The organism is Micromonospora sp. NPDC051141, from assembly GCF_044455765.1.
Taxonomy (GTDB): Bacteria; Actinomycetota; Actinomycetes; order Mycobacteriales; family Micromonosporaceae; genus Micromonospora.
The window spans coordinates 468,734-522,624 of sequence record NZ_JBITFD010000002.1; the positions used below are offsets into that span (position 1 = coordinate 468,734).

Genomic DNA, 53,891 nt, shown 5'->3' on the forward strand with positions numbered 1-53,891 from the left:
CTGAACCAGGTGGGCATCGCCACCACGGTGACCACGCCGGTGCTCATCGCGTTCCTCGCCACGGTGGCGGGAATCCTGGTCGTCGGTGTCGGCGGTGGTCTGATCAAGCCGATGCAGAACCGCTGGGACGGCTGGCTGGACCGGGTCGCGGAGGAGTCCCGGGCGTTCCAGCAGCAGCGGCAGGCGCAGCAGGCCGGCCGTGGCGACTACGAGCGGCGGATGGCCGACCGGGGCGGACAGCCGACCCCGACCGGGCCGCAGTCGTCCATGTCGGGCGCGGGCACGTACCGCTCCGGCGAGCGGGGCGACGAGACGCAGCAGTTCCGTCGGCCGGGCGGCTGACGGCAGCACGGGTGACGGGGTGTCCGCGGGGCGATCGCGGGCGCCCCGCGCCGTGTCTCAGGCCAGGTGGCGCGGGTCCAGCGCGCGGGCCAGCAGGCAGACCGCGAGCAGCCGGGTGAGCAGCCAGCCCGGCGCGGACCAGTCGACCGGTCCGACCGGCGGCGTCCAGCCGTGCTCGGACGCCGCCTCCCGCAGCCCCTCGGCGTACCCGGCGAGCGCCGCCACGGTCAGCGGCCGGCGATCGCCGTGCAGGCTGTCGCGTACCCCGGCGGCGTGCTGGTCGACCTCGGCGAGCAGCCCGGGGTTCAGCCGGGCCGCGGCCAGGCCGGCGGTGCCGACGGCGGCGGTGAGCGTGGTGAGGGTCGACCGTGCGGCCACCGCCGCGGACGGGGTGGCGACCCGGTTGTTCGGCACGCGCATGGGGACCGAGGCTAGCCCCGCGCGGACCGGGGCGGCCTCGGCCGACCGGACGATGCCCGGCTCGTCCGGGTGACCCGACCGCCTCGGCCCCGGGGATTGAGCCGCCCGCGGCGGGGCAGAAGGGAACCACGCAGACGACGCAGCCGAGTCCGCGGAGGCACACGATGGGACAGCAGGTCGACGGACCGGACCGGGCGCACCGCCGGCCGGACGGGGTGAGTGACGCCACGGTCGAGGCGCTGGGCAAGCTCGGTGAGGCGCTGGAGTGCGTCGAGCGGGCCCGCGGCCACCTCTACGAGCTGCACCAGCTCATCGGCCACGCCGATCTGATGCTGGACGAGGCGGTGGAGCGGTTCCGCTCCGCCGGCCACCTGGCCATCGCCGAGCGGATCGACCGGGACCTGCTCGGCCGCAACGTGATCGCGGGTCGCTGGACGTTCCAGATCGTCGAGGAGTTCGACGACGGCTACCACGCGCTGTTCCGGGAGGTGGACCGGCAGGCCCGGGACGAACTGGTGGGCGGCCGGCGGCACCTCTACGAGGCGGAGATGAAGGAGCGACGCCGCAGCCGGGGGCGGCCGGGGCACGAGGCGCGCCCGACCGAGCGGTGATCAGTCGAAGGAGCGTGCCTGCGCCGGGCGCCGGCGCCGGGCGCCGTCGTCGGCGATGATCACGGTCGCGACCATCAACGCGACCACCACGCTGAACAGCCAGGAGCTGTCGTCGCTGAACTTCGCCGCAACGGGAGCCTGGACGGCGGCGAGCAGGAAGCCCAGCCAGGCGAGGCGGCGCTGACGGTTGGAGAGGAAAGCGGAGCCCTGATCCATTCCGAAATTCTTACGCACCGGACCCGGGGGACTGCCAGCCGTTCGGCCGATTCTGGATGCGCTGTCCGTTTTCCCGGCCGTCCGTACGATAATTCTTGTCGTTTCGGTCGATGCGCTTTCCCGGTTCCGGGCACTCGACGGTGCCCGGAACCGGGGTGCTCAGATGCTGTCCGGTCCGGTCCGGCCGGTGGTGGACGGCCGGTACGCCCGGTCCGCGTCGGTCATCTCCCGACGCTCGGCCTCCGCGCCGGCGCCCCGGTCCACCGCCTCCGGACCGTGGCCGAACGCGGCCTCCTCACCGGCGTCGTTCCCGGTGGCGTCGTCGGCCTGGCCGTCCAGCGTCGACCGGGCGATCGCCTGGTCCAGCTCGTGCAGGGGAGTGCGGTCCTCGTCGCGCCACTGGCGGTCGTTGTCGGTCATTCCCCTGCGGTACCCGGGCCGGATGATCGCAAACGGACCACGGGCACGGCGATGGCCGCCGGCGGAGCCGGCGGCCATCGGGGTTCGTGCGGGGGAGGCGCTCAGGGGGTGGGGCGGTCGACCGCACCGCGCCAGGCACCGGTCTCCTGACCGCGCCGCTCGATGAACTGCTTGAACCGCGCCAGGTCGCCCTTGGCCCGGCGGTCCACCACGCCCAGCTTGTCGCCGGCCTGCTCAACCACGCCGTGCGGCTCGAACTCCATCTGCAACGTGACCCGGGTGTGTCCCTCGTCGAGACGGTGGAAGGTCACCACACCGGCCTGCTGGGTGCCGCCGGTGGACCGCCACGCGACCCGCTCGTCCGGGAGCTGCTCGGTGATCTCGGCGTCGAACTCGCGCTTCACGCCGGCGATCTCCACGGTCCAGTGCGTCATCGTGTCGGAGAGCTGCCGGACCTCCTGCACGCCCTCCATGAAGTGCGGGAACTCCTCGAACTGGGTCCACTGGTCGTACGCGGTCCGGATCGGGACGTCCACATCCACGTGTTCCATAACGCCGCTCATGTCGGGGTTCCTCCTGTTCCGCCGGTGTGCTGTCGCGAACCGTGGGCCGGCCCGCTCACCAGCGCGTCGTCTCGTTCCTGTGCCCGAGTGCGGCCCACACCTCGGAAACCGTCTGGTAACGCGTGTCGTCCGGCAGGCCCTCCAGGGCAGCGACGATGTCCGCCGGCGCCTCGTTCTCCCGGGCGTTGGCCACCAGCGCGTCGCGGTCGCCGGGCAGCGCCGCCATGCCGATGAACCGACCGAGCCGGCTGCGCGCCTCCACGTCCGTGGAACTCATCCCCTGCGGGGAGCCGGTGCGCAGGTCGCCGGCCGGCGCCGTGGTGGCCTCGGGCTGGTCCTCGCCGGACGGCTCGGCCTGGCGGAACTCGTCGACCCGGGCACCACCCGCGCCCGGACCCTGGACCAGGCCGCTGACCTCGCTGCTCATCTGGTCGTCGACCCTGGGCGAGTGCTTGCTGCTGCCACGTTCCATGCCCTCAGTGATGCCCCGGGGGACCGCCGGTAAACCGGAGCCGGTCCGGCGAGCCGGTCATCCGGCCCGCAACCGGGCGGTGTCAGGAGTCGGCCGGCGCGCGGGGCGGCAGCACCGGCTCCGCCGGGTCCTCGACGCCGGCCTGTATCGCCCGACCCCGCTGCAACTCCGCGTTGACCTGCACACCGAGCATCAGCGCGCAGTTCGACAGGTAGAGCCAGACCAGGAACGCGATCACCGCGCCGAGACTGCCGTAGGTGACGTCGTACGAGCCGAAGTTCGCCACGTAGAGGCCGAACCCGAAGGACGCCAGCACCCAGGCCAGCAGCGCCAACCCGCCGCCCGGGGTGAGCCAGCGGAAGCGCGGCTGTCGCACGTTCGGCGCGATCCAGAACAGCAGCGACAGCAACGTCATCGCGACCAGCGCGAGCAGCGGCCACTTCGTCACCGACCAGGTGGTCCGGGCCAGGCCGCCGGCGTGCAGCCGGTCGCCCACCGCGTCGGTGACCGGGCCGCTGACGATCAGCCCGGTGGCCACCACCGCCAGCAGCAGCATGGTCACCGCCGCCATGCCGATCTGGAGCGGGCGGAGCCGGTAGAACGGGCGGCCCTCCTGGACTCCGTAGATCGCGTTGGAGGCCCGGGTGAACGCGCCGATGAAGCCGGACGCGGACCAGAGCGCGCCGAGCAGACCGAAGCTCAGCAGCGCCTTCGCCGGGCCCTGCTGCTCGACCACGGTGCGCACCACGCCGACGAACGCGTCGTTGCCGACGACCGAGCCGGCGCCGATCTCCCGGGCCAGGTCGATCACGGTGTCCACCGTGCGCGGACCGTCGGAGACCAGCCCGACCAGGGCCACCACCACGATCGTGGACGGAAAGAGCGCCAGCACCCCGTAGTAGGTGAGCGCGGCGGCCCAGTCGGCGCAGTTGTCCTTGACGAAGCCCTGGCCGCTGCGCACCAGCACGCCCCGCCAGGTGCGCCAGTCGAGCTGGCGCATCCGGCGGGGTAAGCGGGCGCGGGCCGCGCCGTCGACAGTGGGTGGTGTCGTCGCCGTCATGACCGCCTCCTCCACGCGCCGGGTGCGCCACCGGGGCGTGGCCGGGCGGTACCCCCCGGTGGAAATCGACAAACCGTGCGCCGGTTTGTCCCCCGGACCGGGGGGAACGACAGGGGATACCCGATCGAGACGGAGGTGGACGAGATGCCCGGGCGCGAGGTGTTGCCCAGCACGTTGAAACGCTCTCCGGCCAAGGCGCAGCGGACCTGGGAGAAGACGCACGACTCGGCGGTCGAGACGTACGGCGAGGGGGAACGCGCGCACCGCGTCGCCTTCGCCGCGGTCAAACACGAGTACGAGAAGGTGGGCGACCACTGGGAGGCCAAGGGCCGCAAGGGGCCGAGCGACAAGCAGGCCGCCGGCGGCGGACCGGCCCGGCGCGCGCCCACGGCCGGCGGGGTGGACGCCAACGCCACCAAGGACCACCTCATGTCGGTGGCGAAGAAGCTCGACGTGCGGGGCCGTTCCCGGATGACCAAGCCGGAGCTGGTGAAGGCGATCGAGAAGGCGAACAACAACGCCACCCGCAAGGCCCGCGGCGGTCGCTGACCCGCCAGGGGTACGACGAGGGGCCCGGGACCGCGGTCCCGGGCCCCGCCGTTGACGGGTGCTCACCAGTGGCCGCCGCCCGGCGCCTCCAGGTGGACCACCTTCACGGTGCTGAACTCGTCGAGCAGCTCCGGGCCGTACCCGAAGCCCTGGCCGCTGCCCCGGCGCGGCTGGGCGGCCCCGCCCGGCGCGCCACCGAACACGGCGTTGACCTTGACGGTGCCCACCGGCAGCTCCCGCCAGGCCCGCTGCGCGTGACTCATCGAGCCGGTCAGCACGGTGGCGGCCAGCCCGTACGGCGAGTCGGCCGCGCACCGCAGCCCTTCGTCGAACGAGTCGACCACCACCACCGGCGCGACCGGGCCGAACGTCTCCTCGCGCACCAGCGCCATCTCGTGCCGGCAGCCGTCGACCACGGTGGCCGGGTAGAACGCGCCCGGCCCGTCCGGCGCCGCGCCCCCGGTGCGGACCCGGGCGCCCTGCGCCACCGCGGCGGTGACCTGCCCGTGCACGTGGTCCCGGTGCCGCCGGTCGACGAGCGGGCCGAGCTGGGTCCCCGGGTCGCGGCCGGGGCCCACGGCGAGCGCCTCGGCGCGGGCCACCAGCGCGTTGACGAACTCCTCCGCGACCTCGCGGTGCACGTAGACGCGTTCCACCGCGACACAGATCTGCCCGGCGTTGGCGAAGCAGCCCAGCGCCGCCTGTTCGGCGGCCCAGACCGGGTCGACATCGGCGTCCACCAGCAGCGGGTCGCTGCCACCGTTCTCCAGCAGCACCTTGGCGCCGGTCCGCGCGCCCGCGGCGGCGATCGCCCGGCCGGCGGCGGTCGAGCCGACGTGGGCCACCACGTCCAGCTCCTGCCCGGCCAGCGTCGCGCCCACCTCGCCGCCGCCGGTCAGCAACGACAGCACGCCGGCCGGCAGCGCCGAGTCCAGCGCCCGGGCCAGCAGCCACCCGGTGGCCGGAGTGCGTTCGCTCGGCTTGAACACCACCACGTTGCCGGTCACCAGCGCCGCGCCGAGCAGGCCGCAGGAGACCGCCACCGGATCGTTCCACGGCGTGATCGCGGCGACCACGCCGCGCGGCTCCGGGGACATGAAGTCCACCGCGGCGTAGCCGCCGTGCAGCGTCCGGCCGCCCCGCAGCGGGGCCAGCTCGGCGTACTGCCGGAGCGTGCCGACGCCCGCCGCCACGCCGCCGCGGGCGTCGTCGAGCGGCTTGCCCATCTCCGCGGTGGTCGCCTCGGCCAGCTCGTCGGCCGCCGCCTCGACCGCGTCCGCGGCCCGGTGCAGCGCGGCGGCCCGCTCGGCCGGCGCGGTCGCCGCCCACTCCGCCGCCGCGCCCCGGGCCGCCGCCACCGCCTTGGCCACCTCGTCCACGCCGGCCACCGGCGCCCGGGTCACCGGCGTCCCGTCGGCCGGGTCGTGGACGACAAGCTCCCCGCCCTCGCCCCCGGCGCCCCACACCCCACCCATGAGCTGCGCAACCGTGTACATGCCCGTGGTTGCCCCGGTCCGGGCCGGACAAACGCGTTTTGCCCGGTCACCGGCCGGGTAGGCGGATCGGATGACTTCCACCGCCGACGCCGTCGTCATCGGGGCCGGACACAACGGGTTGGTGGCGGCCAACCTCCTGGCCGACGCCGGCTGGGACGTGCTGGTCCTGGAGGCCACCGAGGCGCCCGGCGGCGCGGTGCGTTCCGCGCACGTGACCGCGCCGGGCTACCTCAGCGACCTGTACAGCTCCTTCTATCCGCTCGGCTTCGCCTCCCCGGTGCTGCGCGGGCTGAACCTGGACCGCCACGGCCTGTCCTGGACCAACGCGCCCGACGTGCTGGCGCACCTGCTCCCCGACGGGCGGGCCGCGGTGGTCAACCGCGACCTGGACACCACCGCCGCGTCGCTGGAGGCGTTCGCCCCCGGCGACGGGGAGCGCTGGCGGCACGCGTACACCGACTGGCTCCAGGTGGCGGAGCCGATGCTGGACGCCATCACCAGCCCGTTCCCGCCGGTCCGCGGCGGGGTGGGCCTGCTGCGCCGGCTGCGGGTCGCCGGCGCGCTGCGGCTGGCCCGCCGGCTCGTGCTGCCGGTGCGCAAGCTCGGCGCGGAACTCTTCGAGGGCGAGGGCGGGCCGGCGCTGCTGGCCGGCTGCGCGCTGCACACCGACCTGTCGCCGGAGGAGACCGGCTCCGGCGTGTACGGCTGGCTGCTCGCCATGCTCGGCCAGCAGGTCGGCTGGCCGGTGCCGGTGGGCGGCGCGCAGCGGATCACCGACGCGCTGGTGGCCCGGCTGGTGGAGCGCGGCGGCCGGATCGAGTACGACGCCCGGGTCGAGCGGGTGCTCACCGCCCGGGGTCGCGCCATGGGGGTGCGGACCGCCGACGGGGCGGACTGGCGGGCCCGCCGCGCCGTGCTCGCCGACGTCCCCGCCCCGGCGCTCTACCTGGACCTGGTCGGCGCGGCGGCGCTGCCGCCCCGGTTGGTCGAGGATCTGGCGCACTTCAAGTGGGACGGCTCCACGCTCAAGGTCGACTGGGCGCTGTCGGCGCCGGTGCCGTGGCGGAACCGGGACGTCGCCGGCGCCGGCACCGTGCACCTCGGCGCGGACCTGAACGGCCTCACCACGTACGCCGCGGCACTGGCCCGGGGCGAGGTCCCGACGGACCCGTTCCTGCTGGTCGGGCAGATGACGGTGGCCGACCCGAGTCACTCGCCGCCGGGCACCGAGTCGCTGTGGTCCTACACCCACCTCCCGTTCCGCCGGAACTGGCGGGCCGAGGAGATGGCCGGGCACGTGGAGCGGATGGAGGAGGTGCTGGAGGCCGCCGCGCCGGGCTTCCGCGCGTCCATCGTCGGGCGGCACGTGGCCGGTCCGGCCGATCTGGAGGCGGCCGAGCCGAGCCTGGTGGGCGGCGCGTTGGGCGGCGGCACCGCAGCCGCGTACCAGCAGCTCTTCCTGCGGCCGATCCCGGGACTCGGCCGGGCGGACACCCCGGTGGACCGGCTCTACCTGGCCAGCGCCTCGGCCCATCCGGGCGGCGGGGTGCACGGTGCGCCGGGCGCGAACGCCGCCCGCGCCGCGCTGGCCCGCGACCGCGCGTTCACCGGTCAGGTGTACGCCCGCGCGATCGCCGCCGCCCACCGCACCGTCTATCCCTGACGCCGGCTGCCCCCGCCCCTGCCGCTGCCCCCGCCCGCGGTCCGGGTCCGGTGCCAGGCGCCCGACGCTGCTCGGCGTCTCCCTGGCGTCTCCCTGGCGGGACAGTGACATCACGGATGGTGGTCGTTGTCGGGAGCCGGTGCGGGTCCGTCCGCCGCCTTTGCTCTGCAGCCATTGACGCATCGGTGACGCACGGTGTCGGCGGCGGGTCGCGTTTTTACCGAGGGGAAACGCTCGGGCGCAGGTCAGCGCGATGCTGCGTCGAAGGCTGCAGAGCAAAGGGGGGCGAGCGTCTCCCCTCACCGACGGCAAAGAAATCACGCTGCGTCATGTTGACGCAGCGTGATGGCTTGGTGTGCGGCGGGGCGGTCAGGAGTCGATGTTGCGGTGGCGGGTGCGCAGCTTGAACGGCATCAGCGCGCTCTCGATCTTGGTGGCCGTGGTCATCTTCGAGTCGCCCTCACGGCGCTCCTCGAAGCGGATCGGCACCTCCAGGATGGTGTGACCCAGCTTCGTGGCGAGGTAGTGCATCTCCACCTGGAAGCTGTAACCGTTGGACTGCACCCGGTCCAGCCCGATGGCGCGTAACGCGTCGGCCCGCCAGATCTTGAAGCCGGCGGTCAGGTCGCGGATCCGCACCCGCAGCAGCGTGTGCACGTAGAGGTTGGCCCAGCCGCTGAGCGCGCGGCGGTAGAGCGGCCAGTTCTCGTCCAACTCGCCGCCGGGCACGTAGCGGGAGCCGATGACCACTGACGCCTGGGTGGAGAGCAGCGCGCCGAGCATGCCGGGCAGCGCCTCCGGCGGGTGCGACATGTCCGCGTCCATCTGGGCGACGTACTCCGCGCCGTCGTCGATCGCGCGGCCGATGCCGTCCACGTACGCCCGGCCGAGGCCCTCCTTGCCGGGGCGGTGCACCACCAGCACCCGGTCCGGGTGCTCGATGGCCAGCTTGTCGGCGACCTCGCCGGTGCCGTCGGGGGAGTTGTCGTCCGCGACGAGCACCTTCAACCCGGGCAGCGGCAGCGCGAGGAGGCGCTCGACCAGCACCGGGAGGTTGCCCGCCTCGTTGTAGGTCGGAACGACGACGGTCAGGCGCGCGTCCGCCCACGGGGAGGGCAAGTGCACGGGTTCGATCATCACGGACTTCCTCGGTCGGCCGACAGGTTCACCTCAGAGGGTAGCCAGTCCGCTTTCCGGCGTCCGCACAGACGCCCCGCGATCGACCGCTCACCGCTCCGACTTCTGTCGCGTCGCGATGTCGGAGAGCCGGGCCAGCGTCTCCCGGTTCCGGAGGTGCAGCACGAGGTCGTTCAGCTTGTTCCGGACCCACCGCAGCGGTCCGGCCGCGAAGTCCTCACCGAGGGTGACCCGGGTCCGGCCGTCGTCCAACGGCTCCAGCACGAACGCCACGATCGCCTCGCCGGCCGGCCAGAGCCCGGCGCGCAGCACCAGCCGATGCGGCGCCTGACACTCCAGCACGGTGGACTTGTCCTGGAGCGAGAACGGCCACGGGCCGGCCCGGTGGTGCAACCGGCTGCCCACCCGGGGCCAGGTGTCGTCCACGTCCCGCACGTGGGCGGTGCCCACCACCCAGTCGCTGTACGTCCAGCCGTCGGCCAGCACCTCGAAGACCCGGTCCGGGGACGCATCGATCACTTTTTCCACAACCGCCACGAGTGTCCGGTACCCCGGGGCGGCCGTCGCTAACGGCAGCCGGGTTAGCTTCTCGGAGGCGGCGGGTAACCGGGGCTGACGTTTACTCCTCGGGGGGTCGGGAACCCGCCGCCCGTGCGACGGGACCACGAGCGGGATCAGTGCAGGTCAGCCCGGGTTTACCCGGGTGCTGACCGGCTCCCGTCCGGCCTGTACGAGGCGGTGCTGCTGGACCGCGACGGCACGCTCGTGGAGGACGTGCCGTACAACGGCGACCCGGAGAAGGTCCGGCCGGTGCCGGGCGCCCGGGAGGCGCTGGACCGGCTGCGCGCGGCCGGCTTGCGCCTGGCCGTGGTCACCAACCAGTCCGGCCTGGCCCGGGGCTGCTTCACGGCACACGACCTGCACCGGGTCAACGCCCGGGTCGAGGAGCTGCTCGGCCCGTTCGACAGCTGGCAGATCTGCCCGCACGCGGAGCCGGACCGGTGCGGCTGCCGCAAGCCGGCGCCGGGACTGGTGCACGCCGCCGCGCGTGCGCTCGGCACCACGGCGAGCCGGTGCGTGCTGATCGGGGACATCGGCGCCGACATGGCCGCCGCCGCGGCGGCCGGCGCCGCCGGCGTCCTGGTGCCGACGCCCGCCACCCGGGCCGCCGAGGTGGCCGCCGCGCCGACCGTCGCCGCCGACCTGCCGGACGCGGTGGACACCGTGCTGACCCGGATGCGGCTGGTGGCCGCGCCGACGCCCGAGCGTCGGCGTCGCGCCGGCACCGTGCTGGTGGTCCGCAGCGACGCGGCCGGGGACGTGCTGGTCACCGGTCCTGGCATCCGGGCGGTCGCGGCCGGCGCCCGCCGGGTGGTGCTGCTCTGCGGTCCCCGCGGCCGGGCCGCCGCCGAACTCCTGCCCGGCGTCGACGAGATCGTCGAATGGCCGTTGCCCTGGATCGACGCCCCCGCCCCACCGGTCGACCCCACCGCCATCCGCGCGCTCACCGACCGGCTCGCCGCCGTGCACGCCGACGAGGCGGTCGTCTTCACCAGCTTCCACCAGTCCCCGCTGCCCCTGGCCCTGCTGCTGCGCCTGGCCGGCGTGCCCCGGATCAGCGCCGTCAGCGACGACTACCCCGGCGCCCTGCTCGACGTGCGCCACCGCGTCCCGGTGGGCGTACCCGAACCCGAACGCGCGCTCTCCCTCGCCGCCGCCGCCGGCTACCCGCTGCCCGCGCACGACGAACCCGCGCTGCGCCTGCGCACGGACCGGCTGCCGCCGGTCCCGGTGGCGGCCGGAGCGCCCGGCTACGTGGTGCTGCACCCGGGTTCCTCGGTGGAGACCCGGGCCTGCCCGGTCGAGCTGGCCACCCGGGTGGCCCGGGTGCTCGGCGCCGCCGGCCACCGGGTGGTGGTCACCGGCGGGCCGGACGAGCGGAAGCTGACCGCGCGGGTGGCCGCCGCCGGCGGCGTCGACCTGGGTGGCCGGACCGGGTTGGCCGAGCTGGCCGCCGTGATCGCCCGGGCCGGCGCGCTGGTGGTGGGCAACACCGGTCCGGCGCACCTGGCCGCCGCGCTGGGCGTGCCGGTGGTCAGCCTGTTCGCCCCCACCGTCCCGTTCGGCCAGTGGGGACCGTACCGGGTGCCGACCGTCCGCCTCGGCGACGCGGGCGCGGCCTGCCGGGACACCCGCGCCACCACCTGCCCGGTCCCCGGCCACCCCTGTCTCTCCGCGGTCGAGCCGGGCCGGGTGCTGGAGGCGCTGCGGCTGCTCGGGGTGGCCGGATGAACATCCTGCTGTGGCACGTGCACGGGTCCTGGACCACCTCGTTCGTGCACGGCAAGCACCGCTACCTCATCCCGGTCAACCCGGCCCGCGACGCCTACGGGCTCGGCCGGGCGCGCACCTACCCCTGGCCCGACAACGCGGTCGAGGTCACCCCGGAGCAGCTCCGCACCACCGACGTCGACGTGGTCGTCCTGCAACGCCCCGAGGAACTCGACCTGGCGACCGAGTGGCTCGGCCGCCGCCCCGGCCGCGACCTGCCGGCCGTCTACGTCGAACACAACACCCCCAAGGGCGACGTGCCGAACACCCGCCACCCGATGGCCGACCGCGAGGACCTGCTGCTCACCCACGTCACCGGATTCAACGAGCTGTTCTGGGACAACGGCGCCACCCGTACCGCCGTGGTGGAACACGGCGTCGTCGCACCCGCCGTCGAATGGACCGGCGAACTCGACCGCCTCGCCGTGGTGATCAACGAACCGGTACGCCGCTGGCGGGTCACCGGCACCGACCTGCTCGCCCGGTTCGCCGCGGTCGCCCCGCTGGACGTCTACGGCATGAAGGTGGCCGGGCTCGCCGCCCACCTCGGGCTGCCCGAGGACCGCCTGACCAGCCACGACGACGTGCCGCAGCACGCCATGCACGCGGAGCTGGCCAAGCGTCGCGCCTACCTGCACCTGTGCCGCTGGACCTCGCTCGGCCTCAGCCTGATCGAGGCCATGACCATCGGCATGCCGGTGGTCGCGCTGGCCACCACCGAGGCCGTCGAGGCGGTACCGCCGGCCGCCGGAGCGCTCTCCACCCGGGTCGACGTGCTGCTCGACGCCGCCCGGGGCCTGCTGGACGACCCGGCGGTCGCCCGCCGGGCGGGCGAGGCGGCCCGGGCCGCCGCCCGCGACCGCTACGGCCTGGAGCGTTTCCTCGCCGACTGGGACCGGCTGCTGGAGGAGGAAGTATGCGCATCGCGATGATCTCCGAACACGCCAGCCCGCTCGCCGTCCTCGGCGGGGAGGACGCCGGCGGCCAGAACACGCACGTCGCCGAACTCTCCGCCGCGCTGGCGGCAGCCGGACACGACGTCCGCGTGCACACCCGCCGCGACGCGGTGGACCTGCCGGTGACCGTGGCCGCCCCGGACGGGTACGAGGTGGTGCACGTGCCCGCCGGCCCGGCCGAGCCGGTGGCCAAGGACGACCTGTTGCCGTACATGCCGGCGTTCTCCGACTGGCTGACGGACCGGTGGCGCTCCGGCGACTGGCAACCCGAGGTGGTGCACGCGCACTTCTGGATGAGCGGGCTGGCCGGGCTCGCGGCGGCCCGGCGCACCGGCGTGCCGATCGTGCAGACGTTCCACGCGCTCGGCACCGTCAAACGCCGCCACCAGGGCGCGCAGGACACCAGCCCGCCGGGCCGCGTCGACCACGAACGGGAGTTGGGCCGCGCGGTGGACCGGGTGGTCGCCCAGTGCCAGGACGAGGTCGCCGAACTGGTCCGACTCGGGGTGCCGCGGTCCCGGATGACCGTCGTGCCGTCGGGGGTGAACCTGTCCACCTTCGACCCGCTGGGCCCGGTCGCCGACGCCGACGGTGGCCGGGCCCGCATCCTCACCGTCGGACGGCTGGTCGAGCGCAAGGGCTTCCAGGACGTCATCCGCGCCACCGCGCTGGTGCCGGACGCCGAGTGCGTGGTGGTCGGTGGGCCGCCCGCCGGGCTGCTGGAGACCGACCCGTACGCGATGCGGTTGCGGGCGCTGGCCCGGTCGCTCGGCATCGCCGACCGGGTACGCCTGGTCGGCGCCGTGCCGCGCGAGGAGATGGGCCGCTGGTACCGGTCCGCCGACGTGCTGGTGGCCGCCCCCTGGTACGAGCCGTTCGGGCTCACCCCGCTGGAGGCGATGGCCTGCGGCGTACCGGTGATCGGCACCGCGGTCGGCGGGCTGATCGACACGGTGGTGCCCGGCCGCACCGGCGACCTGGTGCCGGCCCGCGACCCGGCCGCGCTCGGCGCGGCGATCCGGGGCCTGCTGGGGGACCGGATCCGCCGCTTCGCCTACGCCACGGCGGCGTTGGAGCGGGCCCGGACCCGCTACTCGTGGGCCACCGCGGCCGAGCGCCTCGGCGCGCTGTACGGCGAGGTGGCCGGCGTGCGTCGACCCACCCGGGTGGTCGCCTGATGACGGCCGTCCCGACGGCCGGCGGGACGGTGCTGGCGGACCACCTGACCCGGCTGGCCGGCGCGTTGCCGGCGCTGCGCGAGGCGGAACACCTGCTCGCCCGCTGGGGCGGGGAGCTGGCGCACCGCCTCGCCGCCGGCGGCCGGTTGCTGGTGGCCGGCAACGGCGGCAGCGCCGCCGAGGCCCAGCACCTCACCGCCGAACTCGTCGGCAAGCTCCGCCACGACCGCCGACCCCTGTCCGCCATCGCCCTGCACGCCGAGACCAGCGCGCTCACCGCCATCGCCAACGACTACGGCTACGACGAAGCCTTCGCCCGCCAGGTCCGCGCCCACGGCCGACCCGACGACCACCTCCTCCTGCTCTCCACCAGCGGCACCAGCACCAACCTCCTGACCGCCGCGCACGCCGCCCGCGACACCGGCCTGCGCTGCTGGGCCTTCACCGGACCCGCCCCCAACCCCCTCGCCGACCTCTGCCACGAGCGGCTGGCGGTCGACTCACCGGACGCCCAGGTGGTGCAGGAGCTGCACCTGGTGGCCGTGCACGTGCTCTGCGAGTACGTCGACCGGGCGTTGCCGGCGGCGCTGGCCGCCCGGACCCCGGCCGGTCCGGTGCGTACCGGCGTCGAGGTGGTGCTCGGCGACCCGGCTCCGGAGGTGCGGACCCGATGAGGAGGTCGAGCATGGCGGGACCCGTGGTGGTGCTCGGTGACACGCTGCTGGACCGGGACGTCGAGGGGGCGGTGAACCGGCTCTGCCCGGACTCCCCGGTGCCGGTGCTCGACGAGACCGCGTCCGTCGACCGCCCCGGCGGGGCCGGCCTGGCCGCCGTGTTCGCGGCCGCGATGGGCGCCGAGGTCGCGCTGGTCACCGCCGTCGCCGACGACGCCGGCGGGGCCCGGCTCGGCACCCTGCTCGCCGCCGCCGGGGTGCAGCTCTACGCGCTTCCGCTGGCCGGGGCCACGCCGGAGAAGGTCCGGCTGCGGGCCCGCGGGCGGGTGCTGCTGCGCCACGACCGGGGCGGGCCGACCGGGGTGCCGGGGGAGCCGGGCGAGGCCGTGCGGCGGCTGCTCGCCGGCGCGTCCGCGGTGCTGGTCAGCGACTACGGCCGGGGCGTCGCCGGGCAGCCCGCGTTGCGGGCCGCGCTGGCCGCCACCCGGGCGCCGGTGGTGTGGGACCCGCATCCGCGCGGCCCGGCGGCCGTGCCCGGGGTGCACCTGGCCACCCCGAACGAGCCGGAGGCCCGGGACCTGGCCAAGACGCCGCCGGGCGGGTCCCGGCTGGCGAACGCGTCCCGGAGCGCGCAGGCGTTGCGCCGGCGCTGGCAGGCCGGCGCGGTCGCGGTCACGTTGGGCGGGGACGGCGCGTTGCTCTGCCACGCCGGCTCCACCCCGCTGGTGGTCCCGGCGCCTCCCGCCGAGGGGGACACCTGCGGCGCGGGGGACCGGTTCGCCGCCGCGGCCACGCTGGCGCTGGCCCGGGGCGCGCTGGTGTCCGAGGCGGTTCAGGAGGCGGTCGCCGAGGCGTCCGCGTACGTGGCCGGCGGGGGCGTGACCACGGCGTTGCCGGCGCCGGTCCGGGCGGTCGCCCCGACGGTGGTCACCGCCGGCGGGGACCGGATCGGCGCGGTCGCCGCCGGCGAGGTGCTGGCCCGGGTACGCGCCGCCGGCGGCACCGTGGTGGCCACCGGCGGCTGCTTCGACCTGCTGCACGCCGGGCACGTGGCGACGCTCCAGGCGGCCCGGCAGCTCGGCGACTGCCTGGTGGTCTGCCTCAACTCCGACGCGAGCGTGGCCGGGCTCAAGGGGCCGGAGCGTCCGGTGGTGCCGCAGGGCGACCGGAGCCGGCTGCTCGCGGCGCTCGGCTGCGTCGACGCGGTGCTGATCTTCGACGAGCCGACCCCGCACGCGGCGCTGTCCTGGGTGCGTCCGGACATCTGGGTCAAGGGCGGTGACTACGCCAGCGGCGGCGGCGCGGAGACGCTGCCGGAGTCGGCGATCCTGGCCCGCTGGGGCGGCCACACGGTGGTGGTGCCGTACCTGGCCGGGCGGTCCACCACCGACATGATCGCGGCGGCCCGCGCCGGCCGCGGCAGCGCCGGCTGGCCGGCCGGCCCGGTCGCGGAGACCGGTCCGGAGCCGGTCGTCCGGTCCACGGCGAAGGGAGCATGATGAACGCGCCACGCAACGGGCCCGGCGCCGGGCCGACCGTGCTGGTCACCGGTGGGTCCAGCGGCCTCGGCGCGGCGGTGGTCGCGGCCGTGGCCGGCGCCGGCGGCCGGCCGCTCGTGCTGGACCGGCAGCGCCCCGCCGACGGGGTGCCGTGGGCCGAGTGCGACCTGGCCGACACCCGGGCCGCCGAGGTCGCCACCCGGGACCTCGCGGAGCGTGCCGGCGGCCTGGACGCGGTGGTCACCGCCGCCGGCCTGGACGTGCCCGGGAAGCTGGCCGACGTGCCGGCGGAGACCTGGGAGCGGATCGTCACGGTGGACCTGCTCGCCACCGCGGCGGTGATCCGGGCCGCGCTGCCCTTCCTGGCGGAGTCCCGGGGCACCATCGTCACGGTCGCCTCCACGCTCGGCGTCAAGGCGGTCGGCGACGCGACCGCCTACTGCGCGGCGAAGTTCGGGGTGGTCGGGTTCACCCGGGCGCTCGCCGCCGAGTTGGCCGGCGCGGTCGGGGTGACGCTGCTGATCCCCGGCGGCATGCGCACCGCGTTCTTCGACGAGCGCGACGAGCAGTACCGGCCCGGGCCGGACGCGGTGCTCAACGAGCCGGCCGACACCGCCGCCGCGGTGCTGTTCGCGCTCTCCCAGCCCGCCGGCTGCGCGGTCCGCGAGCTGGTGGTCTGCGCCGAGCGGGAGTCGTCGTACCCGTGATCCTGGTGCTGCGCGCGCTCGGGGTCGGTGACCTGGCCACCGCGGTCCCGGCGCTGCGTGGCCTACGCGCCGGGCTGCCCGGCCGGGAGGTGGTGCTGGCGGCCCCGGCCTGGCTGGCGCCGCTGGCGGCGCTGACCGGGGCGGTCGACCGGGTGCTGCCCACCACGGGACCGGACCGGATCCGCTGGACCGGGCCGCCGCCGGAGGTGGCGGTGAACCTGCACGGCCGGGGACCGGAGTCGCACCGGGCGCTGGCCGCCGTCCGGCCGGGCCGGCTGGTCGCCTTCCGGAACCCGTCGGCCGGCCACCTCGACGGTCCGGCCTGGGACGCCGACGAGCACGAGGTGCGTCGCTGGTGCCGGCTGCTGCACGCGTACGGCCTGCCGGCGGACGCCGGGGACCTGGCGCTGCGGCGGCCGGCCGCGGTCGGCGTACCGGCCGGGGTGACGGTGCTGCACCCGGGCAGCAAGGTGCCGGCGAAGCGCTGGCCGGCGGACCGCTTCGCGGGGCTGGCGCGGGCGCTCACCGCGTGCGGCCACAGGGTGGTGTTGACCGGTTCGGCCGACGAGCGGGCGCTGGCCGCCCGGGTGGCCCGGGACGCCGGTCTGCCGCCGACGGCGGTGCTGGCCGGGCGGACCGGCCTGACCGAGCTGGCCGCGCTGGTGGCCGACGCCCGCGTGGTGGTGAGCGGTGACACCGGCGTGGCGCACCTCGCCACCGGCTACCGGACCGCCTCGGTGGTGCTGTTCGGTCCGGTGCCGGCGACCCGCTGGGGGCCGCCGCCGCACCGGCGCCGGCACCGGGTGCTCGGTCGCGTCGAGGCCGCCGCATCCGACCCGGATTCGACCGGTTCCGCCGGGGTAGGAACGCATCCGACATTGGATGCCATCGGGATCGACGAGGTGGTGGCGGCGGTGGCCGAGGTGGAACGGGTCTCCGGTGCGGTTGCGGCGTAGCGACCCGGGCCGGCCGGGGTACGCCCGGCGGCGGCGCGGCAAGGGCTGGCTCTTCCTGGACGCGACCGGCGAACCGGTGCGCGACGCCGACGAGCTGGCCCGCCTGCGCGAGCTGGTGGTCCCGCCCGCCTGGCGGGACGTGTGGCTCTCGCCGCACCCGAACGGGCACATCCAGGCCACCGGCATCGACGCGGCCGGCCGCAAGCAGTACCTCTACCACCCGCAGTGGCGGCGCAAGCGGGACGAGGCGAAGTTCGACCACGTGCTGGAGGTGGCCCACCGGCTGCCGGCGCTGCGGGACCGGGTCGCGCACGACCTGGCGCTGCGTGGGCTGCGGCGGGAGCGGGTGCTGGCCACCGTGGCCCGGCTGCTCGACATGGGCGCGTTCCGGGTGGGCAGCGACCAGTACGCGACCGGCGACGACCCCACGTTCGGCGTGGCGACGCTGCGACCGGAGCACGCCCGCTCCCGCGGCGGGTGCGTGGTGTTCGAGTTCCCGGCCAAGGGCGGCATCGACCAGGTCCGCCGCGTCGAGGATGCGGAGCTGTGCCAGGTGCTGCTCAACCTGCGCCGGCGGCGGCGCGCCCAGGAGCGGCTGTTCGGCTACTGGGACGGTCGCGCGTGGCGCGACGTGCGCAGCGACGAGGTGAACGACTACCTGCGCGACGCCAGCGGTGGGGAGATGACCGCGAAGGACTTCCGCACCTGGCACGCCACCGTGCTGGCCGCCGCCGAGCTGGCCTCGGTGGGCCCGCAGCGGTCCGTCACCGCGCGCCGCCGGGCGGTGGCGGCGGTGATGCGCTCGGTCGCCGAGCTGCTCGGCAACACCCCGACGGTGGCCCGCACGTCGTACGTGGACCCGCGCGTGGTCGACCTGTACCACGACGGGGTGCTGGCGCCGGTGCAGCCGGAGATGCCGCGCGAGGCGGTGGAGAAGTCGGTGCTGGCGCTGCTGGAGGAGGAGGCGGCCGACTGACCCCCCGACCGGCCCCGTCGGTCCTGGGGGGAAAACGACGGGGCCGGAACCCGGGTGCCGTCCGATGCGACGCGAGGGGTCACCGGGCGGCCGCCCGCGGCTGGACCGCCGCGGGCGCCACGCCACGGCCCCCCGTTACCAGCGGGTCGTCACCGTTGCCGGTGCCGGCCCGGGTTCATTGTGTCCGGGTCGAGTTGACTCCGGATGCCGTGCTGTTGACGATCCGTGCCTGTTCGAGGTGACGCGCCCGGAACGCCTGCGGTGTCTCCGCCTGGGTGGCCCGGAAGGCGCGGCTGAAGTGGGCCTTGTCCCGGAACCCCCAGCGGCCGGCGATGACCTGGATCGACCGGTCGGCCAGCGCCGGGTCGGCGAGGTCGCGCCGGCACCGGGCCAGCCGCTCGTCCCGGATGTACGCCGCGACGGTGGTCTCCTCGTCCTCGAAGAGCCGGTGCAGCGACCGCACCGACAGGTGGTGGGCGTCGGCGATCGTGCCGGGGCCCAGCGTCACGTCGCCGAGGTGCTGCCGGACGTACGCGTGCACCTGGGCGAGCAGCGCGCGGCGCCGGACCTCGGTCGGCACCGCCTCCTCGGAGACCAGGTGGCGACCGAGCAGCGTGGCGGTCAGGTCGAGCGCGACGCCGCCCAGCCGGTCCGCGTCGACCGCGTGGTACTGCTCCGGATGGCTGGTGATCCGGATGAGGTAGTCGGCCAGCAGGGCGCCGATCCCCTCGGCGCCGGACATCCGGCTGGCGAACAGCGGGGTGAGCCGGCGGTGCGGCAGCGGCAGCGCGTCGTACGGGATGAGCGCCACGATCGACGCGGCGGACCGGTCGTCGGCGTCGTCGACGTGGTGGGTGAGTTCCTGGGGCCGGGCGCAGTCGTAGAAGGTGAGGTCGCCGGGCGGGCAGATGCCCCGCTGCCCGTCCTGGTCGGCGATGCCGGTGCCGTTGAGCGTCAGCGCCAGCAGGTAGCAGTCGGCGTCGGAGCGGCTGATCAGCTTGCGGGTCCGGATCCCGTGCAGCGGCGGGTAGCGGTGCCGGATGAGCTGGATCGGCCCCAGTTCGAGGAACTCGGCCCGCGCCTCGAAGTTGTCGGCGTGCTCGGTGCGGATCCGCATCAGCGTGGGCGTCTGGGCCAGCATCTCCAGCCAGAGCCCGAAGCGGTCGGCGGCGGGTATCTGCGCCGTGTCGAAGATCTGCGGTTGTATCGGCGTGTCCATGAACGACCCCCGTGGTCTGTCGACATCCCTCCACAAACACGACGCCCCACGGGGCCGAAACGCGGCACCCGTGGGGCGTGACGTCCGTCATTGACGAACGTGGAAGCCTCTGTTAACTCTACGTTCAGTCGTTGAGCACGTGGGAGAGTCGGTCCCGGAACCGGCGCTCGGAGTCGCTCACCACGTCCCCGCCGATGCCCAGGATGCCGCCGGTGGAGGCGGCGCCCACCACCTGCTCGGCGATCTCCACCAGCCAGTGCCGGTACGCGCCGGCCTGCCCCTCGTCCACCTTGCCGGTGAGCAGGGCGGAAGCCTGGCCGGCCCGGGTGAGCACGTCCTCGATCATCGCGGTCGGGTCGTCCGGCGTGATGACCGGCAGCTCCGCGCCGGTCTCCGGGTCGCCGACCCGGGAGACGATCTCGCCGGCCACGGCGGCCACCAGCGGGCTGGCCGACTCCCGGCCGGCGGCGATGGTCTCCAGCCCGGCGGCGTTCTCGGCCATGGTGCGCCGGGTGCCGTCGGACTCGGCGGCCGCCGCCGCGGTGAGCACCGACTGCGGCAACCCCACCAGCAGCCCCCACTCCTCGTCCGAGACGCCGAACCGGGTGTACGCCGGCTGCTCGATCACGATCAGGTTCCTTTCGCCGCGGTCGTCGTTGTCGACGGGCACCCTCGCGGTGCCCGGATCAGGCTAGTCCAGCTCCAGCAGGCCCTGTTCGGACACCACGCGCACGGACAGCGTCTTGTAGCCCACCTCGTCGAAGAGCACCGTCATCCGGCCCTCCTCGTAGCTGAGCACCAGGCCCGACCCCCACTCGGCGTGCCGGACCTGGCTGTGCACCGGGAACGGCCCGACCGCGCCGTCGTTGGCCACGCTGGTGCCGGCGTGGCAGTTGTCGCAGTGGCCGCAGACCTCGCTCATCTGCTCACCGAAGTACGCCAGCAGCGCCTGCCCGCGGCAGCCGGTGGTCTCGGCGAACGCGCGCATCATGTCCGTCCGCGACCGGGTCACGGTCTGCTGCCGTTCGGCCTCGGCACGCGCGGCCCGGCCGGCCTCGGCGGCGTCCGGCGCGTACCGGGGCGCCCCGACGCGTTGCCGGGCGCGCGGCTCGGCGGCGCCGATCTGCTCCAGCAGGGAGAGGTACTGGCCGAGCTTGCGCGGGCCCAGCCCGGTCAGCTCACGCAGCTCCTTGCGGGTACGGGCCTTGCTCCGCAGCACCGCGGCCAGGTCGGACAGTTCCTTCTCGTCGGGCAGCCCGCCGCTGAAGTAGCGCTGGAGGCCGACGTCCTCGGAGCGCCACAGCAGCAGCACCCGGGACGGGGAGCCGTCCCGGCCGGCGCGGCCGATCTCCTGGAAGTAGCTGTCCGGCGAGTCGGGCAGCGCCATGTGCACCACCCAGGCGATGTTCGGCTTGTCGATGCCCATGCCGAACGCCGAGGTGGCCACCATGATGGGCACCCGGTCGGCGAGGAACGCCTCGTGCAGCTCGTGCCGGGCCGCGGTGGGCATGCCGCCGTGGTAGAACTCGGACGGGAAGCCCGCCTTGGTCAGTCGCTCGGCCAGCTCCTCGGCCGCGCGCCGGGTCGGCACGTAGATGATGCCGGGCCGCTCGTCGTCGCGCAGCAGCGCGACCAGCCGCCGCCACCGGTAATCCTCGGTCGGGCAGTGGGCCACCTCCAGGAACAGGTTCGGCCGGTCCAGCCCGGAGACCACCACCTCGGGCTCGCGCAGCCGCAGCCGGGCGATGATGTCGTCGCGCACCGGGGGCGAGGCGGTGGCGGTCAGCGCCACCACCGGCGGGCGGCCGAGCCCGTCGATCAGGTGGCCGAGCGCGAGGTAGTCCGGCCGGAAGTCGTGGCCCCAGGACGAGATGCAGTGCGCCTCGTCGATCGCCACCAGCGCCGGGGACAGCGAGCGGACCTCGGCCAGCCGGTCCGGGTTGCTCAGCGCCTCGGGCGTGATGAACAGGAACTCGGCCCGGCCGGCCCGGACGTCCTCGATCGCCTCGGCCTGCTGCGCGGCGCTCTCGTCCGAGCTGATCCGCACCGCGCGCAGCTCGGGCCGTTGCCGCTCGTTGAGCGCGGCGATCTGGTCCTGCTGGAGCGCGAGCAGCGGGGAGATGACCACGGTCGGGCCGGGGATCAGGCTGGCCGGGATCTGGTAGATCGCCGACTTGCCGGCGCCGGTGGGGAGCACCACCAGGGCGTCGTGGCGCTGCATGACGGCGCGCATGGCGGCCAGTTGGTTGGGCCGCAGCGCGGTCCAGCCGAACAGGTTCTTCGCCGCGCGGCGCAGAGTGGTGGCGTGCCTGGTCAGTTTCATCAAGCGCCTCAGCTACCCCCGGCGTCCGACCCCGAAACCGGCTGCCCCGATCACCGCAGTCGGGGCAGCACGTCGCGCTGGTAGAGGTCGAACAGGCCCGGCCAGTGCGGGCCGGTGTTGGCCACGTAGACCTCGTCGAACCCGGCCTTGGCGTATTTGTCGATCATCTCCAGGTGGGCGTCGGCGTCCGGGCCGCAGACGAACGCCTCCCGCACCTGCTCCGGGCGGACCAGCTCGGCGGCCTGCTCGAAGTGGCGCGGCGAGGGGAGCACCTGGGACAGCTCGCCGGGCACGCCCGCGTTGGGCCAGCGCTCGTACGCGATCCGGGCGCCCTCGTCGGCGGTGTCGGCGTACGCGGCCTTGAAGCCGCCCTGACACGGCTTGTCGCCGCCGCCGGCGTCGCGGAACCGGCGCACCATGTCGGCGTCGGGCATCATGCTGACGTACCCGTCGCCGATCCGGGCGGCCAGCTCGATCGCCTTCGGGCCGAAGCCGGAGACGTAGATCGACGGCGGCGTCTGCGGGCGGGTGTAGATCCGGGCGTGCTCCACGGTGTAGTGCCGGCCGTGGTGGTTGACGAAGTCGCCGCGCCACAGCTCGCGGATCACCTCGACCGCCTCCGCCAGCATCTCCAGCCGCACGTCGGTCTGCGGCCAGGCGTCGCCGAGGATGTGCTCGTTCAGCGCCTCCCCGGTGCCCACCCCGAGCACGAAGCGCCCCTCGTGCAGCACCGCGCTGGTGGCCGCCGCCTGCGCGACGACCGCCGGGTGGATGCGCGTGGTGGGGCAGGTGACGGCCGTGGTCACCGGCAGCCGGCAGACCTGGCTGAGCGCGCCGATGGTGGACCAGACGAACGGGCTCTGGCCCTGCGCGTCGACCCACGGGTGGTAGTGGTCGGAGATCCACAGTGCCTCGAAGCCGGCCTGCTCGGCGCCGCGCGCCTGGGCCAGCAGCTCGGCCGGCGTGTACTCCTCACTGGACAGGAAGTAACCGATCTTCATGCGCCTCACCCTCCGCCGTGTCGGGACACCGACACCCCTACCCCGGCGGCCCCCGTCGAACCGGGTGTCAGCGGCGGAACATGGCCCGGATCGCGATCAGCAGGAAGAGCGCGCCGACCACCAGCCCGAGCAGGCGTACGCCGGGGATGTCGGCGGCGCCGGTGGCGTCCGCGAGCGGCAGGGCGGGCATGGACGAACTCTCCCACGGGGCGGGGCGGGACGCCAGCAGCTAACAGTAAGGATTGTTGACTATTTAGCTGCGCGGTGTGACCATGTCAGCACCCGTCGATCCCCGGCGGGTTCCGTGGGGATACGGGGGTAGCACAGCGTGAGGGAACGGATCGTGGGCGCCAGCGGAGACCTGGCGGCGCTCGCCGCCGCCGTCCTGCAACCCGGGTTCGTCGGCACCACCCCGCCGCCCTGGGTCTGCCGTTGGCTCGGCGAGGGGCTCGGCGGGGTGGTCCTGTTCGCCCGCAACGTCGTCGACCACGAGCAGGTCGCGACGCTGACGGCGAACCTGCGGGCGGAGCGGCCGGACGTGATCGTGGCGATCGACGAGGAGGCCGGCGACGTCACCCGGATCGAGTCGGCCCGGGGCAGCTCGCGGCCCGGCAACTTCGCGCTCGGCGCGGTGGACGACGCGGCGCTGACCGAGGACGTCGCCCGCGACCTGGGCGCCGAGTTGGCCGCGGTCGGCATCACGCTCGACTACGCCCCGGACGCCGACGTCAACTCCAACCCGGCCAACCCGGTCATCGGGGTGCGCTCGTTCGGCGCCGACCCCGAGCTGGTCGCCCGGCACACCGCCGCCTGGGTGCGCGGCCTCCAGGCCGGCGGCGTCGCCGCCTGCGCCAAGCACTTCCCCGGGCACGGCGACACCCGGGTCGACTCCCACCTCGACCTGCCTCGCATCGGCGGCGACCGGGCCCGGCTGGACGCGGTCGAGCTGGCCCCGTTCCGCGCCGCGGTGGCGGCCGGGGTCCAGGCGGTGATGACCGGCCACCTGCTGGTGCCGGCGCTCGACGAGGAGCTGCCGGCCACGCTCAGCGCGCGCATCCTGGGCGGGCTGCTCCGCGAGGAGCTGGGCTTCAACGGCGTGGTGGTGACCGACGCGGTGGAGATGCGCGCGGTGTCCGACCGGTACGGCTTCGCCGGAGCGGCGGTGCGGGCGCTCGCCGCCGGCGCGGACGCGATCTGCGTGGGCGGGGAACGGGCCACCGAGGCCGACGCCGGTGAGCTGCGCGACGCGATCGTGGCCGCGGTGGTGCGCGGCGAGCTGCCGGAGGAGCGGCTGGCCGAGGCAGCGAAGCGGGTCGGTCAGCTCGCCGAGTGGAGCGTCGCCGCCCGCGCCCACCGCAGCGGTGGCCGGCCGGCCGCCGACGGGTCGCCGATCGGGCTGGCCGCCGCCCGCCGGGCCGTCCGGGTCACCGGCGACGCCGGGCTGTTGCCGCTGGCCGGGCCGGCGCACGTGGTGGAGTTCGCGCCGCCCCGCAACATCGCCATCGGCGAGGAGACCCCGTGGGGGATCGCCGCGCCGTTGGCCCACCTGACGCCGGGCACCACCACCGCCCGGTACGCCGCCGACGCCGTCCCGGCCGACCCGGCCACCGGCCCGGCCGACCGGCCGCTGGTGCTCGTGGTCCGCGACCTGCACCGGCACGGCTGGATGCGGGACGCGGTGACCCGGGCGCTGGCGGCCCGCCCGGACGCGGTGGTGGTCGAGCTGGGCGTGCCCGAGCTGGCCGCCGGTCGGGTGCACCTGGCCACCCACGGCGCCACCGCGGCGGCGGCCCGGGCCGCCGCCGAACTGCTGGCCGGCGTCCGCTGAACTCCCGGCCCGGCCGGGTGGGGAGGTCCCCCGGTCGGGTCGGGCCTCAGGGCGCGTCGACCACCAGGTCGGCGTACTCCGGGTGCCGTTCGATGAACGCGGCCATGAACGGGCAGCGGGGCACCACCCGGCCACCGTTGGCGCGCACCTGGTCCAGCGTGCCCCGGATCAGCGCGGCGCCCACGCCCTGCCCCTGGTAGCGGTCCTCGACCTCGGTGTGCGTGAAGACCAGCACCTCACCGCGCGGCAGGTACGCGGTGAAACCGGCCAGCGCGTCGTCGACCAGGATCTCGAAGCGGTGCTTGGCGGGGTTCTCCTCGACCAGGAAGCTCACCGGACCATTGTCCCCTCGCCGTCGGCCAGCCGGTCGAGTTCGGCCAGCAGCCGGTCCACCTCGTCGACCGTGTTGTAGTGGTAGACGCTGGCCCGCACCGCGCCGCCGCTGTCGCGCAGACCCATCGCCTGGAAGTACTCGTAGGCGTAGTAGTCGCCGGAGGAGAGGCAGAGGTCCGCCTCGCCGAGCGCCGCGGCGGTCTCCGCCGGGGTCCGCCCGGCCACCCGGAACGACACCGTGGGGCAGCGCCGGGCGGGCGTGCCGTACACCGTGACGAAGGGTCGGGAGGCCAGCCCGGCGAGCAGCCGGTCGAAGACCGCCTCCTCGTGCGCCCGGGCGGCGGCCAGGCCGGCCTGGACCCGCGCCCGGCGGTCGCCGGTCGCGGCCGGGTCGAGCGACGCCAGGTGGTCCACCGCGGCGGTCACGCCGGCCAGCAGCGGGAAGCTGGGCGTGCCGTACTCGAAGCGGTCCGGGACCGTGTCGGCGGAGGGCAGCAGCTTCGCCGGGCGCAGCGCCGCCCACCGCGCCGGGTCGGCGACCATCGCCGCCAGGTGCGGGCCGGACCACTTGTACGCGCTGGTGACCAGCACGTCCGCGCCCAGTGCGGTCAGGTCGGTGGGGCCGTGCGGCACCGAGTGCACCCCGTCCACGCAGACCAGCGCGCCGACCGCGTGCGCGGTCCTGGCGATCGCCGGCACGTCCGGCGCGGTGCCGATCGCGTTGCTGCCGGCGGTCACCGCGACCAGCCGGGTGCGCTCGCCGACCAGGTCGGCGTACTGGCCGGCGGGCAGCTCACCGGTGGCCCGGTCGAACTCGGCCCAGCGCACCGTCGCGCCGGCCGCCTCGGCGGCCTGCACCCAGGGCCGGACGTTGGCGTCGTGGTCCAGCCGGGAGACCACCACCTCGTCGCCCGGTCGCCAGCCGGCGCCCAGCGTCCGGGCCAGCGTGTAGCTCAGCGCGGTGGCGCTGGGCCCGAGCACCACGCCCGACGGGTCCGCGCCGAGCAGGTCGGCGACCGCGGCCCGGGCGTCGGCGACCAGTTCCAGCGCGCGCCGGCCGGGCCGGAAGGCGGTGCTGCGGTTGCCCATGGCGGCGCGCATGGCGTCGGCCACCGCCTCGATCACCCCGGTCGGGGTCTGGGTGCCACCGGCGCCGTCGAAGTGGGCGAAGCCCTCGCCCAGCGCGGGATACGACCCCCGCACCCGGGCAACATCAAAAGCCATCCCCGCACCCTAGCCTGCGGGGCCGGGAGCGGTGGTGGTGAGCACGTACCGTTGGGGAGGTGACGAACCGACGCGCCACCTTCCCCCCGACCCCCACCCGTCGTGCCGCCGGGCTGCTCGCCGGTCTCGCCCTCGGCGCCGCGTTGCTCGCCGGATGCAGCTCCAACGGCGCCGACACCGACTGCGGCCTGGACGCCTGCACCATCACCTTCGACCGTGGCGTGGACGCCAGCGCCACCGTCCTCGGCGTCGAGGCCAAGCTCATCGGCGCCCAGGACGACCAGGTCACCGTCGAGGTGGCCGGGGAGCAGCTCTCGCTCACCACCGGCCAGCAGGCCACCGAGGTCGGCGGCTTCCAGGTCAGCCTGGACAGCGTCACCGACCAGAACGTCACGCTGCGGGTGGCGCGCAACCCCAACAACTGATCGGATTCGGCCGGGCGGCGGTCGGCGGCGGCGGGCGGTGACGTTTGGAAAACTGCACGTCGGGAGATTGAGGGCCCATGTCTCTCACCCGGAACGCCGGAGCCACCGCCGCCCAGGCCAAGAACAGCCGGTGGCTCGAACTGCTGACTCGCGCCGGTTTCATCGGCTACGGAATCGTCCACCTCCTCTTCGCCTGGCTGGCGCTACAGATCGCCTTCGGAAAGTCCGGGGAGGAGGGCAACCAGAACGGCGCGCTGCGCACGCTCGGCGAGCAGCCGCTCGGCAAGTTCGTGTTGGTGGTGATCGCCGTCGGCCTCTTCGCCATGGCCATCTGGCAGGCCAGCGAGGCGTTTGTCGGTCACCGGTCCAGGACCGGCAAGGAGCGCACCTTCGAGCGGATCGCCTCGGTCGTCCGGGTGATCATCTTCGTCTGGCTGGGCTGGACCGCGATCAAGGTCGTCCAGGACGCCAGCTCCAACTCCTCGGACCAGCAGCAGCAGCTCACCGAGAAGCTGATGGCCTCCGACGGCGGCCGGTGGCTGGTCGGCCTCGCCGGTGTGGTGCTCGCCGCGGTCGGCATCGGCATGGTGATCTACGGCCTGAAGAAGAAGTTCGAGCGCAACCTGAAGACCGGTGAGATGAGCCCGAAGACCCGCCAGCTCACCCGCCGCCTCGGCATGGCCGGGTACGCCGCCCGGGGCGCCGTCTTCGCCATCGCCGGCCTGCTGATCGTGGTCGCCGCCGTCAAGTACGACCCGGAGAAGGCGCGCGGCCTGGACGCCGCCCTGCGGACGCTGCGCGACCAGGCGTACGGGCCGTGGCTGCTGGCGCTGATGGCGCTCGGCATCGCCGCGTTCGGTGTCTACTGCTTCTTCCAGTCCCGGTACCGCAAGGTCTGAGCCTGGTCGATACCCGGACCGCGGGGCACCATTGGGCCTTTGTGCCCGAATCCGCGCGGGCCGGAGGGAGAGAATGACGTGCAGAGCTATCTGGTGACCGTCGCCGCCGCGCTCGCCGCGGCGGCGGTCGCGTTGGTGCTGGTCGAGGTGGTGCACCGGGTCACCCGCCGGCTCGGTCGCCGCTCGCTGCTGATGACCGAGCTGACCGAGCACTCGCACCGCGCGTTCCAGGTCGCCGCCACCGTGGTCGGCGTCCAACTCGCGGTGCGGTTCACCACGCTCTACGCGGTGGGCAGCCCGTGGCGGCAGTTCGTGCTGCACACGCTGGTGCTGGCGATGATCGCCGCGGCGGCCTGGCTGGTGGCCTCGTTGCTGGTGGTGGCGGAGGACACCGCGCTGGCCCGGTTCCGGGTGGACGTGCCGAACAACCGGCACGCCCGCCGGGTGCGGACCCAGGTGGTGCTGCTGCGCCGGCTGACCATCGCGGTGATCGTGATCCTCGCCGTCGGCGTGATGCTGATGACGTTCCCGGCCGTACGCGGCATCGGCGCCGGCGTGCTCACCTCCGCCGGTGTGGTCGGTGTCGTCGCCGCGCTCGCCGCGCAGAGCCTGCTCGGCAACGTCTTCGCCGGCCTCCAGCTCGCCTTCAGCGACGCGGTACGCCTCGACGACGTGGTGGTGGTCGAGGGGGAGTGGGGCCGGATCGAGGAGCTGACGCTCAGCTACGTGGTGGTGCAGATCTGGGACGACCGCCGGTTGATCCTGCCCACCTCGTACTTCACCAGCAAGCCGTTCCAGAACTGGACCCGCACCGAGGCGGCGGTGCTCGGCACCGCCGAGTTCGACCTCGACTGGGCCATCCCGGTGCAGGCCATGCGGGAGGAGCTGCGTCGGCTCTGCGAGGGCACCGAGCTGTGGGACGGCCGGGTCTGCGTGCTCCAGGTGACCGACGCGACGGGTGGGATGGTCAAGGTCCGCGCGCTGGTCAGCGCCGCCGACGCCGGCAGCCTCTGGGACCTGCGCTGCCTGGTCCGCGAGCACCTGGTGACCTGGGTCCGCGACCACCGCCCGACCGCCCTGCCCCGGCTGCGGACCGAGGTGGGCGACGCGACCGGTCCGCTGCCCTGGCAGGTGGTGCAGCCGCGCCGGACGGCCCGCCGACCGGCCGACACCGAGGCGCACGACGACGCGCGGGTCTTCGGCGGCAGCGACGACGGGGACGCCCGCAGCGAGGTGTTCGTGGGTCGCGAGGACCACGCCGAGGCCCGCCGCTGAGCCGTCGTACCCCGATCGGAGCCCCCGGCCGCCCGCGCGGCGCCGGGGGCTCTCCGTGCGTGCCGAGCCTGGGGCCGGACGCCCGGGGTTCGGAGCCGGCCGGGCCGGACGGGTTTGCCCGGCCGAGTTCCGGGGACCTGCTGCGCACGCCCCGGATTCCGGCTGTTCGACGCCGGGCGCCGGTGGCGCGCGGCCGGGCCGACCGGCCGCCCCGCGCAGGATTGACGGGCGGCGACTCCGGGCATACAGCGCGGTGATGAAGAAAGGAGGACAGCATGGCTGACGTCGCGAGTCACAGTACGTCCCGGACCGGGCACGAGCCGTCCACCGCGGAACTGGTGCAGCGGGCCACCGAACAGGTCACCCGTCTGGTACGGGACGAGTTGACGCTGGCCCGGGCGGAGCTGACCCAGAAGGGCAAGCACGCGGGGATCGGGATCGGTCTGTTCGGCGGCGGCGGGGTGATGGCCCTCTACGGCGCCGGCGCGCTGGTCGCCACCGTGATCCTGCTGCTGGCACTGGTCATGCCGGCGTGGCTGGCCGCCCTGATCGTGGCGGTGGTGCTGTTCCTGCTCGCCGGGATCCTGGCGCTGGTGGGCAAGAAGCAGGTCAGCCGTGCCGTCCCGCCGGTGCCGGAGGCGACGGTCCGCAGTGTGCGGGCGGACGTCGACACGGTCACCGCCGCGGTGAAGGACGGGAGGCGGGCGTGACCGGCAACGGGAACGAGAAACAGAACGGGAACGGGACCCCGGACGTGGCGGCGCTCCGGGAGGAGATCCGCCGGACCCGGGTGGAACTCGGTGAGACGGTGGAGCTGCTGGCGGCCCGGGCCGACCCGAAGGCGCTGGTGCGGCACTCCGCCGAGCAGGCCAAGGCGAAGGTGCGCCAGGAGGCGTCGCTGACCGTCGCCCGGGTGCGCACGCGGGCCACCGAGCGGGCCCGGCAGGTCCGGGCGCAGGCGTACGAGTCGGGTGAGGCGGTCGGGCGCAACCCGGTGCCGTGGGCGGCAGTCGCGGCCGGCGCGTTGGTTACCGTGGTGGTGCTGTTGGTGGTCCGAGGGAGGCGCAGGTGAGCGGCAGGATCGGCAAGGCGGCCTACAAGCCGGTGGGGGTGCTGCTCGGCCTGGCCGCCGGCACGGTCGCCGGAATGATCTTCCGGCAGGTCTGGAAGCTGACGGCGGGCGACGGCGACGCGCCGAGCGCCACCGACGAGGACCGCGGGTGGGGTGAGGTCCTGGCCGCCGCGGCGCTCCAGGGTGCGATCTTCGCGGCGGTGCGCGCCGCCGTGGACCGGGGCGGCGCGGTCGGCGTACGCCGGCTGACCGGGCACTGGCCGGACTGAACCAGCTCGATCGAGGGCCCCTTTCCCATGGCGTGGGAGAGGGGCCCTTCGCGTTTCCGGACCCCGGCCATCCGTCGATCTCCGGACAACTTTCAGGTCACATGTCGGAGAACTTCGTCCGGTAGGCTGTGCGAAGTTTTTGCGTACGTGGTTTGCTGTCTCACGCTGTTGCGAGACGCGTGGGTTGAGGGACGTTCCCGGCACGGGGGCCGCCTCAGGCGCCGCTGCTCGAAAACGGCCAATCGGCCGCACGGCGTGCTCGGCCGCCAGTTTTAGAAGGAGTTGCACATGGCGCAGGGAACCGTGAAGTGGTTCAACGCTGACAAGGGCTTCGGCTTCATCACCGTCGACGGCGGGGGTGCAGACGTGTTCGTCCACTTCTCGGCCATCCAGTCCAGCGGCTACCGCACGCTGGAGGAGAACCAGCGGGTGGAGTTCGAGATCGCCCAGGGTCAGAAGGGTCCGCAGGCCGAGCAGGTCCGCCCCATCTGAGCTGACACCGCGCCGGCCCCGCCGGCCGGTGCACGAAGCCCCGCATCCCGTACGGGAGGCGGGGCTTCTCCGTGTTCCGGCGGGCGGGTGCGCCTCAGCGGCGCCGGGCCCGCATGCCGAGCCAGAGCGCCACGAACCCGGCCAGGACGACCACCGGGCCGACAAGTGCCCAGATCCGCCTGTCGGTCAGCACGCTGCCCTCGACGTAGCCGAGCCCCAGCACGGTCCAGAGCGTGCCGACCACCACCGCCAACAGGCCCATGGTGAGCCGGAACCAACCCCTCATCGCGCCCCCTCCGACGACGTCCGCCCCACCCCAGCATGCCCGCCGACGCCGGTCGCGGGCGACGCCGCGCCGACGGACCGGGCCGGTGCGGTGGTCACCACCGGTCGTGCACCTGCGGCCGGATCAGCTCGTCGTAGGTGGCCCGCACGGAAGCCAGCTCCACCTCGGTCAGTGGCGGCTGGCCGGCCGCCTCGGCGTTGCGCCGGGCCTGCTCGGCGGAGCGGGCGCCGGGGATCACCACGGTCACGCCGGGCTGGTCGAGGATCCAGCGCAGCGCGAACTGCGCCATGGTGCGGTCGTCGCCGACCAGAGGCGCGAGCCGGCGTACCGCGGCCAGGCCGAGGTCGTAGTCGACGCCGGAGAACGTCTCGCCGACGTCGAACGACTCGCCGTGCCGGTTGAAGGTGCGGTGGTCGTCCGCCGGGAACGTGGTGTGCTCGTCGTAGCGGCCGGAGAGCAGGCCGCTGGCGAGCGGGACCCGGGCGATGACGCCCACCCCGGCCGCGGCGGCGGCCGGCAGCACCCGCTCCAGCGGCTTGTGCCGGACCGCGTTGAGGATGATCTGCACGCTGGCCACGCCGGGCCGGGCGATGGCGGTGAGCGCCTGGTCGCAGGTCTCCACGCTGACGCCGTACCCGGCGATGCGCTTCTCGGCGACCAGCGTGTCCAGGGCGTCGAAGACGCGGTCGTCGGCGAAGACCGCGGTGGGCGGGCAGTGCAGCTGCACCAGGTCGAGCGTGTCGACGCCGAGGTTGGCCCGGGAGCGGTCGGTCCAGGCCCGGAAGTTGTCGAGCGTGTACGCCTCCGGCGTCTGCGGCACCCGCCGGCCCATCTTGGTGGCGACGGTCAGCCCGTGACCCGGGTGGGCCCGCAGGAACCGGCCGATGAGCTGTTCGCTGCGGCCGTCGCCGTACACGTCGGCGGTGTCCAGGAAGGTGACGCCGGCGTCGACGGCGGTGGTCAGCACGTCGAGCGCCGCGTCCTTACTGACCTCGCCCCAGTCGGCGCCGAGCTGCCAGGCGCCGAGTCCGATGATGCCCACGTGCCGGCCGAGCCGGTCGAAGTTGCGCTGTTCCATCCGGTCGAGCCTAGTGAGCGGGTTGCCGTGGCGCTCGCGGGGCAATACGGTCGCTAGCAAGACGTACGTACGGTTTGGAGGCTTGTCATGTGGGACCCGAGCACCTACCTGCGCTATTCCGACGAACGCTCCCGGCCCTTCCACGACCTGCTGGCCCGCGTCGGCGCCGCGCGCCCGCGCGCGGTGGTCGACCTCGGCTGCGGGCCCGGCACGCTCACCGCCGGGCTCGCCGAGCGCTGGCCCGGCAGCCGGATCACCGGCCTCGACTCCTCGTCCGAGATGGTCACCCGGGCCGCCGCCCTGGCCGCCCCGGTCACGTTCGCCGTCGGCGACGCCCGCGACTGGCGGCCGGCGCCGGACGTCGACGTGCTGGTCGCCAACGCGGTGCTCCAGTGGGTGCCCGGCCACCGCGAGCTGCTCACCCGCTGGGCCGTCGAGCTGCCGCCGGACGCCTGGCTGGCGTTCCAGGTCCCCGGCAACTTCGCCGCGCCGTCGCACCGCGCGCTGCGCGAGGTCGCCGGCCGGGACCGGTGGCGCCAGCCGCTCGCCGGGCTGCTGCGCGAGGCGCCGGTCGGTGAACCCGTCGACTACGCCACGCTGCTGACCGGGGCGGGCTGCGCGGTGGACGCCTGGGAGACTACCTATGTGCACCTGCTTCCGGTCGCCGGCGCGGACCACCCGGTGCTGACCTGGATGGAGGGCACCGCGCTGCGCCCCGTCCGGGCCGCGTTGGACGCCGCCGGCTGGGCCGACTTCCGGGTCGAGCTGGGGGCCCGCCTCGCCGAGGCGTACCCGGTACGGCAAGGTCAGGTGTGTTTCCCATTCCGTCGGATCTTCGTGGTGGCCCGCACCGGCGCCCGCGCAGAGGAGAACCCGTGACCGACCTGTCCACCTTCATCGCCGGCCTGCCCAAGGTGGAGCTGCACGTGCACCACGTCGGCTCCGCCTCGCCCCGGATCGTCGCCGAACTGGCCGCCCGGCACGAGGGGCGCAGCCCTGTCCCGGCCGACCCGGAGGCGCTCGCCGACTACTTCGCGTTCCGCGACTTCGCCCACTTCATCGACATCTACCTGAGCGTGGTGGACCTGATCCGGGACGCCGACGACGTCTGGCTGCTCACCCACGAGGTGGCCCGCGAGCTGGCCCGCCAGCAGGTCCGCTACGCCGAGCTGACCGTCACCCCGTACTCGCACGTGCACCGGGGCATCCCCGCGCCGGCGTTCTGCGAGGCGATCGAGGACGCCCGCAAGCGCGCCGAGGCCGACTTCGGCATCGCGCTGCGCTGGTGTTTCGACATCCCCGGCGAGGCCGGGCTGCCGGCCGCCGAGCAGACGCTGCGCATCGCGCTGGACGAGCGGCCGGACGGGCTGATCAGCTTCGGTCTCGGCGGCCCCGAGATCGGCGTGCCCCGGCCCCAGTTCAAGCCCTGGTTCGACCAGGCCCGCGCCGCCGGGCTCCGGTCGGTCCCGCACGCCGGAGAGACCACCGGGCCGGAGACCATCTGGGACGCGCTACGCGAGCTGGGCGCCGAGCGGATCGGCCACGGCATCTCCGCCGTGCTCGACCCCGCGCTGCTGGCCCGCCTGGCGGAGCGCCGGATCCCGCTGGAGGTCTGCCCCACCTCGAACGTCCGCACCCGGGCGGTGGCCAGCCTGGACGAGCACCCGCTGCCGCAGCTCGTCGAGGCCGGCGTGCCGGTCAGCATCAACTCCGACGACCCGCCGATGTTCGGCACCACGCTCGACGAGGAGTACGCCGTCGCCGCCCGGCTGCTGAAACTCGACCCGCACGGGGTGGCCGCGCTGGCCCGCGCCGCGGTGGACGCCGCGTTCCTGGCGCCGGCCGAGGCGACCCGGATCAAGGCCGAGATCGACGCGTACACGGCGGGCGCGGCGCGCTGACCGACCGGACGGAGAGCGGCGCGCGACGGGAGCGAGGTGTGGGGGGACCGGACTCCCGCCGCGCGCACGGATCCGTCGGCCGGAAGGTGTTACGGGGCGTCCCGGCCGACGGAACTGATGGGTTCTGTCAGAGATCCTGGCATTTCGCGGCGGTGTCGGGGTGGTCGTTAAACCACTCCTAAGGAGAACTTGCGCCGGCCCACAAGCAGGGGTCAGCGCGGGCGCGGCCAGCGCCGTCCGGCGCGTGGCTCCCGGGCCTCCCGGGTCATCCGACCGACCAGCCCGAACCGGTTGACCTGCCGGGGCGCCGCGTCCGGATCGGCCAGCAGCATCACCACGCTGGCCCCGCCGAGCCGGGCCCGGTCGATGCTCACCGAACCGTTGGCCTGCAACGCGACCCGCTTGGCGATGTCCAGCCCGAGCCCGGTGGAGCCCTTGTCGCTCTCGCCCCGGCGCAGTGCCCGGTCCGGGTTGGCGATGCCCGGCCCGGCGTCGTCGATCCGGATCGCCACCCAGCCGTCCCGGCGGCTCACCGCCACCTCGAACGCGGTGCCCTGCGGCGTGTAGCGGAACACGTTGCCGATCACCGCGTCGAGCGCGGCGGCCAGCTCGGCCCGGGGCACCGGCGCGGGGATGCGCAGTTGCGCCCCGACCACCCGGTGCGGCCGGTTCTGGTCGCCGGCCAGCGCCGACCAGAAGACCATCCGGTCCCGCACCACCTCGCTGACGTCGCAGGACGCCGGGGCGGACTCCTGGCTGACCGCCTTGCGGGTCGTCTTGATGAGCTGGTCGACCTCGCCCTCCAGCGTGACGATGGCCTGCCGGATCCGCCGGATGCCGCGTCGCCGGTCCAGCTCCGCCTCGCTGAACGTGCCGATGCTGGTGTCGTCGGACTCCAGGGCCTCCGCGTCCAGCCGCAGCGCGGTCAACGGGGTACGCAGCCGGTGCGACAGGTCGGCGACGAGTTCGTGCTCGTCGGCGCGGAGCGCCACCAGCCGTTCCGCCATCCGGTTGAACGCGTGCCCCGCCTCGGCCAGCTCCCGGGGACCGGCCGGCTCGACCCGTACGCCCAGCTCGCCGTCGCCCACCGCGAGCGCCGCCTTGACCAGGTCGCCGGTGGCGTCCACGGCCCGGGCCGCCACCCGGTCGACCACGATCACCGCGGCGCCGACAAGCGCCAGCGCCACCGCGAGCAGCAGCAGCCACCGCCCACCGCTGCCCGCGTCGAGCACCTCGTCGGGGACGAAGACCTCCACCACGGCCACCCGGTCCCCGAGCACCACCGGATCCAGCCGCAGCACGCCACCGTCCACCTCGGTCACCACCGAGCGCCGCTGCGCGGCGGCGTCGGCCAGCGCGGCGGCGTCGGCGCGGCCGGTGGACTCGTCGGCGCCGACGCCGTGCACGACCGGCCGCAGCGCCGGGTCGTCACCGCTGGCCGCCACCGCCCGCCGGACCACCTCCGGGTCGGTGCTGACCGCCAGCGCGCCGGTGACCAGCGCGCCGCGCCGGGCGGCGTCGGCCAGCTTCTCCTCGCGGGACTGGTCCGACAGGGTGATCCCGAGCGGGACGAGGAAGGCGAGCGCGACCAGGCTGCACATGCCGGCGGTGAGCCAGGCCAGCGCCGTCCTCAGTCCGGTGCCACCAGCCGGAAGCCGACCCCCCGCACGGTGCGCAGGTAGCGCGGCTTCGCCGCGGACTCGCCCATTTTGCGGCGGAGCCAGTACAGGTGAACGTCGATGGTCTGGTCCTCGCCGACCGATGGCTGCCGCCATACCTCCTCCAAGAGTTCCCGCCGGGACACTACCCGGCCGGGACGCGCGGCGAGATACGCCAGCAGGTCGAATTCCTTGCGGGTCAGCGCCAGCGCCTCCCCGTCCAGCACCGCGCTGCGCTCGCCCACGTCCACCCGCAGGCCGCCGACGGTGTGCACGGCCGGTTGCACGGTACGGCTGGCCCGACCGGCCCGGCGCAGCACGGTGGTGATCCGGGCGTCCAGGTGCGCGCCCGTGAACGGCTTCACCATGTAGTCGTCCGCGCCGGCCCGCAGCAACCGGACCACCGACTGCTCGTCGTCGCGGGCGGTGGCGATGATGATCGGCACGTCCGTGATGCCGCGCAGCATCCGCAGCGCGTCCGAACCGTCCAGGTCCGGCAGGCCCAGGTCGAGCACCACCAGGTCGGGCGTCTCCGCGGCGACCCGGCGCAACGCGTCCAGCGCCGTGCCGACCGCGTGCACCGCGTGGCCCCGGTCGGTCAGCGACCGCAGCATCGCGCCGCGGACGACGTGGTCGTCTTCGACCAGCAGGACGGTTGCCACGTCAGCACCGTACTCGGCGTGGCAAGTCGGTCGCGTTGCGGCAGGCCGGGGAACCGGGCAAGCTGGAACGGCGATGACGTTCACCCTCTTCCCCGACGCCCGTCTCACGCTCGCCCGCGACGCGCTGGCCGGCCTGTCGGTGGGCGACGCGCTCGGCTCCCAGTTCTTCGTGCCCGGCCGGCAGCCGGCCGACCTCGCCGAGGGCCGGCTGCCCGCGCCGCCGTGGGAGTGGACCGACGACACCGAGATGGCCTGTTCCGTGGTGGCCGAGCTGGCCGCCGCCGGACGGATCGACCGGGACCGGCTGGCGCTGGCGTTCGCCGAGCGTTGCGAGCCGTACCGGGGTTACGGCCCGGGCGCGGTGACCGTCCTGCGGCTGATCCGCACCGGCACGCCGTGGCCGGTGGCCGCCGCGGCGGCGTTCGACGGGCAGGGCTCCTGCGGCAACGGCGCGGCCATGCGGGTGGCCCCGCTCGGCGCCTGGCACGCCGACTCCACCCGGCGCGCCGCCGACCAGGCCCGGGCCTGCGCCGAGGTGACCCACGCGCACCCGGAGGGGATCGCCGGCGCGGTGGCCGTGGCGGTGGCCGCCTCGCTGGCCGCCCGGGCCCGTCTCGACGGCGACCGGCCCGAACCCGCCCGCCTGCTCACCGCCGTGGCCGGCGCGCTCGACCCGGCCGGCGAGGTGCACCGGGGCGTCCGCCGGGCCGCCGCGCTGCTCGGTCGCCCGGCCGCCGAGGTGGTCGACGCGGTGGGCAACGGCTCGCGGGTCACCGCGCAGGACACCGTCCCCTTCACGCTCTGGGTCGCCGCCACGATGCTGGCCGACTACCCGGCCGCGATCCGCGCCTGCGTGGAGGCGGGCGGCGACGTGGACACCACGGCCGCGATCGTCGGCGGCGTCGTCGCCGCGTACGCCGGGGTCGGCACGCCCGGCGGCGTGCCGGAGGGCTGGCTGACGGCGCGCGAGCCGCTGCCCGGCTGGCTCACCGCCCCGGCCTGATCCCGCTCCGTCGGCGCTTCGGCGAGGCTCGACCGGCGCCGCGCGGCGCCCGGCACGCTTCTCGGACCCGCTGCGCCGCCCGCGCCTGTCACGCCCGCTGTGCCGCCCGGGCCCGGCATGCTCCGCGGACCCGCTGTGCCGCCCGCGCCCGGCATGCTCCGCGGACCCGCTGCGCCGCCCGCGCCCGGCATGCTCCGCGGACCCGCTGCGCCGCCCGCGCCCGGCACGCCCGCTGCGCCGCCCGCGCCTGGTGCCGCCCCCGGCGGCTGCCGCCCGCCCCACCATCACCGTCAGTGACGGGCCGGGATGGCATGGTACGGCGGAACGATATACCCCAGCGTCATAATTATGACTCCGAGGTATATCGCTTGGCGGACTCACCATCCCCGAAGCGCGACACGCCGGCGACGTGCCGTCCCGACACGCCCGCGCGCTCACGCGGGCGGGCGCGCGCCGCCGACCGGGACGGGCTCGACCACGCCGTAGCCGCCGCCGTCACGGTCGCGGTCGCCGTCGCCGTCGCGGTCACGGTCGTCGCCGCCGTCGCCGTCGCCGTCGCCGTTGCCGTCGCGGTCGCCGTCCGTCGCGCTCCGGTGCGCGATGCCGGCCGGGGGTCCGGCGGCGGTGGGGGAGTCGGGTCCGGGCGCCAGGGCCATGGCGCCGCGTCGGCGGCGGCTGAGCAGCCAGCCGATCGCCCCGCCGCCGGCCAGGCCGGCGAGCAGGCCACCGCCGAGCAGCAGGTCCGCGCTCGGCCCGTCGTCGGCCGCCGGCGACGCGGCGGTCACGTCGGCCGGCGCCGGGTCGCCCGGCGCGCCGTGGCCGCCGTGCGCGCCGCCGGCCGCACCGGCGGCACCGACCGCACCGGCGTCGCCGCCGTGCGGGGCGGCCCCCGACAACGGCGGCAGCAACGTGACGGTCGGCGCCGGGTGCGCGCCGCCGGCCGGGTCCGCCCAGCGGACCACCGTGCCGTCGGCGTACGTCTGCACCACGGTGAAGGTCAGCCGGTCGGTGGCCGGCATCGGGCCCATGCCCAGGGGCAGCCGGACCGCCCCGGCGCCGCCGCCGGGCACCCGCAGCCAGGTCACCGCGTGCGTCACCTGGTTCAGTTCGGCGGCGTGGATGCCGGCCACCGGCTGGTCCAGGGTGCGGGTGGTGATGGTCGGCGCCCAGTCCGGCACGGACAGCGGGTAGACCTCGCCGATCGGCGCGTCCGCCGGCATGGTCAGCTCGATCTTGCTGGTCCGGGTGCCGGGGCGGTCGGCGGGCACCACCACCGACAGCTCGATCGCGTCGCCCTGGCGTACCTCGCCGGGAGAGGTTGTGACGGTCACGCCGGCGGCGGCGGCCGGGCCCGGCCAGCTCACCGCTCCGGCCAGCGCGGCGGCCAGCAGCGACGCCGCCCACCGGCCCTGACGGGTCATCCTCATGGTCGTCCCCATCCTCGTCGACTGGGGCCGGTTCCGGCTCCGGCCCCACCCGGTAGTTCGGCCGGGAGGACGGAAAGGTTCAACGCGGCGGGGAACTCGTGACCGGCGGGCCGGCGTCGGCGTCGGCGTGGTCCGGGTGACCGATAGCATCGCAGGGGCCGGTCCCCGGCAGATCCGTACCGTCGACGACAGGAGTCACCGTGTCCGCACCCCGTACCCCCGCCGTGGCCGACCCCGTCGTCGTCGCCGCCGGGACCACGGCGGCCGACGCGGTGGCCGCGGCCGGCCTGCCCACGACCGGGCCCAAGGCCGTCGTGGTGGTCCGCGACCCGCGCGGTCAGCTCCGCGACCTGGACTGGGTGCCGGCCGAGGAGACCACCGTCGAGCCGGTGGCGCTGAACAGCCCGGCCGGCCTGGAGGTGCTCCGGCACTCCACCGCGCACGTGCTCGCGCAGGCCGTGCAGGACGTCTTCCCGGAGGCGAAGCTCGGCATCGGCCCGCCGATCGAGAACGGCTTCTACTACGACTTCGGCGTCGACAAGCCGTTCCAGCCGGACGACCTGGCCAAGCTCGAGAAGCGGATGCAGGAGATCGTCAAGTCCGGCCAGCGGTTCCGCCGGCGGCGCTTCGCCAGCCTGGACGAGGCCCGGGCCGAGCTGGCCGCCGAGCCGTTCAAGCTGGAGCTGATCGAGGTCAAGGGCGAAGGGCTGGACTCCTCCGAGGTGATGGAGGTGGGCGGCGGCGAACTGACCATCTACGACAACCTCGCCGCGAACGAGGAGAAGGTCTGCTGGTCGGACCTGTGCCGGGGTCCGCACCTGCCGAACACCCGGCTGATCGGCGCGTTCAAGCTGATGCGCTCCGCCGCCGCGTACTGGCGGGGTTCCGAGAAGAACCCGCAGCTCCAGCGCGTCTACGGCACCGCGTGGCCGACCCGGGACGAGCTGAAGGCGTACCTGAAGCTGTTGGAGGAGGCCGCCCGGCGCGACCACCGCAAGCTCGGCGCGGACCTCGACCTGTTCAGCTTCCCCGACGAGATCGGCTCCGGCCTGCCGGTCTTCCACCCCAAGGGTGGCGTGCTCAAGCGGGTGATGGAGGACTACGTCCGCAACCGCCACATCGAGGAGGGCTTCCAGTACGTCGGGACGCCGCACATCTCCAAGGAAGGTCTCTTCCACACCTCGGGACACCTGCCCTACTACAAGGACACGATGTTCCCGCCGATGGAGATGGAGGGCAGCGACTACTACCTCAAGGCGATGAACTGCCCGATGCACAACCTGATCTACCGGTCGCGCGGACGGTCCTACCGGCAGCTCCCGATCCGGCTGTTCGAGTTCGGGTCGGTCTACCGGTACGAGAAGTCGGGCGTGATCCACGGGCTGACCCGGGTGCGCGGCTTCACCCAGGACGACTCGCACTCCTACTGCACCCGTGAGCAGGCGCCGGCGGAGATCAAGCATCTGCTGGGGTTCGTGCTCAGCCTGCTGCGTGACTTCGGCATCGACGACTTCTACCTGGAGCTGTCCACCCGCGACGACACCCGGCCGGACAAGTTCGTCGGCACCGACTCCGACTGGGCCACCGCCACCGCCGTGCTGGAGGAGTGCGCCCGGGAGACCGGCCTGGACCTGGTGCCCGACCCGGGCGGCGCGGCGTTCTACGGCCCGAAGATCTCCGTGCAGGCCAAGGACGCCATCGGCCGGACCTGGCAGATGTCGACGATCCAGTACGACTTCAACCAGCCGAAGGGCTTCGGGCTGGAGTACCAGGCCGCCGACGGCACCCGGCAGCAGCCGGTGATGATCCACTGCGCGAAGTTCGGCTCGATCGAGCGGTTCATCGGCGTGCTCACCGAGCACTACGCGGGCGCGTTCCCGGCCTGGCTCGCGCCGGTGCAGGTGGTCGGCATCCCGATCCGCGACGACCACGGCGACTACCTGGAGGAGTTCGCGGCGACGCTGCGCCGGCACGGGATCCGGGCCGAGGTCGACCTGGGCGACGACCGGATGCAGAAGAAGATCCGTAACGCGCAGCAGCAGAAGATCCCGTTCATGGTGATCGCCGGCGACGACGACGTGGCCGCCGGCACGGTCTCGTTCCGCTACCGGGACGGCTCGCAACGCAACGGGGTGCCGTTGGCCGAGGCGGTGGCGCACGTCCGCGAGGTGACGGAGTCGCGCACCAACAGCGGTCCCAGCGCCGGCTGAGCGGCGGCGCTGGTCAGCGGCGGCGGGGCGCGGATCGTAGGATCGCCGGTGTGACAGGGGTGGAGCGGCACACGGACAGTGGCCTGGCGGACGGGCTGGACCGGCTCTGGACGCCGCACCGGATGACCTACATCTCCGGCGACGACAGGCCCGAGGGCGGGTACGAGAAGCCGACCGGCTGCCCGTTCTGCCTGGCTCCGGGCCGGCCGCCGGAGGAGAGCCTGGTGGTGGCCCGGGGCGAACACGTCTTCGCGGTGCTCAACCTCTATCCCTACAATCCGGGTCACCTGCTGATCTGCCCCTACCGGCACGTGGCCGACTACACCGAGCTGGACGCGCCGGAGACGACCGAGCTGGCCGCGTTCACCAAGGACGCCATGCGGGTGGTCCGGCGTACCTCCAGCGCGCACGGGTTCAACCTGGGCATGAACCAGGGCGGCGTGGCTGGCGCGGGCATCGCCGCGCACCTGCACCAGCACGTGGTGCCGCGCTGGGGCGGCGACGCCAACTTCATGCCGGTCATCGGCCGCACGAAGGTGTTGCCGCAGTTGCTCGCCGACACCCGCGCCCTGCTCGCCGAGGCGTGGCCCGCCTGACTCGCCGCAGCCGGCCCCGCACCGGCGCGACTTCGCGCAGCCGGCCGCTCATCGGCGCGACTCGGCGTAGCCGGCCGCGTACCGGCTCAGCGCAGCCGGCCCCGCACCCGGGCGAGTCGGCGGCGGGCTCCGGTGGCGGTCCGCTGGGCCGCCGCGGCCCGGTCCGCGGCGAGTTCCGCGCGGACCGCGAGCTGACGCAGCCGACGCTGCACCATCCGGTCGCCGTGCCGCGCGATCCACAGGCAGACCCCGGCCAACGGCAGCTCGACCAGCGCCGCAAGCACCACCGACACCACCAGGTCCGGTCCGGGCGGCGTGGTCGTCACGTCGAACCAGGCGTCCACCGCGAGCATGGTCGCGATGGCGGCGGCGGCGAGCACCACCTGCCGGTTCCCCCGGTACGCATGCCAGGCGGTCAGCCCGAGCAGCGCCACCAGGCCCAGGTCGAAGCCGACCCAGGCGGCCCGGTAGTGCACGGTGACCTGGTGCCGGGGCAGGGTGAACGCCAGGTAGCCGATCCAGGGCAGGGTGAGCACGGCCAGCGCCACGAACGTGGGCGCCACCCAGCGGGGCGCCGGGCGTACCCGAGCCGCCTCGTCGACCTGATCCACCGACGTCTCCATGCGCGCCTCCCGGCCCCGGTGGTGCCCGCGCCACCGGGCTCGGCAAACCCGATGGTCACCCCTCGACAGTACGATCTTGCGCATGGCCCTGTTGCACCGCGCGGAACTGCGCCCCTCGAAGTTGGAGCTGCTCGCCGGGTGGCTGCCCGGCCGGCCCTGGTTCACCGGCGGCGCCGACGGGCCGGTGACCCGGGTGGCGGCCTACCGGTTCGACGACCCGGCTGGCGAGGTCGGCATGGAGACGCTGCTCGTGCGCGCCGGAGACGGGCCGGTGCTCCAGGTGCCGCTGACCTACCGGGGCGCCCCGCTGCCCGGCGCGGAGCGGTTCCTGGTCGGCGTGGTCGAGCACTCGGTGCTCGGCCGCCGCTGGGTGTACGACGCCTGCGGTGACCCGGTCTACCCGCCCGCACTGGCCGCCGCGGTGCTCACCGACGCGGGCCAGGCGGAGGAGCACTTCGAGGTCGACGGCGAGCGGGAGGTGCGGGCCCCGAGCATGACCGTGTCGGGCAGCCGCACCGACCGCGCGCTGCCGGTCGGCCCGGCCGACGAGGTGGTGGACGGCGATCCCACGGTGATCCGCGTCGACGGGGTGGAGTTGGCCCTGGTCCGCCGGCCCGTCCCGGCCGACGCGCGGGCCGGCGTCGCGGCCGACGCGCGGGCCGGCGTTTCGGGCGACGCGCGGGCCGGCGTTTCGGGCGACGCGCGGGCCGGCGTTTCGGGCGACGCGCGGACCGGCGTCGCGGCCGACGCGCGGGCCGGCGTTTCGGGCGACGCTCCGGCGGTGGGGCGCCTCGTCGGTGGGTGGCCGGGCCTCGACGCGCCGGTGCTGCTGGCCTACGCCCGCTGACCCCGGCCGTTGCGGGCCGCGGTTCGCGGCCGGGTGCCGGGTGCCGGCGTCCCGCCCCGCTTCGACGGGCGGCGCTCGACGGTGTGGCGCTCGACGGTGTGGTGCTCGACGGTGTGGCGCTCGACGAACGATCGCTCCGGAGCGATATGACGAGGAGTCATAATTATGACTCTGCGGTATATCGCTTAGCCGGCGATACCTCCCCGCTGGCAACACGGAGCGTGACGAGAAGCCGGGACAGCCGGTGACGAACGGGCCCGCGCGTGCCGGGAAGGTGACAGGATTCGGCGATGGCAGTCAGCACGCGGCCACTCGGCCGCAGCGGCATCGAGGTGAGCGCGCTCGGCATGGGGTGCTGGGCGATCGGCGGCCCGTGGGCCGAGGGCGCCCGCCCGTTGGGCTGGGGCGCGGTCGACGACGACGAGTCGGTCCGGGCGGTCCGCCGGGCGCTCGACCTCGGGGTGACGCTCTTCGACACCGCCGACACGTACGGGGCCGGGCACGGCGAGCGGGTCCTCGGACGGGCCCTCGCGGGCCGGCGTGACGAGGCGGTGATCGCCACCAAGTGGGGCTACACGTTCGACGAGCGCACCCGGCAGGCCACCGGCGAGAACGCCTCGCCGCAGTACCTGCGCCGGGCGGTGGTCGACTCGCTGCGCCGGCTGGACACCGACCGGATCGACCTCTACCAGCTCCACCTCGGCGACCTGCCGCTGCCCCGGGCCGAGGCGCTGGTCGGCACGCTGGACGAACTGGTCGCCGCCGGCCTGATCCGGGCGTACGGCTGGAGCACCGACCGGGCCGACCGGGCCGGCGCCTTCGCCCAGGTGGCCCACGGTGCCGCCGCCGTGCAGCACGCGTTGTCGGTGCTGCGGGACGCCCCCGCCATGCTGGCCGCCTGCGACAAGCACGACCTGGCCAGCCTGGCCCGGGGGCCGCTCGGGATGGGACTGCTCACCGGCAAGTACACGCCGGAGTCCACGCTGCCCCGCGACGACGTGCGCGGCCTCGGGCCGACCTGGCTGGAGTGGTTCCGCAGCGGCCGGCCGGCCCCGGAGTGGCTGCGCCGGGTGGCCGCGGTCCGGGACGCGCTCACCGCCGACGGCCGTACCCTGGCCCAGGGGGCGCTCGGCTGGATCTGGGCGCGCAGCGACCGGGCGGTGCCGATCCCCGGCGCCCGTACGGTCGTCCAGGTGGAGGAGAACGCCGCCGCGCTGGCCCGGGGCCCGCTCGCCCCGGACCACTTCGCCGAGGTCGAGCGCCGACTCGCGGCGGTCAGGTCGGCCGCCCGCCGCGACGCCGACCGCCCGCACTGGCCGATGCCCCCCGTCCCCACCGTCCGCCCCTGACCCATCCCCCTCCCCGCTGACCCCCGCGCAGATTCACGGAAAGCGTGGCCATTCCGGCTCGGATGGCCACGCTTTCCGTGAATCTGCGCCCCCGGGGAGGGGCGGGGCGCCCCCCCGGGAGAGGCGGGGAGGGGCGGGGAGGGGTGGGGGTCGGGGTCAGGGGTGGGGGGTGGACTCCTTGACGGCCTGGTCGGCCAGGTGTGGGGGCATGGGGTCGTGGCGGGCGAACTCGCGGCGGAACGTGCCGGTGCCGGCGGTCATCGCGCGCAGCTCGACCGCGTACCGCAGCAACTCGGTGGCGGGCACCTCGGCGCGCACCAGCGTGCGGCCCTCGGCGTCCGGGTCGGGCTCGGTGCCCAGCACCCGGCCGCGCCGGCCGGACAGGTCGCCCATGACCGCGCCGACCGAGGAGTCGGGCACCCGGACGACGACCTCGTCGACCGGCTCCAGCAGCGTCGGCCGGCCCTTCTCGGCGGCGTCGCGCAGCGCCAGCGCGCCCGCGGTCTGGAACGCGGCGTCGGACGAGTCGACGCTGTGCGCCTTGCCGTCGACGAGCGTCACCCGCAGGTCCACCACCGGGAAGCCGGCGACCAGACCGCGTTCCATCTGCGCCCGGACGCCCTTCTCCACCGACGGGATGTAGTTGTGCGGGACCGCGCCACCGACCACCCGGTCGACGAACTCGAAGCCGGCGCCCCGGGGCAGCGGCTCCACCTCAAGGTCGCAGACCGCGTACTGGCCGTGGCCGCCGGACTGCTTGACGTGCCGGCCGTGCCCCCGGGAGGCGACGGTGAGCGTCTCCCGCAGCGACACCCGGACCGGCTCGGTGTCCAGCTCGACGCCGCCGCCGCGCAGCCGGTCGAGCACCACGTCGGCGTGCGCCTCGCCCATGCACCAGAGCACCAACTGGTGGGTCTCCGGGTTGCGCTCCAGGCGCAGCGTCGGGTCACCGGCGACCAGCCGGGACAGGTTGCGGGCCAGCGCGTCCTCGTCGGCCCGGCTGCGCGCCACGATCGCCACCGGCAGCAGCGGCTCGGGCATCTCCCAGGGCGCGATCAGCAGCGGTTCGTCCTTGGCGGACACGGTGTCGCCGGTCTCCGCGCTGCCCGACTTGGTGATCGCGCAGAGGTCACCGGCGACGCACACCGGCACCTCGCGCAGCGTCGCGCCGAGCGGGCTGTAGACGTGCCCGACCCGCTCGTCGGCGTCGTGGTCCGGGTGGCCGCGCTCGGCCAGGCCGTGCCCGGACACGTGGACCACCTGGTCGGGGCGGAGCGTGCCGGAGAAGACCCGGACCAGCGAGACGCGCCCGACGTGCCGGTCCACCGTCGTCTTGACCACCTCGGCGACCAGCGGGCCGTCCGGGTCGCAGGTCAGCGGCGGGCGGGGCGAGCCGTCCAGCCCGGTGACCGCCGGCAGGTCGTGCTCCAGCGGCGACGGGAACGCCGCGACCAGGCCGTCGAGCAGCGCGTCCAGGCCGACGCCGGTCTCCGCGCAGACCGGCACCACCGGGTAGAAGTGGCCGCGGGCGACCGCCGTCTCCAGATCGGCGATGAGCACCTCGGGGTCGATCTGCTCGCCGCCGAGGTAGCGGTCCATCAGGGTCTCGTCCTCGCTCTCCGCGATGATCCCCTCGATCAGCTCGTCCCGGGCCTCCTGGATGGCCGGCAGGTGCTCCGGGTCCGGCTCACGCACCGCCGGCGGCAGCCCGCCGGAGTAGTCGAACACCCGGCGGGTGATCAGGCCCATCAGCCCGGCCACCGACTCGCCGTCGTCGCCCAGCATCGGCAGGTAGAGCGGGAGCACGTTGTCGCCGAAGACGCGCTGACAGAGCGCCACCGCCTCGTCGAAGTCGGCGCGCGGGTGGTCCAGCCGGGAGACCGCCACCGCACGCGGCATGTCCACCGCGGCGCACTCCTCCCAGAGCGCGGCGGTGGCAGCGTCCATCCCGTCGACCGCGGAGACCACGAACAGCGCGGCGTCGGCGGCGCGCAGCCCGGCGCGCAGCTCGCCGACGAAGTCGCCGTAACCGGGCGTGTCCAGCAGGTTGACCTTGACGTCGCGGTGGACCAGCGGGGCGCAGGCCAGGCTCACCGAGCGTTGCTGGCGGACCGCCGCCGGGTCGTGGTCGCAGACCGTGGTGCCCTCGGTGACGGCGCCGGCCCGGCCGATCGTGCCGCTGGCCGCGAGCAGCGCCTCGACAAGCGTGGTCTTGCCCGCGCCGGAGTGCCCGACGAGCACCACGTTGCGAACCCTGCCGGGCTCGGTCACCACCGGCGCGCCGCCGGTGACACCCTTCTCGTGACTCTTCTGCGCCATCGCGGCGCACCTCCCTCAACCGGTGGTGGTGGCGACCGCCGCGGGCGACGGGAGCGGACCCCCGGGGTGGGTGCCGCGGCGATATCTTCCGGTGGACTCCTGCGGGACGGGAACGCCGACCGTGATCCGGTGAACTGGCTCACCTCCCACGCTCGATCTCACACCCGCGCCGGTGCCGGCACAAGGTCCGCCGGGCGGGTCGTCCGCCCGGCTGTGTCCCCGGTCCCGGCCGGCCGTTATCGTGGGACCGCCATGGCGAAGATCTTCCAAGTGACGGCCCGAGCGGGGATGACCCGCGTCGTGGAGCCGATCGCGCGCGGACTGCTCCGCGCGGGCGTGTCCCCCAACGCGGTCACCGTGACCGGCACCGTCGGCGTGCTCGTCGGCGCGCTCGGCTTCGGCGCGCGCGGCCAGCTTGTCGCCGGTGCGCTGATCGTCACGGTCTTCGCCCTCACCGACCTGCTTGACGGCACGATGGCCCGGATGAGCGGCGGCTCCACCCGGTTCGGGGCGTTCCTCGACTCGAGCATGGACCGGGTCGCCGACAGCGCGGTGTTCGGCGCGGTCGCCTACTGGCTGGCCACCCAGCACCAGTACCGGGGGGTGGCCGCCGCGCTGGTCTGCCTGGCCGCCGGCGGCCTGGTCTCCTACGTCAAGGCCCGCGCCGAAGGGCTCGGCATGACCTGCAACGTGGGCATCGCCGAACGCACCGAACGGCTGCTCATCGTGGGCGTCGGCGGTGTGCTCACCGGCGTCGGGCTGGACCGGGCCCTGGAGGTCGCGCTCTGGCTGCTCGCCGCCGTCTCGATCTTCACGGTCGGGCAGCGGATGGCACACGTGTACCGGCAGGCCCAGCGGGTCGGCGCCGAGTGAACCTCACCGAGGCGGGCTACATCGCGGGTTGGCGCCTGGTCCGGGCGCTGCCCCGGCCCGTCGCGGCCGCGGCCTTCCGGGCGGGCGCCGACCGCGCCCACCGCAGGGACGGCGGGGGTACGCGTCGACTGCGCGCCAACCTGCGCCGGGTGGTCGGCCCCGAGCTGCCCGACGCCGAGCTGGACGCGCTGGTCCGCGCCGGCCTGCGCTCCTACGCCCGCTACTGGCTGGAGGCGTTCCGGCTGCCCGGCCTGAGCCGGGCGGAGATCCTCGCCGGGTTCCGCCTCGACGGCCAGGAGTTGCTCGCCGCGGACGTGGCGGCCGGGCGGGGCGCGGTGGTGGCACTGCCGCACGGCGGCAACTGGGACGCGGCCGGCGCCTGGGTGGCGGCCACCGGCTGGCCGATGACCACGGTGATGGAGCGGCTCAAGCCGGAGGGCGTCTACGAGCGGTTCGTCGCGTTCCGGGCGGGGCTGGGGATGGAGATCCTGCCCACCCACGGTGGCCCGCGTCCGCCGTTCGACGTCCTGGCCGACCGGCTACGGGCCGGCGCGGTGGTGCCGCTGCTCGCCGACCGGGACCTGTCGGCCCGGGGCGTCGAGGTGGACTTCTTCGGCGGCCGGACCCGGATGCCGGCCGGCCCGGCGCTGCTGGCGCTGCGCACCGGCGCGCCGCTCTACGTCGCCTCGATGTGGTACGAGCCGGACGCCGCCTGCGCCTCGATCGAGGGCCCGCTGGCGCTGCCGGAGCCGGACAGCGCCCCGCTGGACGCCCGGGTCAAGCTGGTGACCCAGCGGATAGCCGACGGTCTGGCGGCGGGCATCGCCCGGCATCCGCAAGACTGGCACATGTTGCAGCGGATGTGGCTGGACCAGGGACCGGCCGGGGCGCCGACGTCGGCGCAGCCGCCGGCCACCACCGGGACGGTCTAGGGGGACGCCATGCGGATCGGCATCGTCTGCCCGTACTCCTTCGACGTTCCGGGCGGCGTGCAGAACCACGTCATGGACCTGGCCGAGGCGCTGCTCGGGCTGGGCCACGAGGTGAGCGTGCTGGCCCCGGCCGACGAGGACGCGACGCTGCCGCCGTACGTGGTGTCGGCGGGGCGGGCGGTGCCGCTGCCGTACAACGGGTCGGTGGCGCGGATCGCGTTCGGCCCGGTCTCCACCGCCCGGGTGCGCCGCTGGATCAACCGGGGCGACTTCGACGTGTTGCACGTGCACGAGCCGCTCACGCCGAGCCTGTCGATGCTGGCGGTGCTCTGCGCCCGGGGCCCGGTGGTGGCCACGTTCCACACCGCGATGACCCGGTCCCGGGTGCTCTCCGCGGCGCAGGGCGTGCTCCAGATCCTGCTGGAACGGATCACCGCCCGGATCGCGGTCAGCGCGCTCGCCCGCAAGGTGCAGGTCGAGCACATGGACGGCGGCGCGGTGGAGATCCCGAACGGCGTGGCGGTGGCGAAGTTCGCCGGCGTCGAGCCGCTGCCCGGCTGGCCGGGGGAGTGCGCGCCGGGCGCCGGCGGCACGCTCGGCTTCCTGGGCCGGTTCACCGAGCCGCGCAAGGGTTTCCCGATCCTGCGGGACGCGTTCGTGGCGCTCGCCCCGGACCGTCCGGAGCTGCGCCTGCTGGTGGCCGGGCCGGGTGACGCCGACGAGCTGTACGGCCGGTTCCCGGCCGAGCTGCGTGACCGGGTCACGTTCCTCGGTCTGGTCTCCGAGGCGGACAAGGCACGCATGTTGCGCAGCGTGCACCTCTACGTCGCACCGAACACCGGCGGGGAGTCCTTCGGGATGATCCTCACCGAGGCGCTCGCCGCCGGGACCACGGTGGTCGCCAGCGACCTGGACGCGTTCCGCCGGGTGCTGGACGGTGGGCGGGCCGGGCGGCTCTTCCCGACCGGGGACGCGGCCGGCCTGCGGGCCGCGCTGACCGAGCTGCTCGACGACGCCGGTGGACGCGCCGCGCTGACCGCCCGGGGCGACCAGGTGGTGGCGAATTTCGACTGGCCCGTGGTTGCCCGCCGCGTTCTGGAGGTATACGCAGCGGCGATCGAGGCCACCGACGGCCGGGTCATGGACCAGGAGTGGGCGGGGCTGGGCTGACCAGGGTGGCCGGTGGGGCCGCTGTGACGAGCGCGTCGACCGGTGCCCACGCCGGCCGGCCGGGATGAGGGGCAGCACTACGATGCCGGGCATGTGGTGGGTGGTGGGCACGGCACTGGTGCTCGGGCTGGTCTCGGCGTACCTGATCTGGACCGCCGGCCGGGTGCAGCGGCTCCAGGTCCGCGCGGAGTCGGCGGCCCGCGCGCTGGACGCGCACCTGCTGCGCCGCGCGGCCGCCGCCGCGGTCCTGGCCGAGCAGCGGTACGGCGTGGAGCTGTACGCCGCCGCCCGGATCGCGCTGGACGCGCTCCCGGAGGAGCGTGAGGCCGCCGAGAACGACCTGACCCGGCAGTTGCGCGCGGTGCGGCTGGACCCGGACGACGCGGCCTGCGGCGCGGTGATCGCGGCGAGCCGGCGGCTGGCGCTGGCCCGGCAGGTGCACACCGATCTGGTCCGGGACGCCCGCTCGGCGCGGGGCCGCCCGGTGGTGCGCCTGTTCCGGATGGGTCGGGGGCGCGAGTGGCCCCGCTACTTCGACATCGACGACCCGACGCTGGTTCCGCGCGCCGACGTCACCACCGGCTGAGGCGGTGCCGGGCGAGCCCGTGACGGCGGCCACAGGGCAGGCCACCAGGGGTGCGATTGGCTGTCGGAGCGGCGTCGTGGCGGTCGTAGCATTTCCGCGCAGCCACCCCGACCGCCTGCCGAGGAGCGATGACGTGTCCGAACCCACCGCACCGACCACCGACCCCACCGTCGGCACCGCCCGCGTGAAGCGGGGCATGGCCGAGATGCTCAAGGGCGGCGTGATCATGGACGTGGTCACCCCCGAGCAGGCGAAGATCGCCGAGGACGCCGGCGCGGTGGCCGTGATGGCGCTGGAGCGGGTGCCGGCGGACATCCGCGCCCAGGGCGGCGTGTCCCGGATGAGCGACCCGGACATGATCGACGGCATCATCTCCGCCGTCTCGATCCCGGTGATGGCCAAGGCCCGGATCGGCCACTTCGTCGAGGCGCAGGTCCTCCAGGCGCTCGGCGTGGACTACGTGGACGAGTCCGAGGTGCTGACCCCGGCCGACTACGCCAACCACATCGACAAGTGGGCGTTCACGGTGCCGTTCGTGTGCGGTGCGACCAACCTGGGTGAGGCGCTGCGCCGGATCACCGAGGGCGCCGCCATGATCCGCTCGAAGGGCGAGGCGGGCACCGGGGACGTCTCCAACGCCACCACCCACATGCGGAAGATCCGGCAGGAGATCCGCCGGCTCCAGAACCTGCCGGCCGACGAGCTGTTCGTCGCGGCGAAGGAGCTTCAGGCCCCGTACGAGCTGGTCAAGGAGGTCGCCGAGCGCGGCAAGCTGCCGGTCGTGCTGTTCACCGCCGGTGGCATCGCCACTCCGGCGGACGCGGCCATGATGATGCAGCTCGGCGCCGAGGGCGTCTTCGTCGGCTCGGGCATCTTCAAGTCCGGCAACCCGGCCCAGCGGGCCGCCGCCATCGTCAAGGCGACCACGTTCCACGACGACCCGGACGTGCTGGCGAAGGTGTCCCGGGGCCTGGGCGAGGCGATGGTCGGCATCAACGTCGACGAGATCCCGCAGCCGCACCGCCTGGCCGAGCGCGGCTGGTGAGCTTGTCAGGAGAGGCCCCCTCTCAACGTTTCCGGTAGGGAAGGGGCCCTCTCTAACGCCTGTGAGAGGAGCGACCGGGTGCGCGTACCCGTGATCGGGGTGCTGGCCCTGCAGGGCGACGTGCGTGAGCATGTCACGGCGCTGGCCGGCGCGGGCGCCGAGGCCCGGCCGGTCCGCCGGCCGGGCGAGCTGGACGCGGTGGACGGCCTGGTGGTGCCCGGCGGCGAGTCCACCACGATCAGCAAGCTGGTGGACATCTTCGAGATGCGCGAGCCGATCGACAAGCGGATCGCCGGCGGCATGCCGGTCTACGGCTCCTGCGCCGGCATGATCATGCTGGCCGCCGAGGTGCTGGACGGCCGCCCCGACCAGCGTGGCTTCGCCGGTATCGAGATGACCGTGCGGCGCAACGCGTTCGGCCGCCAGGTCGACTCGTTCGAGGCCCCGGTGACGATCACCGGGGTCGACGGCGAGCCGTTCCACGCCGTGTTCATCCGCGCGCCCTGGGTGGAGCGGGTCGGCGCGGGCGTGGAGGTGCTCGGCCGGGTCACCGACGGCCCGGCCGCCGACCGGATCGTCGCGGTCCGGCAGGGAAACCTGCTGGCCACCTCGTTCCATCCCGAGCTGACCGGCGACCTGCGCCTGCACCGCCTCTTCGTGGACCTGGTCCGGGCGGCCTCCTGACGCGTCCACCCGACGTCGAGTCAGTGGTGTCGCGGATTGGGCGCGGCCCACTCCCGGAGCACCGGGTCGGTGAGGTGGTTGAAGCGTTGTATCCGGGTCGGCTGTTCGCTCTTGAACGCGACCACCTGCTCTCCGGGGGACAACTGCAACAGCTCGCCTACGTTGACGCCGAGCCGTCGGGACAGCTCGGCGGCGGCGCCGAAGTTCGCCGGGCTGAACACCTGGAGTACGCCGGAATTGTTGATCATCGTTTCGCCGACGCCCCGGTAGATGCTGGTGAGCTGCGCCAGGTCCTGCCAGAACGTCCAGGTGCGCAGCCCGTAGCCGCGCAACAGGGTGATCGCGTCCTGGAGCAGGGAGAACCGGCCCAGTTGCGCCGCCTCGTCGATGAGGAACAGCAGGCGTGACTGGTTGATCGTCCGGCTGTTCATGACGTAGTAGAGCAGGCAGCCGATCCAGGCTCGCAGCAGGCGCTGGTGGGTGCGGAGCTTGTGCGGCGGTACGACCACGTAGATCGAGATCCGGCGGTCCGGGTCAACCAGGTGGGCCAGCGGAAAGCTCGTGCGGTCGGTGGCCTCCACCGTCCGCCGGGAGCTGAACGGCGCGAGCTGCTGGGCCGCCGTGACCACGATGCTGGGGAAGGTCTTCTGTTGATCGACGCCGAGCAGCATCTGGAACTCCTGCCGGGTGCCGGCCGGCATCCGGCCGTCCCGGTCGTTGTCCAGCGCCTCGGCCAGATACATCACCAGGTCGCTCTGGAACAGCCGGCTGCGCAGCTTCTGGAGGGTCAGTGAGGAGGAGCCCGTCGGTTCGGCCCCCGCCTCCGCGGTGATCAGGTGGGTGGTCAGGCCCGCGATCAGGAGCTGGGCCATCTCGTCCCAGAACGGCTCGACAGTCGACTTCTCGCCCCCCATCAGCAGGTCGGACAGGAGCCGCCCGAAGTCCTCCGGCTCCTCGGCGTCCTCGTTGTCCCGACCCAGTTCGGCGAACACGTCGAAGGGGTTCAGGGCGCCGCGGTCGGCTCGGCTGCCGTTGCTGGCCCCGAACGGGTCGAGCAGCACGATCTCGTGACCCAGCGCGTCACGCCGGTGGGCGTGGGTGACGTCGTAGTTCTCCCCCTTCGGATCGAGCACCACCACCGAGCCCTCGTAGCTGAGCAGGTTCGGGATGATCACGTCGCGGCCCTTGCCGGCGCCGGTGGGCGCGATGGTCATGAGATGGCTGTCGTCGTCCGAGGCGACCACCGGGCCCAGCGCGTCGTCCGCGATGATGTGTTCCTCGCGCAGGCCGAGCCGGATCCGCGCGTCGGTGACGCTCGCTCGACGCGGCGCGAACTGGCTCCTCGACTTCGGCTCCGGATCGAGGTGGCGGGCCAGGAAGCGTCCGATGATCAGCTTGGACACCGGGATCCCCTCACGCTCGACGACGGGTGATGTGGGCGGGCGTGAAGCCGGTCATCGTGCCGCTGCCGGACCCGGCTGCGATGCGGAGGTTGAGGGGCTTGTCGTGTTCGTTGCCGAGCACGTCGAAGTAGCGGATCCGGAGCACCAGCGAGCCCAGCTCGGGGATGTGCGGCGGGTCGCTGAACCGCAGCCGCTGTTCGATGTCCGTCATGGGTTGCACCGCGTCCGCCTTCGGCTCGCCCAACGACACGAACTCCAGCGCCGACTGGTCCAGGGTGATCTGCTCGATCCGCAGGCCGAGCAGCGGGCCGGCGCCGACATTGCGCAGCCGGACGGAGAGCACCACCAGCTCCTGCCCGCGCCAGGTGAGCCGGGAGTCCTGAATCATGGCGACCGGCACCACCGACGCCTCCAGCTGTTCGCCGGCGATCCGCGCCTCCCGGGCCGTGGCTCGGTTGTTCTGCCAGGACAGGATCAGGGCGATGACACTCAGGGTGAGCGTGACGGCCAACCCGACGACCTGGAGCGTGTTGAGCGATTCCTGACTCATGGCATCGTGCCGACGGCGCAGGAGAAGTTCCACTCCCGGAAGAAGTCCGCCATGAAACCCTTCACCACCCGGTCGCGGAAGAAGTCGCGGTACGGCACCTCGT

The 53,891-nt window shown here is 74.5% G+C and carries 59 protein-coding genes (2 of these 59 running past the window's edge); 33 read left to right on the forward strand and 26 right to left on the reverse strand.

Features of this window, described 5'->3' with window-relative positions; all coding sequences use genetic code 11:
• Positions 1-342, forward strand: the final stretch of a protein-coding gene (locus ACIA6B_RS04460; protein ID WP_396770891.1) for a hypothetical protein. Its footprint begins 519 nt before the window's first position; the window shows 342 of its 861 coding nt (coding positions 520-861); its start codon lies off the left edge, out of view; it ends in the stop codon at positions 340-342.
• A 57-nt stretch (positions 343-399) separates the two neighbouring features.
• Here ACIA6B_RS04460 and ACIA6B_RS04465 read toward each other — a convergent pair whose 3' ends face one another.
• Entirely contained in the window at positions 400-762 is a 363-nt protein-coding gene (locus ACIA6B_RS04465) for a DUF6401 family natural product biosynthesis protein (RefSeq protein ID WP_396770893.1), read from the reverse strand.
• Between the two features lie 164 nt (positions 763-926).
• On the opposite strand from ACIA6B_RS04465, the gene ACIA6B_RS04470 reads away from it, so the two are divergent.
• Positions 927-1,373, forward strand: a complete 447-nt coding sequence (locus tag ACIA6B_RS04470; protein ID WP_396770895.1) for a hypothetical protein — start codon at positions 927-929, stop codon at positions 1,371-1,373.
• On the opposite strand, the gene ACIA6B_RS04475 is transcribed toward ACIA6B_RS04470, so the two are convergent.
• From ACIA6B_RS04475 to ACIA6B_RS04495, 5 genes are all read right to left on the reverse strand, one after another.
• Entirely contained in the window at positions 1,374-1,589 is a 216-nt protein-coding gene (locus ACIA6B_RS04475; protein ID WP_396770897.1) for a hypothetical protein, read from the reverse strand.
• 159 nt (positions 1,590-1,748) lie between these two features.
• Positions 1,749-2,009 carry a hypothetical protein gene (locus ACIA6B_RS04480; protein WP_107160680.1) on the reverse strand — a complete coding sequence of 87 codons (261 nt, stop codon included), beginning with the start codon at positions 2,007-2,009 and terminating at the stop codon, positions 1,749-1,751.
• Positions 2,010-2,110: 101 nt separating this feature from the next.
• On the reverse strand, positions 2,111-2,572 hold the full coding sequence (locus ACIA6B_RS04485; RefSeq protein WP_396770899.1) for an SRPBCC family protein: 462 nt from the start codon (positions 2,570-2,572) through the stop codon (positions 2,111-2,113).
• A gap of 55 nt (positions 2,573-2,627) precedes the next feature.
• Entirely contained in the window at positions 2,628-3,044 is a 417-nt protein-coding gene (locus ACIA6B_RS04490) for a DUF2795 domain-containing protein (RefSeq protein WP_396770901.1), read from the reverse strand.
• Between the two features lie 82 nt (positions 3,045-3,126).
• Positions 3,127-4,104 carry a YihY/virulence factor BrkB family protein gene (locus tag ACIA6B_RS04495; protein WP_396770903.1) on the reverse strand — a complete coding sequence of 326 codons (978 nt, stop codon included), beginning with the start codon at positions 4,102-4,104 and terminating at the stop codon, positions 3,127-3,129.
• Between the two features lie 144 nt (positions 4,105-4,248).
• On the opposite strand from ACIA6B_RS04495, the gene ACIA6B_RS04500 reads away from it, so the two are divergent.
• Positions 4,249-4,653: a ChaB family protein gene (locus ACIA6B_RS04500; protein WP_281939519.1), complete on the forward strand. Its 405-nt coding sequence runs from the start codon at positions 4,249-4,251 to the stop codon at positions 4,651-4,653.
• Positions 4,654-4,715: 62 nt separating this feature from the next.
• Here the strand turns inward: ACIA6B_RS04500 and ACIA6B_RS04505 are convergent, their stop codons facing one another.
• A complete protein-coding gene (locus tag ACIA6B_RS04505; RefSeq protein WP_396770906.1) occupies positions 4,716-6,149 on the reverse strand; it encodes an aldehyde dehydrogenase family protein in 1,434 nt (477 codons plus the stop codon).
• Between the two features lie 70 nt (positions 6,150-6,219).
• Between ACIA6B_RS04505 and ACIA6B_RS04510 the strand changes: the two genes are divergently transcribed.
• Complete coding sequence (locus tag ACIA6B_RS04510; protein WP_396770908.1) at positions 6,220-7,812, forward strand: phytoene desaturase family protein; 1,593 nt, start codon at positions 6,220-6,222, stop codon at positions 7,810-7,812.
• A 369-nt stretch (positions 7,813-8,181) separates the two neighbouring features.
• Here the strand turns inward: ACIA6B_RS04510 and ACIA6B_RS04515 are convergent, their stop codons facing one another.
• Entirely contained in the window at positions 8,182-8,949 is a 768-nt protein-coding gene (locus ACIA6B_RS04515; RefSeq protein ID WP_281939525.1) for a polyprenol monophosphomannose synthase, read from the reverse strand.
• 90 nt (positions 8,950-9,039) lie between these two features.
• Positions 9,040-9,486, reverse strand: coding sequence for an SRPBCC family protein (locus ACIA6B_RS04520; RefSeq protein ID WP_396770911.1), 447 nt, complete (start codon positions 9,484-9,486; stop codon positions 9,040-9,042).
• A gap of 114 nt (positions 9,487-9,600) precedes the next feature.
• Between ACIA6B_RS04520 and ACIA6B_RS04525 the strand changes: the two genes are divergently transcribed.
• The 8 genes from ACIA6B_RS04525 to ACIA6B_RS04560 are packed head-to-tail and all read left to right on the forward strand — an operon-like array spanning position 9,601 to position 18,226.
• A complete protein-coding gene (locus ACIA6B_RS04525; protein WP_396770914.1) occupies positions 9,601-11,241 on the forward strand; it encodes an HAD-IIIA family hydrolase in 1,641 nt (546 codons plus the stop codon).
• The gene (locus ACIA6B_RS04530) at positions 11,238-12,212 is read left to right on the forward strand and encodes a glycosyltransferase (protein ID WP_396770916.1); all 975 of its coding nucleotides are present in this window, start codon (positions 11,238-11,240) and stop codon (positions 12,210-12,212) included. The genes ACIA6B_RS04525 and ACIA6B_RS04530 overlap by 4 nt, the downstream gene beginning before the upstream one ends.
• Complete coding sequence (locus ACIA6B_RS04535) at positions 12,197-13,414, forward strand: glycosyltransferase (protein WP_396770918.1); 1,218 nt, start codon at positions 12,197-12,199, stop codon at positions 13,412-13,414. The genes ACIA6B_RS04530 and ACIA6B_RS04535 overlap by 16 nt, the downstream gene beginning before the upstream one ends.
• Positions 13,414-14,088 (forward strand): SIS domain-containing protein, encoded by a 675-nt coding sequence (locus ACIA6B_RS04540; protein ID WP_396770920.1) that lies wholly within the window; start codon positions 13,414-13,416, stop codon positions 14,086-14,088. Before ACIA6B_RS04535 ends, ACIA6B_RS04540 begins: the two co-directional genes overlap by 1 nt.
• Positions 14,089-14,099: 11 nt before the next feature.
• A complete protein-coding gene (locus tag ACIA6B_RS04545) occupies positions 14,100-15,587 on the forward strand; it encodes a PfkB family carbohydrate kinase (RefSeq protein WP_396770922.1) in 1,488 nt (495 codons plus the stop codon).
• Complete coding sequence (locus ACIA6B_RS04550; protein WP_396770924.1) at positions 15,587-16,294, forward strand: SDR family oxidoreductase; 708 nt, start codon at positions 15,587-15,589, stop codon at positions 16,292-16,294. The genes ACIA6B_RS04545 and ACIA6B_RS04550 overlap by 1 nt, the downstream gene beginning before the upstream one ends.
• The gene (locus ACIA6B_RS04555) at positions 16,291-17,250 is read left to right on the forward strand and encodes a glycosyltransferase family 9 protein (protein WP_396770926.1); all 960 of its coding nucleotides are present in this window, start codon (positions 16,291-16,293) and stop codon (positions 17,248-17,250) included. Before ACIA6B_RS04550 ends, ACIA6B_RS04555 begins: the two co-directional genes overlap by 4 nt.
• Positions 17,234-18,226, forward strand: coding sequence for a DNA topoisomerase IB (locus tag ACIA6B_RS04560; RefSeq protein WP_396770928.1), 993 nt, complete (start codon positions 17,234-17,236; stop codon positions 18,224-18,226). The genes ACIA6B_RS04555 and ACIA6B_RS04560 overlap by 17 nt, the downstream gene beginning before the upstream one ends.
• Before the next feature lie 175 nt (positions 18,227-18,401).
• Here the strand turns inward: ACIA6B_RS04560 and ACIA6B_RS04565 are convergent, their stop codons facing one another.
• From ACIA6B_RS04565 to ACIA6B_RS04585, 5 genes are all read right to left on the reverse strand, one after another.
• Positions 18,402-19,445, reverse strand: coding sequence for a helix-turn-helix domain-containing protein (locus tag ACIA6B_RS04565; protein ID WP_396770930.1), 1,044 nt, complete (start codon positions 19,443-19,445; stop codon positions 18,402-18,404).
• A gap of 124 nt (positions 19,446-19,569) precedes the next feature.
• Complete coding sequence (locus ACIA6B_RS04570; RefSeq protein WP_357300455.1) at positions 19,570-20,073, reverse strand: hypothetical protein; 504 nt, start codon at positions 20,071-20,073, stop codon at positions 19,570-19,572.
• Positions 20,074-20,136: 63 nt separating this feature from the next.
• Positions 20,137-21,768, reverse strand: a complete 1,632-nt coding sequence (locus ACIA6B_RS04575) for a RecQ family ATP-dependent DNA helicase (RefSeq protein ID WP_396770932.1) — start codon at positions 21,766-21,768, stop codon at positions 20,137-20,139.
• Between the two features lie 50 nt (positions 21,769-21,818).
• Complete coding sequence (locus tag ACIA6B_RS04580; protein WP_396770934.1) at positions 21,819-22,769, reverse strand: TIGR03557 family F420-dependent LLM class oxidoreductase; 951 nt, start codon at positions 22,767-22,769, stop codon at positions 21,819-21,821.
• Between the two features lie 67 nt (positions 22,770-22,836).
• Positions 22,837-22,959 carry a hypothetical protein gene (locus tag ACIA6B_RS04585; protein WP_255563043.1) on the reverse strand — a complete coding sequence of 41 codons (123 nt, stop codon included), beginning with the start codon at positions 22,957-22,959 and terminating at the stop codon, positions 22,837-22,839.
• Positions 22,960-23,097: 138 nt separating this feature from the next.
• On the opposite strand from ACIA6B_RS04585, the gene ACIA6B_RS04590 reads away from it, so the two are divergent.
• Complete coding sequence (locus tag ACIA6B_RS04590; protein WP_396770937.1) at positions 23,098-24,597, forward strand: glycoside hydrolase family 3 protein; 1,500 nt, start codon at positions 23,098-23,100, stop codon at positions 24,595-24,597.
• Between the two features lie 46 nt (positions 24,598-24,643).
• On the opposite strand, the gene ACIA6B_RS04595 is transcribed toward ACIA6B_RS04590, so the two are convergent.
• The gene (locus ACIA6B_RS04595; RefSeq protein ID WP_396770939.1) at positions 24,644-24,931 is read right to left on the reverse strand and encodes a GNAT family N-acetyltransferase; all 288 of its coding nucleotides are present in this window, start codon (positions 24,929-24,931) and stop codon (positions 24,644-24,646) included.
• Complete coding sequence (locus tag ACIA6B_RS04600; RefSeq protein WP_396770941.1) at positions 24,928-26,154, reverse strand: cysteine desulfurase-like protein; 1,227 nt, start codon at positions 26,152-26,154, stop codon at positions 24,928-24,930. Before ACIA6B_RS04600 ends, ACIA6B_RS04595 begins: the two co-directional genes overlap by 4 nt.
• Positions 26,155-26,213: 59 nt before the next feature.
• On the opposite strand from ACIA6B_RS04600, the gene ACIA6B_RS04605 reads away from it, so the two are divergent.
• The 7 genes from ACIA6B_RS04605 to ACIA6B_RS04635 all read left to right on the forward strand — a co-directional run bounded on the left by ACIA6B_RS04605 (position 26,214) and on the right by ACIA6B_RS04635 (position 30,586).
• Complete coding sequence (locus tag ACIA6B_RS04605; RefSeq protein ID WP_396770943.1) at positions 26,214-26,579, forward strand: hypothetical protein; 366 nt, start codon at positions 26,214-26,216, stop codon at positions 26,577-26,579.
• A gap of 77 nt (positions 26,580-26,656) precedes the next feature.
• The gene (locus tag ACIA6B_RS04610; protein ID WP_396770945.1) at positions 26,657-27,478 is read left to right on the forward strand and encodes a DUF1206 domain-containing protein; all 822 of its coding nucleotides are present in this window, start codon (positions 26,657-26,659) and stop codon (positions 27,476-27,478) included.
• Between the two features lie 78 nt (positions 27,479-27,556).
• Positions 27,557-28,753 carry a mechanosensitive ion channel family protein gene (locus tag ACIA6B_RS04615; RefSeq protein WP_396770947.1) on the forward strand — a complete coding sequence of 399 codons (1,197 nt, stop codon included), beginning with the start codon at positions 27,557-27,559 and terminating at the stop codon, positions 28,751-28,753.
• Between the two features lie 275 nt (positions 28,754-29,028).
• Complete coding sequence (locus ACIA6B_RS04620; RefSeq protein WP_107160733.1) at positions 29,029-29,463, forward strand: phage holin family protein; 435 nt, start codon at positions 29,029-29,031, stop codon at positions 29,461-29,463.
• A complete protein-coding gene (locus ACIA6B_RS04625; protein ID WP_396770949.1) occupies positions 29,460-29,825 on the forward strand; it encodes a DUF3618 domain-containing protein in 366 nt (121 codons plus the stop codon). Before ACIA6B_RS04620 ends, ACIA6B_RS04625 begins: the two co-directional genes overlap by 4 nt.
• Complete coding sequence (locus tag ACIA6B_RS04630) at positions 29,822-30,094, forward strand: DUF4235 domain-containing protein (RefSeq protein WP_396770951.1); 273 nt, start codon at positions 29,822-29,824, stop codon at positions 30,092-30,094. The genes ACIA6B_RS04625 and ACIA6B_RS04630 overlap by 4 nt, the downstream gene beginning before the upstream one ends.
• 288 nt (positions 30,095-30,382) lie before the next feature.
• The gene (locus ACIA6B_RS04635; RefSeq protein WP_091424054.1) at positions 30,383-30,586 is read left to right on the forward strand and encodes a cold-shock protein; all 204 of its coding nucleotides are present in this window, start codon (positions 30,383-30,385) and stop codon (positions 30,584-30,586) included.
• Between the two features lie 94 nt (positions 30,587-30,680).
• On the opposite strand, the gene ACIA6B_RS04640 is transcribed toward ACIA6B_RS04635, so the two are convergent.
• Both ACIA6B_RS04640 and ACIA6B_RS04645 read right to left on the reverse strand, forming a co-directional pair.
• Positions 30,681-30,872, reverse strand: a complete 192-nt coding sequence (locus tag ACIA6B_RS04640) for a hypothetical protein (RefSeq protein ID WP_396770954.1) — start codon at positions 30,870-30,872, stop codon at positions 30,681-30,683.
• Positions 30,873-30,966: 94 nt separating this feature from the next.
• A complete protein-coding gene (locus tag ACIA6B_RS04645; RefSeq protein WP_396770955.1) occupies positions 30,967-31,950 on the reverse strand; it encodes an aldo/keto reductase in 984 nt (327 codons plus the stop codon).
• Positions 31,951-32,037: 87 nt separating this feature from the next.
• Between ACIA6B_RS04645 and ACIA6B_RS04650 the strand changes: the two genes are divergently transcribed.
• Both ACIA6B_RS04650 and ACIA6B_RS04655 read left to right on the forward strand, forming a co-directional pair.
• Positions 32,038-32,829: a trans-aconitate 2-methyltransferase gene (locus tag ACIA6B_RS04650; RefSeq protein ID WP_396770957.1), complete on the forward strand. Its 792-nt coding sequence runs from the start codon at positions 32,038-32,040 to the stop codon at positions 32,827-32,829.
• Positions 32,826-33,851: an adenosine deaminase gene (locus ACIA6B_RS04655; protein WP_396770959.1), complete on the forward strand. Its 1,026-nt coding sequence runs from the start codon at positions 32,826-32,828 to the stop codon at positions 33,849-33,851. The genes ACIA6B_RS04650 and ACIA6B_RS04655 overlap by 4 nt, the downstream gene beginning before the upstream one ends.
• 212 nt (positions 33,852-34,063) lie before the next feature.
• On the opposite strand, the gene ACIA6B_RS04660 is transcribed toward ACIA6B_RS04655, so the two are convergent.
• Positions 34,064-35,452, reverse strand: coding sequence for an ATP-binding protein (locus ACIA6B_RS04660; RefSeq protein WP_396770961.1), 1,389 nt, complete (start codon positions 35,450-35,452; stop codon positions 34,064-34,066).
• A 29-nt stretch (positions 35,453-35,481) separates the two neighbouring features.
• Positions 35,482-36,171 carry a response regulator transcription factor gene (locus tag ACIA6B_RS04665; RefSeq protein WP_107160748.1) on the reverse strand — a complete coding sequence of 230 codons (690 nt, stop codon included), beginning with the start codon at positions 36,169-36,171 and terminating at the stop codon, positions 35,482-35,484.
• 73 nt (positions 36,172-36,244) lie between these two features.
• Between ACIA6B_RS04665 and ACIA6B_RS04670 the strand changes: the two genes are divergently transcribed.
• Positions 36,245-37,174, forward strand: a complete 930-nt coding sequence (locus ACIA6B_RS04670; RefSeq protein ID WP_396770964.1) for an ADP-ribosylglycohydrolase family protein — start codon at positions 36,245-36,247, stop codon at positions 37,172-37,174.
• Positions 37,175-37,608: 434 nt separating this feature from the next.
• Here the strand turns inward: ACIA6B_RS04670 and ACIA6B_RS04675 are convergent, their stop codons facing one another.
• Positions 37,609-38,601, reverse strand: a complete 993-nt coding sequence (locus ACIA6B_RS04675) for a DUF1775 domain-containing protein (protein ID WP_396770966.1) — start codon at positions 38,599-38,601, stop codon at positions 37,609-37,611.
• A gap of 200 nt (positions 38,602-38,801) precedes the next feature.
• On the opposite strand from ACIA6B_RS04675, the gene thrS reads away from it, so the two are divergent.
• Together thrS and ACIA6B_RS04685 are read left to right on the forward strand one after the other, a co-directional pair.
• Complete coding sequence (thrS, locus tag ACIA6B_RS04680) at positions 38,802-40,811, forward strand: threonine--tRNA ligase (protein WP_396770968.1); 2,010 nt, start codon at positions 38,802-38,804, stop codon at positions 40,809-40,811.
• 50 nt (positions 40,812-40,861) lie between these two features.
• Positions 40,862-41,407, forward strand: coding sequence for an HIT domain-containing protein (locus ACIA6B_RS04685; protein WP_281939582.1), 546 nt, complete (start codon positions 40,862-40,864; stop codon positions 41,405-41,407).
• A gap of 86 nt (positions 41,408-41,493) precedes the next feature.
• On the opposite strand, the gene ACIA6B_RS04690 is transcribed toward ACIA6B_RS04685, so the two are convergent.
• Positions 41,494-42,030 carry a hypothetical protein gene (locus ACIA6B_RS04690; protein WP_396770970.1) on the reverse strand — a complete coding sequence of 179 codons (537 nt, stop codon included), beginning with the start codon at positions 42,028-42,030 and terminating at the stop codon, positions 41,494-41,496.
• Between the two features lie 82 nt (positions 42,031-42,112).
• Here ACIA6B_RS04690 and ACIA6B_RS04695 point away from each other — a divergent pair, with 82 nt between their 5' ends.
• Together ACIA6B_RS04695 and ACIA6B_RS04700 are read left to right on the forward strand one after the other, a co-directional pair.
• Positions 42,113-42,877: a hypothetical protein gene (locus tag ACIA6B_RS04695; protein ID WP_396770972.1), complete on the forward strand. Its 765-nt coding sequence runs from the start codon at positions 42,113-42,115 to the stop codon at positions 42,875-42,877.
• A 290-nt stretch (positions 42,878-43,167) separates the two neighbouring features.
• Positions 43,168-44,226, forward strand: coding sequence for an aldo/keto reductase (locus ACIA6B_RS04700; RefSeq protein ID WP_396770973.1), 1,059 nt, complete (start codon positions 43,168-43,170; stop codon positions 44,224-44,226).
• Positions 44,227-44,382: 156 nt separating this feature from the next.
• Here the strand turns inward: ACIA6B_RS04700 and ACIA6B_RS04705 are convergent, their stop codons facing one another.
• Positions 44,383-46,545 carry an elongation factor G-like protein EF-G2 gene (locus ACIA6B_RS04705; protein ID WP_396770975.1) on the reverse strand — a complete coding sequence of 721 codons (2,163 nt, stop codon included), beginning with the start codon at positions 46,543-46,545 and terminating at the stop codon, positions 44,383-44,385.
• Positions 46,546-46,797: 252 nt separating this feature from the next.
• On the opposite strand from ACIA6B_RS04705, the gene pgsA reads away from it, so the two are divergent.
• The 6 genes from pgsA to pdxT all read left to right on the forward strand — a co-directional run bounded on the left by pgsA (position 46,798) and on the right by pdxT (position 51,835).
• Positions 46,798-47,418 carry a phosphatidylinositol phosphate synthase gene (pgsA, locus tag ACIA6B_RS04710; protein WP_396770977.1) on the forward strand — a complete coding sequence of 207 codons (621 nt, stop codon included), beginning with the start codon at positions 46,798-46,800 and terminating at the stop codon, positions 47,416-47,418.
• Positions 47,415-48,350: a phosphatidylinositol mannoside acyltransferase gene (locus ACIA6B_RS04715; protein WP_396770979.1), complete on the forward strand. Its 936-nt coding sequence runs from the start codon at positions 47,415-47,417 to the stop codon at positions 48,348-48,350. Before pgsA ends, ACIA6B_RS04715 begins: the two co-directional genes overlap by 4 nt.
• A gap of 9 nt (positions 48,351-48,359) precedes the next feature.
• The gene (locus ACIA6B_RS04720) at positions 48,360-49,520 is read left to right on the forward strand and encodes a glycosyltransferase family 4 protein (RefSeq protein ID WP_396770981.1); all 1,161 of its coding nucleotides are present in this window, start codon (positions 48,360-48,362) and stop codon (positions 49,518-49,520) included.
• 82 nt (positions 49,521-49,602) lie between these two features.
• Positions 49,603-50,106: a hypothetical protein gene (locus ACIA6B_RS04725; protein WP_396770983.1), complete on the forward strand. Its 504-nt coding sequence runs from the start codon at positions 49,603-49,605 to the stop codon at positions 50,104-50,106.
• 133 nt (positions 50,107-50,239) lie between these two features.
• A complete protein-coding gene (pdxS, locus tag ACIA6B_RS04730) occupies positions 50,240-51,151 on the forward strand; it encodes a pyridoxal 5'-phosphate synthase lyase subunit PdxS (RefSeq protein WP_396770985.1) in 912 nt (303 codons plus the stop codon).
• Positions 51,152-51,229: 78 nt separating this feature from the next.
• Entirely contained in the window at positions 51,230-51,835 is a 606-nt protein-coding gene (gene pdxT, locus ACIA6B_RS04735) for a pyridoxal 5'-phosphate synthase glutaminase subunit PdxT (protein ID WP_396770987.1), read from the forward strand.
• A 20-nt stretch (positions 51,836-51,855) separates the two neighbouring features.
• Here the strand turns inward: pdxT and ACIA6B_RS04740 are convergent, their stop codons facing one another.
• The 3 genes in view from ACIA6B_RS04740 to ACIA6B_RS04750 are tightly spaced (at most 10 nt apart) and all read right to left on the reverse strand, a layout consistent with a single transcriptional unit that may run on beyond the window.
• Positions 51,856-53,238, reverse strand: coding sequence for a type IV secretory system conjugative DNA transfer family protein (locus tag ACIA6B_RS04740; RefSeq protein ID WP_396770989.1), 1,383 nt, complete (start codon positions 53,236-53,238; stop codon positions 51,856-51,858).
• A gap of 10 nt (positions 53,239-53,248) precedes the next feature.
• Complete coding sequence (locus ACIA6B_RS04745; RefSeq protein WP_396770991.1) at positions 53,249-53,788, reverse strand: hypothetical protein; 540 nt, start codon at positions 53,786-53,788, stop codon at positions 53,249-53,251.
• Positions 53,785-53,891, reverse strand: the end of a protein-coding gene (locus ACIA6B_RS04750; protein WP_396770993.1) for a hypothetical protein. Its footprint extends 820 nt past the window's final position; 107 of the gene's 927 nt are visible here — the last part of the coding sequence; the start codon falls outside the window, past its right edge — the gene reads right to left on this strand; its stop codon occupies positions 53,785-53,787. The genes ACIA6B_RS04745 and ACIA6B_RS04750 overlap by 4 nt, the downstream gene beginning before the upstream one ends.

Coding starts and splice junctions, on each gene's coding strand:
- ACIA6B_RS04670 (WP_396770964.1), top strand. CDS start 36,245: ATGACGTTCACCCTCTTCCCCGACGCCCGTCTCACGCTCGCCCGCGAC.
- ACIA6B_RS04565 (WP_396770930.1), bottom strand. CDS start 19,445: ATGGACACGCCGATACAACCGCAGATCTTCGACACGGCGCAGATACCC.
- ACIA6B_RS04470 (WP_396770895.1), top strand. CDS start 927: ATGGGACAGCAGGTCGACGGACCGGACCGGGCGCACCGCCGGCCGGAC.
- pgsA (WP_396770977.1), top strand. CDS start 46,798: ATGGCGAAGATCTTCCAAGTGACGGCCCGAGCGGGGATGACCCGCGTC.
- ACIA6B_RS04745 (WP_396770991.1), bottom strand. CDS start 53,788: ATGAGTCAGGAATCGCTCAACACGCTCCAGGTCGTCGGGTTGGCCGTC.
- ACIA6B_RS04505 (WP_396770906.1), bottom strand. CDS start 6,149: ATGTACACGGTTGCGCAGCTCATGGGTGGGGTGTGGGGCGCCGGGGGC.
- ACIA6B_RS04635 (WP_091424054.1), top strand. CDS start 30,383: ATGGCGCAGGGAACCGTGAAGTGGTTCAACGCTGACAAGGGCTTCGGC.
- ACIA6B_RS04495 (WP_396770903.1), bottom strand. CDS start 4,104: ATGACGGCGACGACACCACCCACTGTCGACGGCGCGGCCCGCGCCCGC.
- ACIA6B_RS04510 (WP_396770908.1), top strand. CDS start 6,220: ATGACTTCCACCGCCGACGCCGTCGTCATCGGGGCCGGACACAACGGG.
- ACIA6B_RS04610 (WP_396770945.1), top strand. CDS start 26,657: ATGTCTCTCACCCGGAACGCCGGAGCCACCGCCGCCCAGGCCAAGAAC.
- ACIA6B_RS04490 (WP_396770901.1), bottom strand. CDS start 3,044: ATGGAACGTGGCAGCAGCAAGCACTCGCCCAGGGTCGACGACCAGATG.
- ACIA6B_RS04515 (WP_281939525.1), bottom strand. CDS start 8,949: ATGATCGAACCCGTGCACTTGCCCTCCCCGTGGGCGGACGCGCGCCTG.
- ACIA6B_RS04640 (WP_396770954.1), bottom strand. CDS start 30,872: ATGAGGGGTTGGTTCCGGCTCACCATGGGCCTGTTGGCGGTGGTGGTC.
- ACIA6B_RS04690 (WP_396770970.1), bottom strand. CDS start 42,030: ATGGAGACGTCGGTGGATCAGGTCGACGAGGCGGCTCGGGTACGCCCG.
- ACIA6B_RS04725 (WP_396770983.1), top strand. CDS start 49,603: ATGCCGGGCATGTGGTGGGTGGTGGGCACGGCACTGGTGCTCGGGCTG.
- ACIA6B_RS04660 (WP_396770961.1), bottom strand. CDS start 35,452: ATGTGCAGCCTGGTCGCGCTCGCCTTCCTCGTCCCGCTCGGGATCACC.
- ACIA6B_RS04650 (WP_396770957.1), top strand. CDS start 32,038: ATGTGGGACCCGAGCACCTACCTGCGCTATTCCGACGAACGCTCCCGG.
- ACIA6B_RS04500 (WP_281939519.1), top strand. CDS start 4,249: ATGCCCGGGCGCGAGGTGTTGCCCAGCACGTTGAAACGCTCTCCGGCC.
- ACIA6B_RS04645 (WP_396770955.1), bottom strand. CDS start 31,950: ATGGAACAGCGCAACTTCGACCGGCTCGGCCGGCACGTGGGCATCATC.
- ACIA6B_RS04485 (WP_396770899.1), bottom strand. CDS start 2,572: ATGAGCGGCGTTATGGAACACGTGGATGTGGACGTCCCGATCCGGACC.
- ACIA6B_RS04575 (WP_396770932.1), bottom strand. CDS start 21,768: ATGAAACTGACCAGGCACGCCACCACTCTGCGCCGCGCGGCGAAGAAC.
- ACIA6B_RS04695 (WP_396770972.1), top strand. CDS start 42,113: ATGGCCCTGTTGCACCGCGCGGAACTGCGCCCCTCGAAGTTGGAGCTG.
- ACIA6B_RS04545 (WP_396770922.1), top strand. CDS start 14,100: ATGGCGGGACCCGTGGTGGTGCTCGGTGACACGCTGCTGGACCGGGAC.
- ACIA6B_RS04600 (WP_396770941.1), bottom strand. CDS start 26,154: ATGGCTTTTGATGTTGCCCGGGTGCGGGGGTCGTATCCCGCGCTGGGC.
- ACIA6B_RS04620 (WP_107160733.1), top strand. CDS start 29,029: ATGGCTGACGTCGCGAGTCACAGTACGTCCCGGACCGGGCACGAGCCG.
- ACIA6B_RS04580 (WP_396770934.1), bottom strand. CDS start 22,769: ATGAAGATCGGTTACTTCCTGTCCAGTGAGGAGTACACGCCGGCCGAG.
- ACIA6B_RS04465 (WP_396770893.1), bottom strand. CDS start 762: ATGCGCGTGCCGAACAACCGGGTCGCCACCCCGTCCGCGGCGGTGGCC.
- ACIA6B_RS04550 (WP_396770924.1), top strand. CDS start 15,587: ATGAACGCGCCACGCAACGGGCCCGGCGCCGGGCCGACCGTGCTGGTC.
- ACIA6B_RS04585 (WP_255563043.1), bottom strand. CDS start 22,959: ATGCCCGCCCTGCCGCTCGCGGACGCCACCGGCGCCGCCGACATCCCC.
- ACIA6B_RS04720 (WP_396770981.1), top strand. CDS start 48,360: ATGCGGATCGGCATCGTCTGCCCGTACTCCTTCGACGTTCCGGGCGGC.
- ACIA6B_RS04700 (WP_396770973.1), top strand. CDS start 43,168: ATGGCAGTCAGCACGCGGCCACTCGGCCGCAGCGGCATCGAGGTGAGC.
- ACIA6B_RS04475 (WP_396770897.1), bottom strand. CDS start 1,589: ATGGATCAGGGCTCCGCTTTCCTCTCCAACCGTCAGCGCCGCCTCGCC.
- ACIA6B_RS04530 (WP_396770916.1), top strand. CDS start 11,238: ATGAACATCCTGCTGTGGCACGTGCACGGGTCCTGGACCACCTCGTTC.
- ACIA6B_RS04535 (WP_396770918.1), top strand. CDS start 12,197: ATGCGCATCGCGATGATCTCCGAACACGCCAGCCCGCTCGCCGTCCTC.
- ACIA6B_RS04540 (WP_396770920.1), top strand. CDS start 13,414: ATGACGGCCGTCCCGACGGCCGGCGGGACGGTGCTGGCGGACCACCTG.
- ACIA6B_RS04480 (WP_107160680.1), bottom strand. CDS start 2,009: ATGACCGACAACGACCGCCAGTGGCGCGACGAGGACCGCACTCCCCTG.
- ACIA6B_RS04705 (WP_396770975.1), bottom strand. CDS start 46,545: ATGGCGCAGAAGAGTCACGAGAAGGGTGTCACCGGCGGCGCGCCGGTG.
- ACIA6B_RS04675 (WP_396770966.1), bottom strand. CDS start 38,601: ATGAGGATGACCCGTCAGGGCCGGTGGGCGGCGTCGCTGCTGGCCGCC.